The 48,131-nt window shown below is 56.9% G+C and carries 50 protein-coding genes (1 of these 50 cut by a window edge); 16 read left to right on the forward strand and 34 right to left on the reverse strand.

Features of this window, described 5'->3' with window-relative positions; all coding sequences use genetic code 11:
* From GYM47_RS18015 to GYM47_RS18040, 6 genes are all read left to right on the forward strand, one after another.
* Nucleotides 1–383, forward strand: the 3' portion of a protein-coding gene (locus GYM47_RS18015) for an iron-containing redox enzyme family protein (protein WP_058577348.1). The gene continues 310 nt to the left of window position 1, outside the view; 383 of the gene's 693 nt are visible here — the last part of the coding sequence; the start codon falls outside the window, past its left edge; its stop codon occupies nucleotides 381–383.
* Nucleotides 370–1,197: an SDR family oxidoreductase gene (locus tag GYM47_RS18020; protein ID WP_153843642.1), complete on the forward strand. Its 828-nt coding sequence runs from the start codon at nucleotides 370–372 to the stop codon at nucleotides 1,195–1,197. The genes GYM47_RS18015 and GYM47_RS18020 overlap by 14 nt, the downstream gene beginning before the upstream one ends.
* Nucleotides 1,194–1,871: a hypothetical protein gene (locus tag GYM47_RS18025; protein ID WP_231125632.1), complete on the forward strand. Its 678-nt coding sequence runs from the start codon at nucleotides 1,194–1,196 to the stop codon at nucleotides 1,869–1,871. Before GYM47_RS18020 ends, GYM47_RS18025 begins: the two co-directional genes overlap by 4 nt.
* Before the next feature lie 22 nt (nucleotides 1,872–1,893).
* On the forward strand, nucleotides 1,894–2,571 hold the full coding sequence (locus GYM47_RS18030) for a response regulator transcription factor (RefSeq protein WP_153843641.1): 678 nt from the start codon (nucleotides 1,894–1,896) through the stop codon (nucleotides 2,569–2,571).
* Nucleotides 2,568–3,971 (forward strand): ATP-binding protein, encoded by a 1,404-nt coding sequence (locus GYM47_RS18035; protein ID WP_153843640.1) that lies wholly within the window; start codon nucleotides 2,568–2,570, stop codon nucleotides 3,969–3,971. Before GYM47_RS18030 ends, GYM47_RS18035 begins: the two co-directional genes overlap by 4 nt.
* A 132-nt stretch (nucleotides 3,972–4,103) precedes the next feature.
* Nucleotides 4,104–4,709, forward strand: coding sequence for a CBS domain-containing protein (locus GYM47_RS18040; RefSeq protein WP_231125631.1), 606 nt, complete (start codon nucleotides 4,104–4,106; stop codon nucleotides 4,707–4,709).
* Between the two features lie 137 nt (nucleotides 4,710–4,846).
* On the opposite strand, the gene nhaD is transcribed toward GYM47_RS18040, so the two are convergent.
* The 5 genes from nhaD to GYM47_RS18065 all read right to left on the reverse strand — a co-directional run bounded on the left by nhaD (nucleotide 4,847) and on the right by GYM47_RS18065 (nucleotide 11,663).
* Entirely contained in the window at nucleotides 4,847–6,313 is a 1,467-nt protein-coding gene (gene nhaD, locus GYM47_RS18045; protein WP_058577343.1) for a sodium:proton antiporter NhaD, read from the reverse strand.
* Nucleotides 6,314–6,468: 155 nt separating this feature from the next.
* On the reverse strand, nucleotides 6,469–8,295 hold the full coding sequence (gene glmS, locus GYM47_RS18050; RefSeq protein ID WP_153843639.1) for a glutamine--fructose-6-phosphate transaminase (isomerizing): 1,827 nt from the start codon (nucleotides 8,293–8,295) through the stop codon (nucleotides 6,469–6,471).
* 53 nt (nucleotides 8,296–8,348) lie between these two features.
* Entirely contained in the window at nucleotides 8,349–9,716 is a 1,368-nt protein-coding gene (gene glmU / locus GYM47_RS18055) for a bifunctional UDP-N-acetylglucosamine diphosphorylase/glucosamine-1-phosphate N-acetyltransferase GlmU (RefSeq protein ID WP_153843638.1), read from the reverse strand.
* A gap of 1 nt (nucleotide 9,717) precedes the next feature.
* Nucleotides 9,718–10,836, reverse strand: a complete 1,119-nt coding sequence (locus GYM47_RS18060; RefSeq protein ID WP_139526151.1) for an FAD:protein FMN transferase — start codon at nucleotides 10,834–10,836, stop codon at nucleotides 9,718–9,720.
* Between the two features lie 26 nt (nucleotides 10,837–10,862).
* Nucleotides 10,863–11,663, reverse strand: coding sequence for an undecaprenyl-diphosphate phosphatase (locus GYM47_RS18065; protein WP_153843637.1), 801 nt, complete (start codon nucleotides 11,661–11,663; stop codon nucleotides 10,863–10,865).
* 193 nt (nucleotides 11,664–11,856) lie between these two features.
* Between GYM47_RS18065 and GYM47_RS18070 the strand changes: the two genes are divergently transcribed.
* Nucleotides 11,857–13,050 carry a cation diffusion facilitator family transporter gene (locus GYM47_RS18070; protein ID WP_058577338.1) on the forward strand — a complete coding sequence of 398 codons (1,194 nt, stop codon included), beginning with the start codon at nucleotides 11,857–11,859 and terminating at the stop codon, nucleotides 13,048–13,050.
* Nucleotides 13,051–13,066: 16 nt separating this feature from the next.
* Here GYM47_RS18070 and mgtE read toward each other — a convergent pair whose 3' ends face one another.
* The 19 genes from mgtE to argC form a co-directional block, all read right to left on the reverse strand.
* The gene (mgtE, locus tag GYM47_RS18075; RefSeq protein ID WP_058577337.1) at nucleotides 13,067–14,449 is read right to left on the reverse strand and encodes a magnesium transporter; all 1,383 of its coding nucleotides are present in this window, start codon (nucleotides 14,447–14,449) and stop codon (nucleotides 13,067–13,069) included.
* Between the two features lie 118 nt (nucleotides 14,450–14,567).
* Nucleotides 14,568–14,996 carry a F0F1 ATP synthase subunit epsilon gene (locus GYM47_RS18080; RefSeq protein WP_044628606.1) on the reverse strand — a complete coding sequence of 143 codons (429 nt, stop codon included), beginning with the start codon at nucleotides 14,994–14,996 and terminating at the stop codon, nucleotides 14,568–14,570.
* Nucleotides 14,997–15,020: 24 nt separating this feature from the next.
* Nucleotides 15,021–16,400 (reverse strand): F0F1 ATP synthase subunit beta, encoded by a 1,380-nt coding sequence (gene atpD, locus GYM47_RS18085; RefSeq protein WP_058577336.1) that lies wholly within the window; start codon nucleotides 16,398–16,400, stop codon nucleotides 15,021–15,023.
* 76 nt (nucleotides 16,401–16,476) lie between these two features.
* Nucleotides 16,477–17,364 (reverse strand): F0F1 ATP synthase subunit gamma, encoded by an 888-nt coding sequence (gene atpG / locus GYM47_RS18090; RefSeq protein ID WP_058577335.1) that lies wholly within the window; start codon nucleotides 17,362–17,364, stop codon nucleotides 16,477–16,479.
* Between the two features lie 65 nt (nucleotides 17,365–17,429).
* Nucleotides 17,430–18,974 (reverse strand): F0F1 ATP synthase subunit alpha, encoded by a 1,545-nt coding sequence (gene atpA, locus GYM47_RS18095; RefSeq protein ID WP_058577334.1) that lies wholly within the window; start codon nucleotides 18,972–18,974, stop codon nucleotides 17,430–17,432.
* Nucleotides 18,975–18,990: 16 nt separating this feature from the next.
* Complete coding sequence (locus GYM47_RS18100) at nucleotides 18,991–19,524, reverse strand: F0F1 ATP synthase subunit delta (protein ID WP_153843636.1); 534 nt, start codon at nucleotides 19,522–19,524, stop codon at nucleotides 18,991–18,993.
* Between the two features lie 11 nt (nucleotides 19,525–19,535).
* Nucleotides 19,536–20,006 carry a F0F1 ATP synthase subunit B gene (locus tag GYM47_RS18105; protein WP_044628601.1) on the reverse strand — a complete coding sequence of 157 codons (471 nt, stop codon included), beginning with the start codon at nucleotides 20,004–20,006 and terminating at the stop codon, nucleotides 19,536–19,538.
* A 76-nt stretch (nucleotides 20,007–20,082) separates the two neighbouring features.
* Complete coding sequence (atpE, locus tag GYM47_RS18110) at nucleotides 20,083–20,310, reverse strand: F0F1 ATP synthase subunit C (RefSeq protein ID WP_007112217.1); 228 nt, start codon at nucleotides 20,308–20,310, stop codon at nucleotides 20,083–20,085.
* A gap of 65 nt (nucleotides 20,311–20,375) precedes the next feature.
* Entirely contained in the window at nucleotides 20,376–21,203 is an 828-nt protein-coding gene (atpB, locus tag GYM47_RS18115; RefSeq protein ID WP_058577370.1) for a F0F1 ATP synthase subunit A, read from the reverse strand.
* A gap of 16 nt (nucleotides 21,204–21,219) precedes the next feature.
* The gene (locus GYM47_RS18120) at nucleotides 21,220–21,612 is read right to left on the reverse strand and encodes an ATP synthase subunit I (RefSeq protein ID WP_153843635.1); all 393 of its coding nucleotides are present in this window, start codon (nucleotides 21,610–21,612) and stop codon (nucleotides 21,220–21,222) included.
* A 218-nt stretch (nucleotides 21,613–21,830) separates the two neighbouring features.
* Nucleotides 21,831–22,757 carry a ParB/RepB/Spo0J family partition protein gene (locus GYM47_RS18125; RefSeq protein ID WP_153843634.1) on the reverse strand — a complete coding sequence of 309 codons (927 nt, stop codon included), beginning with the start codon at nucleotides 22,755–22,757 and terminating at the stop codon, nucleotides 21,831–21,833.
* Between the two features lie 55 nt (nucleotides 22,758–22,812).
* On the reverse strand, nucleotides 22,813–23,580 hold the full coding sequence (locus tag GYM47_RS18130; protein ID WP_058577330.1) for a ParA family protein: 768 nt from the start codon (nucleotides 23,578–23,580) through the stop codon (nucleotides 22,813–22,815).
* Complete coding sequence (gene rsmG, locus GYM47_RS18135) at nucleotides 23,580–24,245, reverse strand: 16S rRNA (guanine(527)-N(7))-methyltransferase RsmG (RefSeq protein ID WP_153843633.1); 666 nt, start codon at nucleotides 24,243–24,245, stop codon at nucleotides 23,580–23,582. Before rsmG ends, GYM47_RS18130 begins: the two co-directional genes overlap by 1 nt.
* Nucleotides 24,242–26,146 carry a tRNA uridine-5-carboxymethylaminomethyl(34) synthesis enzyme MnmG gene (gene mnmG, locus GYM47_RS18140; RefSeq protein ID WP_153843632.1) on the reverse strand — a complete coding sequence of 635 codons (1,905 nt, stop codon included), beginning with the start codon at nucleotides 26,144–26,146 and terminating at the stop codon, nucleotides 24,242–24,244. Before mnmG ends, rsmG begins: the two co-directional genes overlap by 4 nt.
* A 578-nt stretch (nucleotides 26,147–26,724) precedes the next feature.
* The gene (locus GYM47_RS18145; RefSeq protein WP_153843631.1) at nucleotides 26,725–27,483 is read right to left on the reverse strand and encodes an amino acid ABC transporter ATP-binding protein; all 759 of its coding nucleotides are present in this window, start codon (nucleotides 27,481–27,483) and stop codon (nucleotides 26,725–26,727) included.
* Between the two features lie 10 nt (nucleotides 27,484–27,493).
* Nucleotides 27,494–28,165: an amino acid ABC transporter permease gene (locus tag GYM47_RS18150; RefSeq protein ID WP_058577326.1), complete on the reverse strand. Its 672-nt coding sequence runs from the start codon at nucleotides 28,163–28,165 to the stop codon at nucleotides 27,494–27,496.
* 106 nt (nucleotides 28,166–28,271) lie between these two features.
* Nucleotides 28,272–29,039, reverse strand: coding sequence for a transporter substrate-binding domain-containing protein (locus GYM47_RS18155; RefSeq protein WP_058577325.1), 768 nt, complete (start codon nucleotides 29,037–29,039; stop codon nucleotides 28,272–28,274).
* Nucleotides 29,040–29,186: 147 nt separating this feature from the next.
* Complete coding sequence (gene erpA / locus GYM47_RS18160; RefSeq protein ID WP_153843630.1) at nucleotides 29,187–29,540, reverse strand: iron-sulfur cluster insertion protein ErpA; 354 nt, start codon at nucleotides 29,538–29,540, stop codon at nucleotides 29,187–29,189.
* A 215-nt stretch (nucleotides 29,541–29,755) separates the two neighbouring features.
* On the reverse strand, nucleotides 29,756–30,790 hold the full coding sequence (gene argC, locus GYM47_RS18165) for an N-acetyl-gamma-glutamyl-phosphate reductase (protein WP_153843629.1): 1,035 nt from the start codon (nucleotides 30,788–30,790) through the stop codon (nucleotides 29,756–29,758).
* 170 nt (nucleotides 30,791–30,960) lie between these two features.
* Between argC and GYM47_RS18170 the strand changes: the two genes are divergently transcribed.
* The 5 genes from GYM47_RS18170 (at nucleotide 30,961) to GYM47_RS18190 (ending at nucleotide 35,810) form a co-directional block, all read left to right on the forward strand.
* The gene (locus tag GYM47_RS18170) at nucleotides 30,961–32,760 is read left to right on the forward strand and encodes a chloride channel protein (RefSeq protein ID WP_139526156.1); all 1,800 of its coding nucleotides are present in this window, start codon (nucleotides 30,961–30,963) and stop codon (nucleotides 32,758–32,760) included.
* 28 nt (nucleotides 32,761–32,788) lie between these two features.
* A complete protein-coding gene (gene hemJ, locus GYM47_RS18175; protein WP_058577321.1) occupies nucleotides 32,789–33,220 on the forward strand; it encodes a protoporphyrinogen oxidase HemJ in 432 nt (143 codons plus the stop codon).
* Complete coding sequence (thiD, locus tag GYM47_RS18180; protein ID WP_139526157.1) at nucleotides 33,220–34,029, forward strand: bifunctional hydroxymethylpyrimidine kinase/phosphomethylpyrimidine kinase; 810 nt, start codon at nucleotides 33,220–33,222, stop codon at nucleotides 34,027–34,029. The genes hemJ and thiD overlap by 1 nt, the downstream gene beginning before the upstream one ends.
* 36 nt (nucleotides 34,030–34,065) lie before the next feature.
* Nucleotides 34,066–35,346 carry a glutamate-1-semialdehyde 2,1-aminomutase gene (gene hemL, locus GYM47_RS18185; protein ID WP_058577319.1) on the forward strand — a complete coding sequence of 427 codons (1,281 nt, stop codon included), beginning with the start codon at nucleotides 34,066–34,068 and terminating at the stop codon, nucleotides 35,344–35,346.
* 194 nt (nucleotides 35,347–35,540) lie between these two features.
* Nucleotides 35,541–35,810 (forward strand): hypothetical protein, encoded by a 270-nt coding sequence (locus GYM47_RS18190; protein WP_231125630.1) that lies wholly within the window; start codon nucleotides 35,541–35,543, stop codon nucleotides 35,808–35,810.
* A gap of 57 nt (nucleotides 35,811–35,867) precedes the next feature.
* Here the strand turns inward: GYM47_RS18190 and GYM47_RS18195 are convergent, their stop codons facing one another.
* The 6 genes from GYM47_RS18195 to GYM47_RS18220 form a co-directional block, all read right to left on the reverse strand.
* The gene (locus GYM47_RS18195; RefSeq protein WP_153843628.1) at nucleotides 35,868–36,650 is read right to left on the reverse strand and encodes a curlin subunit CsgB; all 783 of its coding nucleotides are present in this window, start codon (nucleotides 36,648–36,650) and stop codon (nucleotides 35,868–35,870) included.
* A gap of 58 nt (nucleotides 36,651–36,708) precedes the next feature.
* On the reverse strand, nucleotides 36,709–37,230 hold the full coding sequence (locus tag GYM47_RS18200) for a hypothetical protein (protein ID WP_153843627.1): 522 nt from the start codon (nucleotides 37,228–37,230) through the stop codon (nucleotides 36,709–36,711).
* A 237-nt stretch (nucleotides 37,231–37,467) separates the two neighbouring features.
* Entirely contained in the window at nucleotides 37,468–38,298 is an 831-nt protein-coding gene (locus GYM47_RS18205; RefSeq protein ID WP_139526161.1) for a CsgG/HfaB family protein, read from the reverse strand.
* Between the two features lie 79 nt (nucleotides 38,299–38,377).
* On the reverse strand, nucleotides 38,378–38,806 hold the full coding sequence (locus tag GYM47_RS18210) for a curli assembly protein CsgF (RefSeq protein WP_139526162.1): 429 nt from the start codon (nucleotides 38,804–38,806) through the stop codon (nucleotides 38,378–38,380).
* Nucleotides 38,806–39,315 carry a CsgE family curli-type amyloid fiber assembly protein gene (locus GYM47_RS18215; protein ID WP_139526163.1) on the reverse strand — a complete coding sequence of 170 codons (510 nt, stop codon included), beginning with the start codon at nucleotides 39,313–39,315 and terminating at the stop codon, nucleotides 38,806–38,808. Before GYM47_RS18215 ends, GYM47_RS18210 begins: the two co-directional genes overlap by 1 nt.
* Nucleotides 39,316–39,334: 19 nt before the next feature.
* Nucleotides 39,335–40,027 (reverse strand): LuxR C-terminal-related transcriptional regulator, encoded by a 693-nt coding sequence (locus GYM47_RS18220; protein WP_139526164.1) that lies wholly within the window; start codon nucleotides 40,025–40,027, stop codon nucleotides 39,335–39,337.
* Nucleotides 40,028–40,312: 285 nt separating this feature from the next.
* Here GYM47_RS18220 and rdgB point away from each other — a divergent pair, with 285 nt between their 5' ends.
* The 4 genes from rdgB to GYM47_RS18240 all read left to right on the forward strand — a co-directional run bounded on the left by rdgB (nucleotide 40,313) and on the right by GYM47_RS18240 (nucleotide 43,737).
* On the forward strand, nucleotides 40,313–40,921 hold the full coding sequence (gene rdgB, locus GYM47_RS18225; RefSeq protein WP_139526165.1) for an RdgB/HAM1 family non-canonical purine NTP pyrophosphatase: 609 nt from the start codon (nucleotides 40,313–40,315) through the stop codon (nucleotides 40,919–40,921).
* The gene (gene hemW, locus GYM47_RS18230) at nucleotides 40,914–42,089 is read left to right on the forward strand and encodes a radical SAM family heme chaperone HemW (RefSeq protein WP_153843626.1); all 1,176 of its coding nucleotides are present in this window, start codon (nucleotides 40,914–40,916) and stop codon (nucleotides 42,087–42,089) included. The genes rdgB and hemW overlap by 8 nt, the downstream gene beginning before the upstream one ends.
* Nucleotides 42,090–42,136: 47 nt before the next feature.
* The gene (locus GYM47_RS18235) at nucleotides 42,137–42,808 is read left to right on the forward strand and encodes a YiaD family glycine zipper/OmpA-like lipoprotein (protein WP_139526167.1); all 672 of its coding nucleotides are present in this window, start codon (nucleotides 42,137–42,139) and stop codon (nucleotides 42,806–42,808) included.
* Between the two features lie 83 nt (nucleotides 42,809–42,891).
* Entirely contained in the window at nucleotides 42,892–43,737 is an 846-nt protein-coding gene (locus GYM47_RS18240) for a 23S rRNA (adenine(2030)-N(6))-methyltransferase RlmJ (protein ID WP_153843625.1), read from the forward strand.
* A gap of 19 nt (nucleotides 43,738–43,756) precedes the next feature.
* Here GYM47_RS18240 and mnmE read toward each other — a convergent pair whose 3' ends face one another.
* The 4 genes from mnmE to rpmH all read right to left on the reverse strand — a co-directional run bounded on the left by mnmE (nucleotide 43,757) and on the right by rpmH (nucleotide 47,597).
* Nucleotides 43,757–45,127: a tRNA uridine-5-carboxymethylaminomethyl(34) synthesis GTPase MnmE gene (mnmE, locus tag GYM47_RS18245; protein ID WP_153843664.1), complete on the reverse strand. Its 1,371-nt coding sequence runs from the start codon at nucleotides 45,125–45,127 to the stop codon at nucleotides 43,757–43,759.
* A gap of 122 nt (nucleotides 45,128–45,249) precedes the next feature.
* A complete protein-coding gene (gene yidC, locus GYM47_RS18250; RefSeq protein ID WP_153843624.1) occupies nucleotides 45,250–46,932 on the reverse strand; it encodes a membrane protein insertase YidC in 1,683 nt (560 codons plus the stop codon).
* 115 nt (nucleotides 46,933–47,047) lie between these two features.
* Nucleotides 47,048–47,449, reverse strand: a complete 402-nt coding sequence (rnpA, locus tag GYM47_RS18255; RefSeq protein ID WP_168444482.1) for a ribonuclease P protein component — start codon at nucleotides 47,447–47,449, stop codon at nucleotides 47,048–47,050.
* Nucleotides 47,450–47,462: 13 nt separating this feature from the next.
* Nucleotides 47,463–47,597, reverse strand: a complete 135-nt coding sequence (gene rpmH / locus GYM47_RS18260) for a 50S ribosomal protein L34 (RefSeq protein WP_009723348.1) — start codon at nucleotides 47,595–47,597, stop codon at nucleotides 47,463–47,465.
* Nucleotides 47,598–48,131 lie beyond the last annotated feature (534 nt).

Raw genomic sequence — 48,131 nt, forward strand, 5'->3', positions numbered from 1 at the left:
CCACCCCAGACCCCGCCACGCGGCTGATGGTGGCCTGGATTCGCGATACGGTCGAGCATGGTAATCCCGTGGCCTTTTTTGGCATGGTGCAGGTACTCGAGGGCACCAGCACGGCGCTGGCGACCCAGGCCGCCGAACGCTTACAGGCGAGCCTCTCGCTGCCCGATAGCGCCGTGCGCTATCTCACTTCCCACGGCAGTCTGGATATTGGCCACCTGGCGTTTTTCGAAGAACAGATCAATCGGTTAGGCACGGAGGACCTGGCCGTGGTGATCGATAGTGCCAACATGTTTTATCGCCTGTACGGCGCGATGTTTAGAGGCATCGAGGCACGCTGTGCAGGTCACAGCGCGGCAGAGGAGCTGAGCCATGCGCTGGCCTAGCGAGGGGACGCTGACTGACGGGTGGGCCAACCAGCGGGTGCTGTTGACCGGGGCTAGCGGCGGCATCGGTGCCGCCCTGGCCGAGGCACTGGTTCAGCGTGGCGCACGGCTACTGATCACGGGCCGCAACCCAACGGCACTCGATGCGCTGGTCGCGCAGTTTCCCGAGCACATCGACGCGGTGTGCGCCGACTTGACCCTTGCCGAGGATCGCCACCGCCTCATCGGAGCGGCTCATCTAGCTGGCTGCAACATGCTGATCAATGCGGCGGGGAGCAATCAGACAGGCTTTTTCGACACGACCACTGACGCTGACATCGAGCAGCTCATTACCATCAACCTGACCGCCACACTGCAGCTGACCCGCGCCCTGCTGCCGCAACTGATGGCCCATCCCCAGGCGACCATCGTGACGATCGGCTCTACGTTTGGTCAGTTGGGTTATCCAGGCCAAGTCTCCTACTGTGCCACCAAGTTCGCGCTACGCGGCTTTAGCGAAGCGTTACGACGTGAACTGGCCGATACGCGGGTACGAGTCATATACATCGCTCCTCGCGCCACGCGCACTGCCATGAATTCGCCGCAAACCGACGCGCTGAACGCGGCGCTGGGTAACGCCGTCGATATGCCCAGCGCGGTGGCGCTGGCAATCGTCCGGGCTGTCGAACATCGCCGCGAGGAGCTGCAAATTGGTCGACAGGAGCGTTTCTTTACCCGCTTGAACTCCCTTTGGCCAGGCGCGGTGGATCGCGCCCTGCTACGTCAACTTCCCATGATTCGCCGCTTTGTGACTTCGAAGGAGCCCACACCATGACGCGTTCGATCGACATGTTCACTACGAAGGCTTTGCGTCGCACGCTGTTCGCCACCGCTGTTGGACTGTTCAGCCTGCCCAGCGTTGCCAGCGACCTCGACACGCCGACAGTCGCCGACACCCTAGCAGAGTTACAACAGCGCTGGGCAGAGATTCAATACGCCTTACCACAGGAGCAGCAAGAAGCCGCCTTGAGCCAGTTAGGGGATGACGCCGACCAGTGGGTCGAGCGCTATCCGGAAGCTGCCGAGCTGCATATTTGGGCAGGTATCGTTCGCTCCAGCGAAGCGGGGGCCAATGGTGGGCTGGGCGCGCTGGGACTGGTGAAGGAAGCCAAACGAGAGTTCGAGACGGCGCTCGAGCTCGATCCGCTGGCGCTCGAAGGCTCGGCGTATACCAGCTTGGGAGCGCTCTACTACCAAGTACCCGGCTGGCCGATTGGGTTCGGCGATGACGAGAAAGCCGAGTGGCATTTGCAGCGCGCTTTGGCCATTAATCCCGAAGGGATCGACAGCCTCTATTTCTGGGGCGACTATTTACATGAGCAAGGCCGCGATGCCGAAGCACGCCAAGTCTTGGAGAGTGCGCTCTTGGCACCGCCCAGAGAGGGCCGCGAATTGGCCGATAGCGGCCGCCGTGGCGAGATACGTCAGCTACTCGCTGAGCTAGAATAGCCCCGATAGAACAAGGAGCCTTATGCGCATTTTGTTGGTAGAAGACGACCCTAGCTTAGCCTCGGGTATCCGTTTGGCGTTAAAGCCCGAACACTACACCGTGGACCACCTGAGCGATGGGGCGACCGCGCTCAATGCGCTCACCGAGGGCGAGCCGTTCGATGCGGTGATTCTCGACCTGGGATTACCGCGCCTGGACGGCATGGAAGTGCTGAATGCCGTGCGTCGTCACGGCAGTCACGTTCCCATTCTCGTTCTCACTGCCCGCGATGCGGTGGATAACCGCATCGCGGGGCTCGACGCAGGGGCCGACGACTACCTCACCAAACCCTTCGAGGTGGCTGAGCTCAAGGCCCGTTTGCGCGCTCTGTTACGGCGCAGTCAAGGACAAACCAGCAGCCTGCTCACCTATCGGGGGATTACGCTAGATCCTCATACGCTGCACGTTGGCTACCAGGGGGCGTCCGTAACGCTATCTCGCCGCGAGCTGACGCTACTGCAGGAGTTCATGAGCCATCCCGGCCGCGTCTTCACCCGCGACACGCTCACGCGGCTCGTCTACGGCTGGGAAGAGGACGTCGAGAGCAATGCCATCGAGGTGCATATTCACCATCTGCGGCGAAAGCTGTTTTCCGATGCCATCCGCACGGTGCGCGGCATTGGCTACGTCATGGACAAACCCGCTAAGGACGAGGCATGACATCGATTCGTCAACGCACGCTGGGGCTGGCACTCTTGGTGTTTGGCGTCAGCATGCTGGTCATTGGCTTCATCAGCTACCGCTATGCCGCGCACGAAATCGAAGAACTCTACGATGCCAGCCTGGCCCAAAATGCGCGCCTGCTGGAAGGGCTGCTGCAAGCACCGCTACCCGATGACGACCGCGACATTCTGCTGAACAGCCTCGAAGAGGCATTGCTTCGCGCCGAGCAGTCGGATAAACGCTTTGCGGGCCATCGCTACGAAAGCAAGCTCGCCTTTCAATTATGGGAAGAGGACCGTCTGCTGCTGCGCTCTGCCAGCGCGCCGCACACCCCATTGGTTCAGCAACCCGCCGGTTACTCGACGCTCACGGTCAATGAGTATGCTTGGCGCGTGTACGTGCTGGATGTTCCCAACAGCACCAAACGGGTGGTCGTCAGCGAGCGCGAGGACGTGCGTGGCGAGCTGATCAGCGCCGTGGCGCTGCGTACCCTGATGCCCGACCTCATCGGGCTGCCCTTTCTAACGCTGCTGCTATGGTGGTCCATTGGCTGGGGGCTGGCACCTTTGTCTCGCCTGGCCGAGCAGATCCGTAACCGCGATCCGCACAATCTCAAACCATTACCGCTCTATCCGATGCCCCAGGAGTTGGGCACCATCGCTGGCGCCCTGAATCGACTGCTGGAGCGGCTGCGCCAACTGCGCGTGCGCGAACAGCGCTTCATTGCCGATGCCGCCCACGAGCTGCGCACTCCCTTGGCCGTGCTGGATCTTCATGCCCAGAACGCCCTGGCGGCCGATAACGCCGAAGATCGTGAAGAGTCGCTGCATCACTTGCGCAGCGGGGTGGCTCGCTCGACGCGTCTCGTGTCCCAGCTGCTTACTCTGGCGCGCCTCGATCCCGAAGAGGAGCCGCTGCCAGAGCTACGCTACGCCAACGTCCTGCTGGAAACCCAGGAAACCCTGGCCAAGCTCTCGCCACTGGCCGCCGAACGCCAGCAACAGCTGCTGCTCGATGCCGATGAGCACGCCGACTGGCGTATGGAGGAGGAGCCCGGCGCCATCGAAACGCTGATACAAAACCTGGTGGGTAACGCGATACAGCACTCTCCAGATCAGAGCACCATCACGGTGACGCTCGACGCGACTCCCCAGGGGATGACGATCATGGTCGACGATCAAGGTCCGGGCATCCCCGCCCAAGCGCGCAGTCGGGTCATCGAACGCTTCCAGCGTGCAGGCCCGGGAGCGGGTGCGGGGCTCGGGCTTTCCATCGTCGAGCGTTTGGTCAAACGCCACGAAGGCTTGTTGCGGTTGGAAGAGGCTCCAAACGGCGGCCTGCGGGTGAGAGCGGTCGTGGCAAGAGATGCGTTGACGCAGCGCCAGGCAAAAGAATGAGAAAAAATGTAACACGGGGGATGTCTTAAGATTGTGATAAGAATTCCGTGCAAATGTGAAGGTACAAAGCAGGCGCGTGGTGAATGACCTGCTTCTTCACAACCACGGAGGTACCCCTCGATGAACCAACTCATGCACTCACATAAGCCGCTCGTTCAGTTTGGTGCGACTCCGTTGCTCACGACGCCGACGCCCAAGCAGTTGACGCCCGATAGCCCGGCCATGTCGGTACTCACCGACTTTACTCATGTCATGCCGCAATCGATCGCAGGCGACACGCCCATCGATGACGCTCATCTGAAAATGCGCCATGGCGGTATTCGTTTACTATTCGTGATGGACAAACAGTCCCACTGCGTGGGCGTGCTCACCGCCAAAGAGGTCATCGGTACCCGGCGCATCAATCTGGCCATGCAGCAGCGTAACCTAGAGCGCTCCGAAGTGACCGCCGCCATGATCATGACACCCTGGGAGAAACTCAGCGCCATGCCGCTGGAGCAGCTCGCGTCGCTCACCATCGAAGACCTCGTCCTCTCCATGGAAAGCTTTACCGAGCAGCATCTGTTGATTACCGAGCGCAAGCCAAACCAGGAGCTCAGCGTAAGAGGCATCATTTCTGCCACTGATATCCAGTCGGCCATGGGCAGCCGTTTGAATACCCAACCACCCACGACGGTGGTTCCCATGGCGCGCAGCTTCGCCGATATCTGCCAAGTCATTACCGGCCACGACTTATAAGCCACCAAGGCGCGTGGTCTTAAGTGCCACGCCGCCTGTCGACATATAGGCTTCTAACGAAACGCCCCTTATCCAACGATAAGGGGCGTTTTTATTGGTCTGCCTAACCAAGCGGCTAGGCAGGATAGCCAACCGCCTTAGAAAAGACTGGCGTTGATCAGCAGGTGTGCCACGATACTGGCTACGTAACCTAACAAAATAGCGGGCACCCAGCGCAAATGCACCGCAAACGTGTAGATACCACGGGCTTGCCCCATCAGCGCTACCCCGGCAGCCGATCCCATGGAGAGCAGGCTGCCCCCCACACCGGCCGTTAGGGTGATCAGCAGCCAGTTGCCTTCCGACATATCCGGCGCCATGGAGAGCACGGCGAACATCACTGGAATGTTATCCACCACCGCTGAGATCAGCCCCAGAACGACGTTGGCCCACACCGGGTCCCAGCCGCCGTAAAGCGTTTCCGAAAGCAGGCTGAGATAGCCCATGAACCCCAGGCCACCCACACACATCACCACCCCGTAGAAGAACAGCAGCGTGTCCCACTCGGAGCGGGCGATACGGCTGAAGATATCGAACGGCACCACGCTGCCTAGCTGTTCCAGCTTTTTCCAATCTCCGCGGCGGGAGTAACGCTCACGTTTGCGCTCCAGCGAGCGGGGCAAACTGCGACGCAGGTAATAGCCAAAGAATTGCAGCAGGCCTAGACCAAACATCATGCCCATAGCGGGCGGCAGGTACAGAATCGAGTGGCACAGCACCGAGATCGCCACGGTGATCAAGAACAGTACGATGATGCGCCGGGCGCCCCGCTTCAACCACACGTTTTCGGTGAGCGCAGCGGGCTGACGATTGACGATGAAAAAGTTCATGATCACCGCAGGCACCATGAAATTCACGATGGCAGGTACCAACAGTGCAAAGAAGCCTTCGAAAGGCACCTGACCGGCTTGCCACACCATCAGTGTGGTGATATCGCCAAACGGGCTGAACGCACCACCGGCGTTGGAGGCCACCACCACGTTGACACAGCAGAGGCTGATAAACTTGTTATCCCCCTCGGCGACCTTTAGCACCACCGCACACATCAGCATGGCAGTCGTCATGTTGTTGGCGATGGACGAAATACCGAACGCCAAACAGCCGGTAATCCAGAATAGGCTCCGGTAGCTAAACCCCTTGCGCACCAGCCACGCACGCAGTGCATCGAACACACGACGCTCTTCCATGGCGTTGATGTACGTCATCGCCACCAGGAGGAACAGCAGCAGCTCGGTATACTCGAGCAGCGTCTCTTTGAAGGCGCTCTCTGCCTCATGGGGCATACCCGCTTGTACGTAGACCCACGCGACCATGGCCCAGATCAGGCCAGCGGCCACCAGAACCGGTTTGGATTTACGCATGTGGATGATTTCTTCACTCATGACCAGGGCATAGGCCAGAATGAAAATGGTCACGGAGGCAATACCGGCAAGCGAGGTGGTGAGATCGAGGGGGCCAGCAGCAGCAAAAGCAAGAGAGGGAAAAGCGAAGAGGCAGAGTGCGGTCAACAACCAAGCAACGCGGCAAGCGGGATGCCGAGTTGCAAGGACGTTAGGTGGTTTCATAGCAGCGTGATCCTGGCAGGGTTAGAGAGTACCGCCACGATCATAAGCACACTAACTATGTGCTGCAACGCAGCGATGGCGCATAAGATGCGGCCATTTGCCGCATCTTGTAAAGCGCTTTATTCATTCGATTGCAATTAATTGTGACGCTTCGATCATTCAACGGTCACGCTCTTGGCAAGGTTACGCGGTTGATCCACATCGGTGCCTTTCAGGACCGCCACATGATAGCTCAGAAGCTGCAGTGGCAAGGTATAGAGTAGCGGTGCCAGCGCTTCGTGAACATTCGGTAGCTCCAAAACGTGAATATCGTCTTGGGAGTTAATCCCTACCTTTTGATCGGCAAATACGAATAGCTGTCCCCCACGGGCGCGTACTTCTTGGAGATTGGATTTTAGCTTTTCCAGCAGGTCATCGTTGGGGGCTACCGAGATGACCGGCATCTCGCTATCCACCAGCGCCAGCGGGCCGTGTTTGAGCTCGCCGGCCGGATAGGCTTCCGCGTGGATATAGGAAATCTCCTTGAGCTTCAGCGCGCCTTCTAAAGCAATGGGGTAGTGCGCCCCACGACCCAGGAAGAGCGCGTGATGCTTCTCTGCAAATGCCTGAGAAAGCACTTCGATCTGCCGATCGAGACCCAACACCTGCTGACAGAGCGCGGGCAGTGCCTGCAGGGCGCCAATGATCTCTGGCTGCGCTGGCTGGCCCTTCGCTTTACTGACCGATAGCGTCAGCAGCATCAGCGCAATCAACTGAGTGGTAAACGCTTTGGTCGAGGCGACGCCAATTTCTGGGCCCGCGCGGGTCATCAGCGACATGTCGGACTCCCGCACCAGGGAGCTTCCGGGCACGTTGCAGATCGCCAGCGAGCCGACATAGTTCAGCGTCTTGGCAAAGCGCAGCGCCGCCAGCGTATCGGCGGTTTCTCCAGATTGGGAGAGCGTGACGAACAGTGTCCCTTCCGGCACGACTGGGTGACGGTAGCGATACTCGGAGGCCACTTCGACCTGTACCGGCACCCCGGCGTAGCGCTCCAACCAGTAACGCGCCACCAAGCCTGCATGATAGCTGGTGCCGCAGGCAATGATATGCACCTGCCGGGCTTTCTGGAACAACGCCTGGGCCTCTGGCCCAAAACTTTCGACCAGTACGCTGCTGGCGCTCAGCCGACCTTCCAGAGCGGCTTCGATAACCTTGGGTTGCTCGAAAATTTCCTTGAGCATGTAGTGACGATACTCGCCCTTGCTGGCCGCGCCGTCGCCATGCTCAAAGGTATGCACCGGGCGCTCGGCCGTATCGCCTTGCCGATCGACGATGCGAAGGGCACCGCCCTCACGCAGCTCGACTACATCGCCCTCTTCCAGGTAGATAAAGCGATCGGTCACCTGTAAAAGCGCCAGCGGGTCAGAGGCTAAAAAGGCTTCGTCGATCCCGACACCAACGACTAGCGGGCTTCCTTGGCGCGCGCCCACCACCACATTGGGTTCGGTCACGCTCATCACGCCCAGTGCGTAAGCACCGCCAAGACCATGCACGATCTCCTGCGTCGCCTCGAACAGCGTTTTGCCCGCAGCGAGTGTTTCCGCCAGCAGGTGGGCGATCACTTCGGTATCGGTTTCCGAAGTGAACGTGTAACCGCTACCTTGCAGCGTCTCTTTGATCTGCTCGTAGTTTTCGATGATGCCGTTATGAACCACGGCAACGGTATCGCTGCTGTGATGCGGATGCGCATTGGCCTCGGAGGGTTTACCGTGCGTGGCCCAGCGAGTGTGCGCAATACCGCTACTGCCCGGTAACGCCGCAATATCCAATCGTTCGGCCAGTGCCGAGACCTTACCCAAGGCACGGTGCCGCGTTAAGGCACCGTCGTTCAGCACCGTCATGCCAGAGGAGTCATAACCGCGATACTCCAGACGTTTGAGTCCTTCCAGCAAAATTCCCTGCACATTGCGCTGTGCAACCGCTGCGACGATGCCACACATAACTCTTTCTCCTAGGGCGTTTGCACGCCGTATTATTCAACGTGTCGATGCACTTATTTAGTCGTTTTCACCGGGCGCGGCCAGTCGGGCTTCTCTAGCTGTCGGCTGCGGGTCACGGCCAGGGCGTGCTCGGCGACGTCTTTGGCAATCGTGGATCCCGCGCCGACGGTGGCCCCTTTGCCCACCGTGACGGGTGCCACCAGCGCGGTATTGGAACCGATGAAGGCATTATCGCCAATCTCGGTGCGGTGCTTGTTTACGCCGTCGTAATTGCAGGTGATGGTGCCCGCGCCCACGTTCACATCGCGCCCCAGACGAGCATCCCCCACATAACTCAAATGATTGATTTTGCTTCCTTCACCCACGTCAGCGTTTTTGGTTTCGACAAAATTACCGACCTTGGCTTTGACCGCCAAGCGGGTTCCGGGGCGCAGCCGCGCGTAGGGTCCCACCTGATTAAGGCCCGCCGCCACGGTCGTATCGACCACGCTGTGGCTGTGAATCTCGCTTTCCGCGCCGATGGTGCTGTTCTTGATGACGCAGTAGGGCCCAACCCGCACGCCTTCGCCAAGTTCGACGTTCCCTTCGAACACGCAGCCTACGTCGATGAAGACATCGTGGCCGCAGGTGAGCTTACCGCGCACGTCGATGCGTGCGGGGTCGGCCAAGGCAACGCCTTGAGCCATCAGCGTCTCCGCCATCTGCTGCTGGTAGGCACGCTCTAGACGGGCCATTTGCACGCGATTATTGACCCCTTCCACCTCTGTGGCAGCGTGTGGCTGTGCGGTGGCGACCTTGATGCCCTCACTGGCCGCCATGGCGATCACGTCGGTCAGGTAGTACTCTCCCTGGGCATTCTCTGCCGAGAGTTGGGGCAGCCAACGCTTCAGTTGAGCGCTGGTCATGGCCATGATGCCGGTGTTGCACTCGTTAATCGCCAGCTGCTCCTCGTTGGCATCTTTCTGCTCGACGATCGCCACGGCGTGGCCCTCGGCATCGCGCACGATACGCCCATAGCCACTGGGATCTTCCAGCGTGACGGTGAGCAGGCCCATGTGCTGCTCATCCACCTTGGCCAGCAAGTCGGCCAACGTATCGCGACGAATCAGCGGCACGTCGCCATATAGTACCAACACGATACCGCTGCCCAACTGAGGCTGCGCCTGAGCCACCGCATGTCCGGTGCCTTTTTGCTCTTCCTGCAGTGCAAACGAGACATCATACTCCGCCAACGCGTCGCGAAGTTGGTCAGCACCATGGCCAATCACCACGTGGGTACGACTCGGGTTCAGGCCACTGGCCGTTGCCAGTACGTGCTCTACCATGGGCTTACCCGCTAGCGTGTGCAGTACTTTGGGCAACTGAGAGCGCATCCGTGTGCCTTTACCTGCGGCTAAGATGACGATATCGAGGTCGTGCATGTCATTCACCTGTTTGCATTTGGCGATTCGCTGAGGAGGCCGTCCAGGGCTCGATGCCCAGTTCATCGATCAGCGCATCACCGAAATAGTTGACGAAGGCGGGGCTCGCCAAGCTACGCCAACGCTCCCCCTCACGTACTAACATCAAAATATTGAGGTTGTTTTCGACGGCCAGCTGCATACCCTGCTCGCTCCCCACGACGGTGAGCGCCGTGGCCCAAGCATCGGCCCAGGCATTGGAGGGGTGGAACACCGATACCGACGCTAGCTGATGCTTGATGGGCTGACCGGTTCGCGGATCCAGAAGATGAGAGAAGCGCTCGCCATCGACTTCAAAGTAGTTGCGATAATCGCCCGACGTGGCCACTGACATCCCCTCCAGCGCCAACACGTGCTGCGCTTCCGGCACGCCGCTTTGCGGCACTTCAATGCCGACACGCCAAGGCGTTTGATCTTCGATGTCCCGGTAACCGCGGGCAATCAGCCCGCCACCGATATTGACCAGGTAATTATCGATGCCCTGCTGATCCAGATACGCCGCCACGCGGTCGGTGGCGTGGCCTTTGGCGACGCCGGAGAGATCGGCAAAGACATCACGCAGGCGACGTGCTTGCATGCGCTGGGTATCGACTTCCACCGCATCGAAACCAATGGTGGCCATACGCTCGCTGAGTTCGGCATCGCTGGGCACCTCTTCGGGACGTGCCTCGGGCCCAAAGCTCCATAGATTCACCACATCGCCAATGGTGATATCGAAGGCCCCTTCGCTTGCTTCCGACACCGAACGGCTAATCGCCAGCACTTCGATCAGCTCGTTGGAGAGCGGCTGCCACTCCCCAAGCGGCGCTTCGTTAAAAGCGACCAGCTCGGAGTCGTCGCGGTAGGTCGACATGGCGTGGTCCACGTCTTCCATCTCGGCTAGGATGCCCTCTTCCAATGCGTTCGCGTCGCCCTGGGTGAGTGGGTCGACCAGAGTCATTTGATAATACGTACCAAAAATACCGCCCTCGAAGCGCACCGGAGACTCCAGTGGCCGATCACTTTCCGAACAGCCTGCCAATAGCGTGCCGAGCAGTGCCACGACGCCCAGTCGCCTACACGCGGTTTGATAGCCCTTCATCCGATGTCCTTCATTGAACGCGCGGGTTAGAAATGAAAAAACCAGAGTAGCCAGGCACCAAACAGCACGCGGTATACCACGAACGGCTGCATCCCCAGCTTTTTGATTACGACGAGAAAGTAGTGAATACACACGAAGGCGCTGATACCCGATAAAAGCGCCCCTATTAGCATAGCGGGTACGTCGATCGAGTGAGGCGCTTTGAAGAGATTCACCGCTTCGAGGCCACCGGCGAGCACGATGACGGGAATCGAGAGCAAGAACGAGAAGCGCGCGGCGCCTTCTCGATTCATGCCAACCATCAGCGCCGCGGTCATCGTGATCCCCGAGCGCGACGTACCGGGGATCAGCGCTAATACCTGAGCGCCGCCGATGATCAGCACGTCTTTTAGCGTCAATTGATACTCGCTGCGGATACCACGCTTTTTCCAGTCGGCGTAGCCTAGCAGTAAGCCAAAGCCGATCAGGCTAAGGCCGATGATCAGCGTCGAGCGCATGTAGCCTGCGATCAGGTCATGGAGGAGAAAGCCGACGATGCACACCGGCAAGGTGGCCACGACCACCCAAAACGCCAGACGCGCATCCTCATTGACGCCATTGCCTCTTACCGCCGTGAGGCTGCTAGCGATCATTTGCCAAATTTCCTGGCGAAAATAGAGGACGACGGCGCTCAAGCTACCCAAGTGGAGTGCCACGTCGAACGCGAGACCTTGGTCTTCCCAGGTGGTGAGCACCGGCACCAAAATCAGATGAGCGGAGCTGGAAATCGGAAGAAATTCAGTGAGCCCCTGCACCACCGCCAATACTACCACTTGGAGCCAATCCATAGGTCGTCCTGTCTATGTTCTGTGTTGCGTTATGAAATGAGGTCGTCTCACCTGCAGCGGCGCTTAGGATACACATCCCAACTTTCATTGTCCGCACCGGTAACGCCTGAGAATGCACAAGAGGGTATAGAGCTTGCCCGGCGGTAAGCTACAATGGGCATCTAATGGAAGTGTGCGTCCCTGCAGGTACCTCATGACTCAGACCGTAGAAACGCCAGTGGTTCCCAACCACGAGCTAGATAGCCAAGAAGCCAAGCGCGTGACCTATATCGGCGCTTGGCTAGACGGTTTCCTGAGCGTCATTAAAGTCGCTGTGGGCTTTTTGGTCGGTTCGGCAGCCCTCATTGCCGATGGTATCCATTCGCTCTCCGACCTCGTGACCGATGGGTTCGTGCTGGCAGCCATTCACTATGGCCGCCAAGAGCCCGATAACGACCACCACTACGGCCATGGCCGGATCGAAACCCTGACCACGCTGCTGCTCGGTAGCGTGCTGATTTTCGTGGCCGGGGGTATTGCCTGGTCGAGCCTGGATCGCCTGTTCAGCGGCACGGAGGTCAATGCCCCTGGCCTGATCGCCATTGCCATTACCGTTTTGGCCCTGCTTAGCAAAGAGTGGATCTTCCGCTACACCATGCGAGTAGCAAAGCGGGTGAAATCCAAATTGCTGGAAGCCAACGCTTGGCACTCGCGCAGCGATGCCCTGTCGACCGCCGTGGTACTGGTGGCACTGGTAGGCGCTCAGTTTGGTCTGGGTTGGCTAGACGCCATCGCCGCGATCATCGTCGGGCTGCTGGTGGGTAAGGTGGGCTGGGATTTATTGTGGGAGTCCGCACGCGAGCTGGTGGATACCGCGCTGCCCGAAGATATTCAGCAGCAGATGCACGACGTCGCCTGCAGCGTGCCGGGGGTGGATAGTGTTCACGACCTGCGCACTCGCCAGTCTGCCGGGTGGGTGATGGTGGATCTGCACGTGGTGGTCGGGCCGAAGATCACCGTGTCGGAAGCCCATGAAATCGGCAACGAAGTGAGCCGTCGCCTGCGCCATGAATTCCCACTGCTGACCGACGTCATCTTCCACGTCGACCCAGAAGATGACGCTGGTGAAGGCGACCCGAGCCGCCTACCCGGCCTGCCGCTGCGTCCAGAAGTGGAAGCGGCGCTGAACGAGCGATGGTACCGCCACCCGGTGTGGCGCACGCTGAATGACCTACAGCTTCACTACTTGGACGATAAGGTCTCGGTGTCGCTGATCATTGGCGACGCCGTTCACCAGCCGCCTCAGTGTTTGGCGAGCCAGCTCAAGGCGCTCGCCAGCGACATCGAGTGGCTGGGTCATGTGGAGGTCATGTTCATCACCCGGGCGGCCAGCAGCGCCATGCGCTAGGCTACCCTAACCCAGATCAGACGCCGGCAAGTATGGCCGTTGCAATACTGAAGTAAATCAGTACGCCGGTGGCGTCGATCAGCGTGGTCACCAGCGGAGCCGAGGCCGTCGCGGGGTCTACTTTGAAGCGCTCCAAAACGAACGGCAAGCACATGCCGATCAAGCTGCCAAACAGCACGATGGTCACCATGCTGAGCGCCACGATGATGGCCACCGCTTCCCCGCCACGAAAAATCCCAATGGGGGCGACGGCAATGGCCATGGTCAAACCCAATGAACCGGCCACCAACAGCTCACGCCCAAGCATCTTGCTCCAATCCTTCACACCTACGTCGCCGGTGGCCATGCCGCGCACCATCAGCGTGGCGGCCTGCGCACCGGCATTACCGCCGCTACCGATCAGCAGCGGTAAGAAAAATACCAGCGCCACCTGAGCAGCAATGGTCTCCTCGAAATAAGCGATGCCCGCCCCCGAAAAAAGGTTGGCAAAGACCAGCAAGACCAGCCAAAACACGCGTTTGCGGTAAAGACTCCACAGCGGTACCCGGCTCACGCCATCCTCTAGCTGACCGATGGACATCCCTTTGTGGATATCTTCGGTGGCTTCCGACTCAGCGACGTCCATGGCATCGTCGTGGGTGACGATCCCTACCATACGCCCATCGGCATCGATCACCGGCAGCGCCAGCAAATCGTAGCGGGCCACGATACGCGCCACCTCCTCCTGCGCTTTGTCCACGGGCGTGTTGATGACGTCTTTAATCATGATGTCGTCGACCACTGCCCCAGGACGCGCGACCATGAGTTGACGCAGCGACATGGTGCCGATCAGATGGCCGTCGCTGTCCAACACATAGAGCTGGTAGACCGTTTCCGCATCGGGCGCGGTTTGGCGCACGCGCATCATTGCTTGTGACACCGTCATGCCACTGGCTATGGCAACATAGTCAGAGGTCATGATGGCGCCGGCAGTGCCCTCTTCATAGCTCGCCAAGCGCTTGAGATCCTCGCGCTCCTGGTGCGCCATACGACGCAACAGCGCTTCGCGACGGTCTTCCCCAAGCCGGTTGAACAAATCCGCCCGCTCATCGGAGCCCATCTCTTCGAGCAGCTTGAGCACCTGGGTATCGGACAGTTCACCTACGACCTCGAGCTGGCTCTCTTTGGGTAGATAGCCCAACACATTGGCGGCTCGTTCGGTGGAGAGAATGTCCAACACCGTCAAAGCGGCGCTTAACTCTTCATCTTCTTCGATAAGCTCTTCGAGCACTTCGCCGATGTCAGCCGAGCGGATTTCGGCGAGGCGTTCCGCCAATTGCGACTTACTGGGATCTTCCTTGACCAGCTCATCGAGCAGCTCGGTCTTCAACGCCTGTAAGGCTTCTTCGTTTAGCGCCATCGCTCGCTCCTGAGACGTTCAACTCTGGGATGACTCACCCGCATATTAACAGACAAAAAAAACGCCCCTTAAACCCTGAATCGGGTTTAAGGGGCGTTTGATTACGCAGAGCGTCTAACTAGCCTTTACCCGCCTTTTTACGCAGCTGCTGAATCGTTCGCAGCTGAGCAACGGCTTCGGCAAGTTCAGCGGCAGCACGGGTATAATCCAGCTCCGCTGACTTCTCGTTAAAGGCTTTCAGCGCCTGCTGACGCGCTTCCTCGGCAGCGGCCTCGTCGAGGTCGCTGGCACGCGCCGCAGCGTCTGCCAGGATCGTCACGACATCTGGCTGGACTTCCATGAAGCCGCCAGAGACAAAGAAGTTTTCTTCCTTGCCATCATCGTGGATCACGCGGATCGGGCCCGGCTGAAGCTCGGTCAGCAGCGGGGCGTGCCCCGGCAAAATGCCGAGGTCACCCATAATCCCGGAAGCAATCACCTGCTCAACCTTACCTGAGAAGATGGATGCTTCTGCGCTGACGATATTGCAAGTGAAGCTATTCGCCATAGCGAATCCCCCTAATGGACGGGATTACTTCTTCATCTGGTTGGCTTTTTCGACAGCTTCGTCGATGGAGCCGACCATGTAGAAGGCCTGTTCCGGCAGATCGTCGTAGTCACCCGCGAGGATGCCCTGGAAGCCACGAATGGTGTCTTTCAGCGACACGTACTTACCGGGCGAGCCCGTGAAGACCTCGGCCACGAAGAACGGCTGCGACAGGAAGCGCTGGATCTTACGCGCACGGGCAACGGCCAGCTTGTCTTCGTCAGACAGCTCGTCCATACCCAGAATCGCGATGATGTCCTTCAGTTCCTTGTAACGCTGCAGAACGTTCTGAACGCCACGTGCTACGTCGTAGTGCTCTTCACCGACAACCAGCGGATCCAGCTGACGCGAGGTGGAGTCCAGCGGGTCGATCGCGGGGTAGATACCCAGCTCAGCGATGGAACGCGCCAGTACCACGGTCGCATCCAGGTGCGAGAAGGTGGTGGCTGGCGATGGGTCGGTCAAGTCATCCGCCGGGACGTAAACGGCCTGTACGGAAGTGATAGAGCCCGTTTTGGTCGAGGTGATACGTTCCTGCAGAACGCCCATCTCTTCGGCCAGCGTCGGCTGGTAACCTACCGCAGACGGCATACGACCCAGCAGGGCGGATACTTCGGTACCGGCCAGGGTGTAACGGTAGATGTTGTCGACGAACAGCAGAACGTCGCGGCCTTCATCACGGAATTTCTCCGCAATGGTCAAACCGGTCAGCGCCACGCGAAGACGGTTACCGGGCGGCTCGTTCATCTGACCGTAGACCAGCGCTACCTTGTCGATAACGTTGGATTCGGTCATTTCGTGATAGAAGTCGTTACCCTCACGCGTACGTTCACCGACACCAGCGAATACAGAGTAGCCGCTGTGCTCGGTGGCGATGTTGCGGATAAGCTCCATCATGTTAACGGTTTTACCAACACCCGCACCGCCGAACAGACCGACCTTACCGCCTTTCGCGAAGGGGCAGACCAGATCGATGACCTTGATACCGGTCTCGAGCAGCTCGTTAGACGCTGCCTGATCGGCATAGCTCGGCGCTTTTCGGTGGATCGGCATACGCTCTTGCTCACCGATCTCACCTGCTTCGTCGATCGGCTCGCCGAGTACGTTCATGATGCGACCCAGCGTTTCCTTACCGACCGGTACGGAAATCGCGGCACCTGTGTTGGTTACGTCCAAGCCACGTTTCAAGCCCTCGGTGGAGCCCATGGCAATGGCGCGTACTACGCCGTCGCCCAGCTGCTGCTGGACTTCGAGGATGGTCTCAACGTTGGAGACCTTCAGCGCGTCGTAGACCTTGGGCACAGAGTCCCGCGGAAACTCTACGTCAATCACCGCGCCGATGATTTGTACGATACGTCCGCTCATCTTGGTTCCTCTCAAAAACCTGCAAATGAAACCTGTTTGCCGGGAGCCACCTTAGCGATGGCAGGCTCCCTTGGCGTTATACGGCTGAAGCGCCGCCGACGATCTCGGAAATTTCCTGGGTGATGGCGGCCTGACGGGCCTTGTTGTACACCATCTCCAGATCGTCGATCAGGTTGCCCGCGTTATCAGTGGCACTCTTCATAGCGATCATTCGGGCGGCCTGTTCGCACGCACCGTTTTCGACTACCGCCTGATACACCTGCGATTCGATGAATCGAACCAACAGGCTGTCTAGCAACGCCTTGGCATCCGGTTCATACAGGTAGTCCCAGCTTCCGGGACGGGCGTTTTCTTCGTCATGCTTAGCGTCAGCGCCCATGTCAGGCGACAGCGGAAGAAGCTGACGCACGACGGGCCGCTGGGTCATGGTGTTGACGAACTCGTTATACACCACGTACAGACGATCCAGGCGTCCTTCGTCATACGCTTCGAGCATGACCTTGACACTACCGATCAGACCCTCGACGGTCGGTGCTTCCCCTAGTCCGCTCTTGGCCGCAATCAAGTTGCCACCGTAGTTGCGGAAGAAAGCACCGGCTTTCGAACCGAGGGCACAGAAGTCCAGCTCAGCGCCTTGCTGTTTCCAGGCAACGGCGTCTTTCACCACTGCCTTGAACAGGTTGACGTTCAAGCCGCCACACAGGCCACGATCGGTGGAGACCACAATGTAACCAACACGCTTTACCTCGTTACGCTCGACCATATAGTCGTGCTTGTACTCGGGGTTCGCGTCGGCAATGTGGCCTACCACGTTACGAATCTGCTTGGCGTACGGCTGGCCAGCCTTCATCAGATCTTGCGCTTTACGCATTTTCGATGCAGCCACCATTTCCATGGCGCTGGTAATCTTCTGCGTATTTTTAATGCTCCCGATCTGGGTGCGTATCTCTTTTGCAGCTGCCATAGCGATCTACCTTTCGTTCGTGGCTCTCAGAAAGCATGCAAGCCCGCCCGTAGGCGGGCCGGACATTACCAGCTCTGAGTCGCCTTGAACTTCTCGAGACCTGACTTCAAGCCGTCCTGAATTTCACCGTTGTAGTCGCCGGTCTGGTTGATCTTATCGAGCAGCTCGCTGTGCTCGGACTTCATGTAGTCGTGCAGGGCACGTTCGAAGTCCAGCACCTTGTCGACGCTCACATCGTCCAGGTGACCTTCGTTAGCGGCGTACAGAGACAGCGCCATTTCCGCCACTGACATCGGCGAGTACTGCTTCTGCTTCATCAGTTCGGTCACGCGTTGGCCGTGCTCGAGCTGCTTACGCGTGGCCTCGTCAAGGTCAGAGGCAAACTGCGAGAACGCCGCCAGTTCACGATACTGAGCCAGGGCCAGACGCACACCGCCACCCAGCTTCTTGATGATCTTGGTCTGCGCAGCACCACCGACACGAGAAACCGAGAGACCTGCGTTGATCGCCGGACGAATACCGGAGTTGAACAGGTTGGTTTCCAGGAAGATCTGACCATCGGTGATAGAGATAACGTTGGTCGGAACGAACGCCGATACGTCACCACCCTGTGTTTCGATGATCGGCAGTGCGGTCAAGGAACCGGTTTTGCCCTTCACTTCGCCGTTGGTGAACTTCTCGACGTAGTCGGCGTTGACGCGAGCGGCACGCTCCAACAGACGCGAGTGGAGATAGAACACGTCACCCGGGTAAGCTTCACGGCCCGGCGGACGACGCAGCAGCAGCGATACCTGGCGGTAGGCAACGGCCTGCTTGGAAAGATCGTCATACACGATCAGTGCGTCTTCACCGCGGTCACGGAAGTACTCGCCCATGGTGCAGCCAGAGTAAGCGGCCAAGAACTGCATCGGTGCCGGGTCGGCAGCGCCCGCGGCCACGACGATGGTGTGATCCATCGCGCCGTGCTCTTCTAACTTGCGCACCACGTTGGCAATGGTCGACTGCTTCTGACCGATGGCGACGTAGACACAGGTCACGCCTTTGCCTTTCTGGTTGATGATCGCATCGATGGCAATGGCGGATTTACCGATCTGACGGTCACCGATGATCAACTCACGCTGACCACGACCGATCGGTACCATGGCGTCGATGGATTTCAGACCGGTTTGGATCGGCTCGTCAACGGACTGACGGGTAATAACGCCAGGCGCCACTTTTTCGACCGCGTCAGTCTGTTTGGCGTTGATGTCGCCTTTGCCGTCGATGGGGTTACCCAGCGCATCGACCACACGACCCACCAGCTCGGGGCCTACCGGCACTTCCAGAATGCGACCGGTACACTGGGCGGTCATGCCTTCTTCGAGCTGCAGGTAGTCACCCAGGACAACGGCACCCACGGAGTCACGCTCCAGGTTGAGTACCATGCCGAAGATGCTGTTGGGGAATTCGATCATTTCACCGAACATCGCGTCTTCGAGGCCGTGAATTTTCACGATACCGTCGGAAACGCTGACGATGGTGCCCTGATTACGGGCTTCGGATGCGACGTCAAGCTTCTCGATTCGCTGCTTGATGATGTCGCTGATCTCGGAAGGATTCAGTTGCTGCATGCCATGTCCCTCAGACTCAAGCGGTCAGCGCTTCGGAAAGTCGGTTCAATCGACCACGCACCGAACCGTCAATGACGGTATCGCCGGCACGCAGGATGACACCGCCAATCAGCGCCTTGTCCACCTGAGTAGTAATGGAGATTTCGCGATTCAGACGTTTCTTGAGCGCGTTTGCTAGCTTGGTCTGCTGTTGGCTGTCCAGCTCGTAGGCGGACGTGACCAATACCTCGACTCGCTGCTCATGATCGGCACGCAGGTGCTCGAACTGTTCAGCGATGAAAGGCAGAGCCAACAGACGACCTTGGTCGGCCAGGGTATCCAGAAAGCGCGACACGTCGGTGCTCTGCTCCGGCAACATATCAGCGAGCAGAGCGACCTTTTTGTCGTTCTCGAGCTTTGGACTGCCCAGCAGGCGACGTACATCGCTGTTGGCAACCGCTGCGCTTAAAAAACCCAGCGCTTTGGACCAGCTATCAAGCGCCTCATGATCACGCGCGTATTCAAACGCCGCCTTAGCGTAAGGACGAGCGACGGTCAATAATTCCGCCATGGGTCACCTCCTTACAGTTCAGCAGCAAGCTCATCAAGTAACTTGCGATGTGCTTTCTCGTCGACCGAAGCTTCAAGGACACGCTCGGCACCTAGGATGGCGAGGTGAGAAACCTGGGCACGAAGCTCGTCTTTTGCACGATTCACTTCTTGCTCGATTTCGGAACGAGCGCTTGCCATCAGGCGTTCGCCTTCAGCGCGAGCCTGTTCGCGTGCTTCTTCGATCATTTGAGCAGAGCGCTTGTTGGCTTGCTCGAGAATTTGAGAAGCCTGCTCCTTGCTTTCACGCAGCGTTTGCTCAGCACGCTCTTGAGCAAGCTCAAGGTCGCGCGTCGCACGGCTGGCTGCGTCCAAGCCATCAGCAATTTTCTTCTGACGCTCGTGAAGCGCGTTGCTGATCGGAGGCCACACATACTTTATGCAAAACCAGACAAAGATCGCGAAGGCGATCGTCTGCCCGATAAGCGTCATGTTGATATTCACAGGGATGTACCTCTGACAAGTTCGTGGCGACCGGAGTGAAACAAAACCGAGCGGATGACCGCTCGGTCAAGCTGCATTAACCGGCGACTACGAAGATCAGGTACATCGCGATACCAACACCGATCATCGGAACGGCGTCCAGCAGACCAGCCATGATGAAGGTTTTGGTTTGCAGCTGGTCACCGAGTTCCGGCTGACGCGCAGTCGACTCGAGCAGTTTGCCGCCCAGAAGAGCGAAGCCAATGCCGGTAGCCAGTGCGCCCAGACCGATGATGATAGCAGCTGAGAGATAAACCATTTCCATGATGTTGCTCCTGAGTTTAAGTTTTGGTTAAGGGTTGAGGGTTAATGAAAACGTCGTTGCTTGGTTTAGTGGTGTTCGTGCGCCGCGCTGAGGTAAACCACCGACAGCGTGGTGAAAATAAAGGCCTGCAGCGTTACCACGAGGATGTGGAAGATGGCCCATGGCACGTCCAACAGCCAGATTGCCCAGAACGGTAGTAGCGCAATCAGGATAAAGATAACTTCACCGGCGAACATGTTACCGAACAGACGCAGGCCGAGACCCAGCGGCTTCACCAGCAGGCCGATCACTTCAAGTACCAGGTTGAAGGGGATTAGCGCCCAGTGATTGAACGGCGTTAGTGACAATTCTTTGGCGAAACCACCGGCACCTTTGACTTTGATGCTGTAGTAGATGATCAAACAGAACACGCCTAGCGCCATACCCAGCGTGGCATTGGGGTCCGTGGTCGGTACGATTTTCATGTACTCGACGCCCAGTCGCTTGAAGAGCTCGGGGCCATAGTCGACCGGGATGATCTTCAGCGTGTTCATGAGCAGAATCCACACGAACAGCGTGAGCGCTAGAGGCGCAATGATGGGGTTGCGGCCATGGAACGTGGCCCGCGTGAGGTTTTCGATGAACTCGACAACCATCTCAACGGCATTTTGCAGGCCGCTGGGAACGCCGGTGGTCGCCGCTTTACCGGCTTTACGGAAAATCCAGATGAACAGAAGGCCCATGGCGATGGACCAGCCCATGGTGTCCAAGTGAATGGCCCAAAAGCCCATTTCACGGGCTTCTTCGGCGGAGTGCGCCAGCGACCAGCCATTTTCTGGGTGTTTACCAAAGGTCAGGTTCTGCAAGTGGTGCTGGATATAGTAAGTCGATGAGACTTCGTTTCCTGCGGCCATAGACATGTCACCTCAATCAGTTGTGCGATTTCCCAGGCATTAGCCAAGGCGCAAGCCAATGCGTCAGAACAACCGCAACATAAGCACTAAAAAAGAAAGCGGGGTTTGAGGGGGGCACTACCACGAACACCAGCGCAAACAGCGCCACCGTCAAACCAAACTTGCCTGCCTCGGCACGAAACAGGTCCATTGCGCCCGATATTCGGCGCGTATTGCGAAAAATTCCTAACCGCTGTATGAAGAAAGCATGCGGTAGCAGTGCTACCAACGCTCCCGTTATGACCGACACGACCCCTGGCATCTGAGCAAAGGGGTAAACAAGCATTGCGCCGACTAGCATGACAACGAGCTGGGCGCAGATAAGTCGGACTACATAGGCTCGCCTGCGCTGGGTTTCAATTCGCTGCATATGCGTTCAACATCGTGCCTGTTAGCCAACGATTCCCCAGCGCGTTAAGCGGGTTGCTCACGGTGTCTTCTGGCATACCTATAAGCAACCTGCACAAATCTTGCGCGATTATAGGGAAGCGCTATCACACCTTCAACCGAAGTTGCACGGATTTCGCGCGTTTCAGCGCCGACTTGCGACCAAAGGGTGAAAAACTGGCCGCATCTTCCATTAGCCTGCTATTTAATATGCGACAGGATTCCGTCCAACTCTTCGAGGCTAGTGTAGCGAATGGTGACCTTCCCCTTGCCCTGTTGGCCATGGTCGATCGACACCGGGGCACCCAGCAGTTCGCCTAAATGCGTCTCGAGCCGAGCAACGTCCGGTGTTTTAGAGACCTGCTTGGGAGATGAGGTAGACGCCTGTTGAGTCTGAACTTTTTTTACCAATGCCTCGGTGTCGCGCACCGTAAGATCTTTATTGACCACTTCGTGGGCCACCTGACGCTGCTGGGCACTGGACAGCGATAGCAGCGCTCGGGCGTGGCCCATATCGAGATCTCCCCGCTCCAGCAGTGTCTGCACTTCCGGGTCGAGGGCGAGCAGGCGCAGAAGATTGGCCACTTGGGTCCGGGATTTTCCTACTGCATCGGCGATCTGCTGCTGCGTTAGCTCGAATTCGTCGCCCAGGCGCTTCAAGGCCAATGACTCTTCGATCGCGTTGAGATTTTCCCGCTGAATGTTTTCGATCAGCGCCAGCGCCAGCGCTACCTCATCGCTAACGTGGCGAATGACGGCGGGAATGACGTCTAGCTCGGCCAACTGCGCCGCTCGCCAGCGCCGCTCACCGGCAATGATTTCGTAACGCTCTTGGCCAATGGGACGAACGACAATGGGTTGCATGACCCCTTGGGCGCGAATGGAGTCGGCAAGCTCTTCCAGCGCTTCGGGCTGAATGTCGCGGCGAGGTTGATACTTGCCACGTGTCAATTGACCCAGCGGCAGGCGCTCCAAACGTTCGGGGGCGTCATCCGACATGCCCTCGGGTAGGGACGCCTCAGCGTTGTCCAGCGTTGTCTCGCCGGTGAGATCCAAACTGTCACGACGACGGGCGCCCGCACCAATCAGGGCATCCAGGCCACGTCCTAGCGCGCGTTTACGCGTCATTCGCTTTCCCTCGTACTTTTTATGTTACGTACTGTTAACGCTACGGTAGCCACCGTTACAACGATAGGCGCCGAATCATCTCTTTGGCCAGCACGCGATAGGCTTGGCTACCCCGCGAGAAACGCGCATATTGGGTCACAGGAACACCATGGCTCGGCGCTTCAGCGACTTTGACGTTGCGCGGAATGGTCGTTTTGAGCAGCGCATCACCGAAAAAGTCGCGCAGTTGCTTATCCACTTCCCGAGTGAGGCTGGTGCGCTTGTCGTACATGGTGCGCAAAATGCCCGACACGGCAAGCTCGGGGTTCACACTTTGCTTGATCTGCTCCACGGTATCCAGCAATGCCGAGAGGCCTTCCAGCGCATAAAACTCGCACTGCAGCGGGATCAGCACGCCGTGGGCTGCCGTCAGAGCATTCACGGTCAGCATGTTCAGCGACGGGGGGCAGTCGATCAGCACCACGTCATAGTCGTTTGCAACGCTGGCGAGCGCTAGTGACAAGCGACTTTGGCGTTGGTCGCTGTCCAGTAGTTCCACTTCTGCTGCCGTCAGGTCACCGTTACCAGGGAGCACATCGTAGCGCACCGTCTGCCCGCGCACGATGACGTCACCGGCGGAGGCCTCGCCAAGCAGCACGTCGAGTACGCTTTTTTCAAGATCGTATTTATCGATCCCGCTGCCCATGCTGGCGTGTCCCTGGGGATCGAGATCCACCAACAGTACGCGGCGATCCAGAGCCGCCAGGCTCGCGGCCAGGTTAACGGCTGAAGTGGTCTTGCCCACGCCGCCTTTTTGGTTGGTCAGGGCAATGATCTGGCTCACTACGCAACTCCTTTTGGGGTCAGGATCAACAGCTGCCGCTCGGCGGTTTCGAAGGGTACATTCAACAGGTGGCGTTCACTCAGTGCAATGCCGTCGGGCAATTCACGTAGCTCGTCATCGGCACCGGGACCTTTCATCGCTAGCCACTGACCGTCGGCGGCGGGCAGTGAGTGGGTCATCGTCACGAAGTCGACCAGACTGGCAAACGCCCGCGAAATTACTTGATCGAACGATTGCCCGGCAAACTGCTCGACGCGGGCTTGGGTCGGGGTCACATTCGTCAGTGACAGCTCCATCACCGCTTGGCGCTGGAAACGTACTTTTTTGCCATTGCTATCCAACAGCGTTACCCGAAGCTCCGGGTTCATGATGGCCAGTACCAAGCCCGGCAGGCCTGGCCCCGCCCCTACGTCGAGAAGCTCAGGACCATGAACGTAGGGCGCCACAGCGGCGCTATCCAGCACATGGCGGGAGACCATCTCCTCGACATCGCGCACTGCAGTGAGGTTATAAGCCCGATTCCACTTGTGCAACAGCGCTAGTAATCCGAGTAGTTGCTCTCGTTGCGTCGTCGTCACGGATATGCCCAGGTCGGCCAGCCCCTGGTCCAACTTGGGCGTAACGCCGCTGGGCAGCAGATCGATCAATGGCTGCAGTGCGCTCATCCGTTGGCGACCTCGGTATGACTGACCAAACGGCGCTTTTTCAGGTGAATCAACAGAATCGACACCGCCGCTGGCGTCACACCGGAAATACGAGCGGCTTGCGCGAGGGTTTCCGGGCGCGCAGCGCTGAGCTTTTGGCGGATCTCATGGGAGAGCCCTTCCACCGTCTGATAATCCAGTTCGGCGGGTAACGGGGTAGCTTCGTGGCGCTTCAGCTTATCGATTTCATCCTGCTGACGGTCGATATAGCCCTGATACTTGGCCTGAATCTGCACCTGCTCGGCGACCGCGTCGTCGTCGATACCGCCGCTCTCCATGCCAGGTAGCTCGGCGATATCGGCATAGGTCAGCTCGGGGCGTTTCAGTAGATCACTCAGACTGTACTCACGCGGCAGCGGTTTACCGGTCTTTTCGGCAATTTTTGCAGCGGCCGGGCTGTTGGGCTGTACCCAAGCAGTGGCCAGACGCGCCGTTTCACGCTCGATGGCGTCACGCTTTTGGCTGAAGGCTGCCCAACGGGCGTCGTCGACCAGACCCAGCTCGCGGCCCTTCTCGGTCAAGCGCAGATCGGCATTGTCTTCACGCAGCAGCAAACGGTACTCCGCACGGGACGTGAACATACGGTAGGGCTCTTTGGTGCCCATGGTGATCAAGTCGTCTACCAGTACGCCCAAGTAAGCTTCATCACGGCGCGGGTACCACGCCTCGAGCTGCTTGGCGCGGCGAGCGGCGTTCAAGCCCGCCAAAAGACCTTGCGCACCGGCTTCTTCGTAACCGGTGGTACCGTTGATCTGTCCGGCAAAAAACAGGTTGTGGATAAATTTCGTTTCCAGAGAGTGTTTCAAATCCCGTGGATCGAGGAAATCGTACTCAATGGCATAACCAGGACGCGTGATGTGCGCGTTTTCGAGCCCTTTGATCGAGCGCACCACCTGCAACTGCACGTCGAAAGGCAGCGAGGTCGAGATGCCGTTGGGATAGAGCTCGTGGGTATCCAGACCTTCCGGTTCGATGAACACCTGATGGCTCGATTTGTCGGCAAAGCGGTGCACTTTGTCTTCAATCGACGGGCAGTAGCGCGGGCCGATCCCTTCGATTACGCCAGAGTACATTGGCGAGCGATCCAGGTTACCCAGGATGATCTCGTGGGTACGCTCGTTGGTGTGAGCAATATGGCAGCTCACCTGCTGGGGGTGCATTTCCCGCGAGCCGAGATAAGACATTACTGGCGTTGGCGTATCGCCCGGCTGCTCTTCCAACTGCGAAAAATCGACGGTCTTGGCGTCAATACGTGGCGGCGTACCGGTTTTGAGTCGGTCAACGTGAAACGGCAACGCACGCAGACGTTCCGCTAGCGCGTTGGAGGGCGGATCACCGGCGCGGCCGCCGCGGCTTTGATCGAGTCCAATGTGAATAACCCCACCCAGGAAGGTGCCGGTCGAGAGCACGACGGATTCTGCGTGGAAGCGAATGCCCGTCTCGGTCACGACGCCACGCACGGTGTCGTTATCCACAATGAGATCGCCAGCCGCCTGCTGAAAAATCGTCAGGTTGGGTTGGTTTTCCAACATGCCGCGAATGGCGGCTTTGTAGCGGACGCGATCAGCCTGGGCACGAGTTGCGCGTACCGCGGGCCCTTTGCGTGCATTGAGCACGCGAAACTGGATGCCGCCTAAATCCGTGGCTAGCCCCATTGCACCGCCGAGCGCATCGATTTCTTTGACCAAATGACTTTTGCCAATGCCACCGATGGCCGGGTTGCACGACATTTGGCCGAGCGTCTCGATGTTGTGGGTCAGCAATAGGGTTTGACAGCCCATACGAGCAGAGGCCAGTGCGGCTTCGGTTCCCGCATGGCCACCGCCGATGACAATCACGTCAAAGCGGTCGGGGTAATTCAAGAGACACCTCGTCTTGCGCCTATTGGCACGGATGATGTGGTCAGCGATTCGCCGCTGATGAAATTAGCCCGCCAGTATAAACCTCCTGTGGGTAACCGTCAGGTTTTTCCACACCCCGTATGCAACGCAGTGTCGTTATTAATAACAAAATAAAAATATATAAGAGAAGTTCTGTTGATGTTGTAACTATTGGTGTGGACAAAATCTGTTGATAAGTCAATATTCTCTATATTTTTTATAACCTTATATTGTTGACCTTTACGTGATTAAAGGGCGGAGTGCCTGCGTAGAAGCGGTGGCGGAGCTGTGGATGAAACATCGACTTACCCACAACGCTGCCTGACAACGGGTTATCCACCTATGGATACCGTGCTTGTTACCGTACCTGTGAACAAGCCGGTCGATACGGCCGTATCGCTTCAAGAGGTGCCCATGCTGGGGGCTGTGGCGATGTAAGAGTGTGCTTGTAAAAAATAGTATCCACAGGCAAAAAAAATGGCCTGTCAGCAAGACAGGCCATTGGGTGGGTCGCTTTTTGTGCTTTGGTCGCCTTTAACAGAGCGGAGATCAAGTACGTATCAGTGCTTGAGTACGCGCGCCAAAAACGATTGGGTGCGCTCGTGTTGAGGCGCATCAAAGAGTTGCTCGGGTGGGCCTTGTTCGGCAATTTCGCCCTTATGGATAAAGATGATGCGGTCGGCTACCTCACGGGCAAAGCCCATTTCGTGGGTCACGATCACCATGGTCATGCCCTCCTTAGCTAGCTCTCGCATGGCATCCAGCACTTCACCAATCATCTCGGGATCGAGCGCCGACGTTGGCTCGTCGAACAGCATGAGGCGCGGCTCCATCGCCAACGCACGCGCCAGCGCCACACGCTGCTGCTGGCCGCCGGAGAGCTGGCTGGGATACTTGTTGGCCTGATCGGCAATGCCGACGCGCTCCAGCAGCCGCTTGGCGGTCTCTTCGGCGTCTTGGCGGCTCCAGCCGCGGACCTTCATGGGTGCCAGCGTAATGTTGTCGAGCACGCTCAGATGGGGAAAGAGATTGAACTGCTGGAACACCATGCCCACTTCGGTACGGATGGTTTGCAGCGCCTGGCTGCTTTTACCGTTGGGCAACAGCGTGTTGCCGTCGACCTCTAAACTACCTGACTGAAACTCTTCCAGACCGTTGATACAGCGGATCAACGTGGACTTGCCGGAACCACTGGCTCCGATGACCACGACGACCTCACCCGGGACGATGTCCAGGTCGATATCCTTGAGAACGTGCAGACTGCCAAAGTGCTTGTGGAGCTTTTGCATACGCACAATGGGCGTTTGAGTTGAAGTCATCGTGCGCTCCTTATTGTCCGGCGAGGCCACGGCGCTCTAGTTGACGCAGCACCAGGGAAAGGGTCCAGGTAATGGCGAGATACATCAGCGCCACCATGAAGTAGACCTCCAACGCGGTGAAGGTGGTCGCGATATAGATTTGCCCTTGGCGTACTAGCTCACTCACCCCGATGACGGAGAAGAGCGAGGTGTCTTTGATACTGATGATGCCCTGATTGCCGAGCGGCGGAATCATGCGGCGCAGTGCCTGAGGCCAGATGACATAGCGGAAGGCTTGTACCCTAGAGAGGCCAAGTGAAAGCGATGCTTCGCGCTGGCCGCGTTCGATGGATTGCACGCCGCCGCGAACGATCTCGGAGATATAAGCCCCAGAGTTGACGGCAATGGCGGCAATACCCGCGACCAGGGCATTGATGGGCCCACCCAGCAGTTGCGGCAAGCCGTAAAAGATGAAAAGCACCTGGACCAAGATGGGGGTGCCGCGGAATACCTCGACGTATACGATGGCAGGCCAGCGTAACCAGCGCACGGGACTAATGCGCAGCAGGCCGAAGAAAATACCGATGAAAAAGCCAATCGCTAGACCGCCAAAGGAGATCAGTAGCGTCCAGGGAATACCGGGTAATAAATAGGGGATCGAGCTAAACGCAGCCGACCAGTCGAACTGAAAGTTAACGTCCACGCGTTATCTCCAGGTAAAGAAAACAACGACACAGGGCCGGGGGAAATGGCCGCCCGGCCCTGTGGTGAGAATCGCTTCAAGCGTTGGCGATGAGCTATTGCGCGATTTAGTCAGCGCTAGGGGCTTCACCGAACCATTTGGTGTAGATCTCGTCGTAGGTGCCATCTTCACGCATAGCGGCTAGTGCCTCATTGGTCGGCTCTACCCACTCGCTGCCTTTGTGGAAGACGATGCCGTACTGCTGGCCTTCGTATAGCGGGCCGACGACCTTAGTACGTCCCTCACCACGGGTTTGTGAGAAGTAAGCTACGTTGGGCGCATCGTAAAGTACGGCATCGACGTTACGGCCCAGCAGTGCCATGTACATATCGGCGGTGCCGGGATAGGGCGTGATGTCGGCGTTCTCGCCTAGCTCTTGTTGTAGGAAGTCGTAGCTGGTAGAGCCGATTTTGGTGGCCACTGACAGCCCTTCGAGGTCCTCGATGGAGGAGACCTCTTCGTTGTCGGCGCGTACGATGATTTGCAGACCGGAGTCGTAGTAGGGATCGGAGAAGTCGACGACTTGAGCGCGCTCTTCAGTGATAGTGGTGCCCGCAATGGCGATTTCTTGACTGCCGGTTTGCACCGCAGGAATGATGCCCGAGAACTCCATGGTGGTGAGATTGACTTCGAAGCCAGCGCGCTCGGCCACTTCGTTGATGATGTCCATGTCGAAGCCGATCATTTCACCGGTATCGGGGTCGAGCATTTCGAAAGGCACAAAGCTTGGGTCAGTGGCCACGTTGACGGTAGGCGTTTGCGCAAACGCAGTGGTACTGCCCAAGCCCAGTGTAATGGCCGTGGCGATCGCAGAGGTAGTGAATAGGTGTTTCATTAGTTTCCCCATGTTTTATGTGGTTAGCCACGCAATTTATAGAATTTTTTTCTTATAAATCGGCTAGGCAACCGTTATTGACCTTTCAACCTTGGCGAGAAACCGCCAAGGCGTCAAGTCATGGGGAGCGGTTGTCACCAACGCTGGTCACACCATAAACGAGGCGCCACACCCGCAAGTGGTGGTGGCATTGGGGTTTTGGACACGAAAACGCGCACCCGCCAGGCCCTCTTCATAATCGACCGTGGAGCCGACCAAGTACTGGTAGGAGAGCGGGTCGACGACCAGCGAGGCGTCGCCAAACTCGATCAGCGTGTCGTCGTCGGCAACGCTATCCGCGAAGTCGAAACCGTACTGAAAACCCGAGCAGCCGCCACCGGTGACGTAGACGCGCAGTTTCAGTGCCGGGTTACTCTCTTCGGCCATCAACGCTTTGATACGTTTGCGTGCGCTGTCCGACAGTAACAGGGGGGTTGGAACAAAAGCTTCTGCACCGCTCATGGGTACCTCCCGCGAGCTTTAAAAACGAATAATCCGCAATGAGGGACGATTATGGGTAATTCCCAGCAAATTGGTCAACTATTGCATCGGCATATCAAGCAGAGGGCAGCTCGCCGAGGAGGCGCTGTGAATCCTTCCATGGAAGCTACATTTGCCCTCCTTGGCAAATGACCTCCTCTCTGAGCTGCCCTCTGCATGCTGGTTTTGCGAGTTGTTTAAGGCATCAGCGCAGGAGCGTTCAGGCCCATGTGTTCGTCGAAGCCAAACATCAGGTTGAGGTTTTGGATGGCTTGACCCGAGGCACCCTTCACGAGGTTATCGATGACCGACAGGACCACGACCGTATTGCCGTCATTCGGGCGGTGGATGGCGATCCGGCAGGTATTGTTGCCTTTGACACTGCGGGTTTCCGGATGGCTACCGGCAGGCATCACGTCGACGAACGGCTCATTGGCGTAGCGTTGCTCGAACAGTGCCTGTAGATCCTCTGGCTCGGCGGTGAGCGTGCCATAGAGCGTGGCGTGAATGCCGCGGATCATGGGCGTTAGATGAGGAACGAAGGTCAATACCACCGGGTGGGACTGCATGTCGCTCAAGCCTTGACGGATTTCCGGCAGGTGCCGGTGGCCGCTCGCGCCGTAGGCTTTCATGGACTCACTGGCCTCGGCCAGTAGCGAGCCGACCTTGGCACCGCGACCAGCGCCGGTTACGCCGGATTTACAGTCGGCAATCAGCTGGCTCGGATCGATCAAGCCAGCCTCCAATAGCGGTAAGTAACCAAGCTGAACCGCCGTGGGATAGCAGCCGGGCACCGCGATCAGGCGCGCTGTCTTGATCTTTTCGCGATGCATTTCAGGGAGGCCGTAGACGGCTTCTTCGAGCAGTTCGAGCGCGCCGTGGGGTTGGTCGTACCAACGGCTCCACTCGTCGGCATCGCGCAGCCGGAAGTCGGCGGAGAGATCGATCACCCGAGTGCCGTTGGCCAGCAGCTCGCCGGCAAGCGCGTGGGCAACGCCGTGGGGCGTGGCGAAAAAGACCGCATCCATCGCGCCCAGCGCCTGAGCGTCGGGTTCGCTAAACGCCAAGGTGTCATAGTGGCCGCGCAAATTAGGGTACATGTCGCACACTTTTACGCCCGTCTCCGAGCGCGAGGTAATGGCCTTGACGTTTACCTGAGGGTGCTGAGCCAGCAGTCTGAGAAGTTCGACGCCGGTATAACCGGTGCCGCCCACGATGCCAACGTTTATCACAAACCACTCCTTGTGCGCTTCGCGCAATCGACGCTTGAATAATTAACAGCCTAATGAGTGTGACCAGGCTGTCGAAGTGTATCCAGCTATGATACACAAGAGAGGCAGCGCTTGAGAGCGCTGCACAGCACGAGACAATGAAACGAACAACAAACGCAAGGACGGACGTTGTGGCACGTTTTTCTCGGTCAGACTTCACCCTAGAGAGCTTTCGCCGCCAATTGGCGAACGTGGATGCGTTGCCGCAGCTATGTGTGCTGGGGCTGGTGTCCGGGGTGATTACCGGGGCGGTGATGGTGGCGTTTCGCCTGCTGCTGGAAGCGGGGGCGGCGCTCTACATGCCGGACGGTGATCCGGAAGCCTTCGAAGGGTTGACGCCTTGGCTAAGAGCACTTCTGCCGATCATGGCCGTCACGTTGATTGGTCTGTTGCTCTATCGGCAGCGGTCTACCGCACGCAAACTCGGCGTCAGCCATGTGATCGAGCGACTGACCTATCATCAGGGTCGCTTCCCGCTGCGCAACTGGCTGAATCAATGGTGGGTGGGTGTGGTTTCGGTGCTTGGTGGTTTGTCCGCCGGGCGCGAAGGCCCGGCGATCCACTTGGGCGCGGCGGCGTCCAGCGGGTTAGGGCTTAAGCTGCGGCTGCCCAATAATAGCTTGCGGGTGTTGGTGGCTTGCGGCACTGCGGCGGGTATTTCCGCTTCGTTCAATACGCCCATTGCGGGGGTCATCTTTGCCATGGAAGTGGTGATGATGGAGTACACCCTGATGAGCTTCATGCCGGTGATCCTGGCCTCCACCATGGGCGCGCTGGTGGCGCAGGTGATGTATGGCAACGAGCCTGCGTTTCGCATTCCCGAGGTGGCGTTAGGCTCGCTGATGAATCTGCCCTGGATCGTGGTGATTGGCTTGGTCATAGGTTTGATGGCAGGGCTCTTCATCCATATTTCACGAAGTCAGCGCCTACAAACCCTGCCGCTGTGGTTGAGATTGGGCGTCGTGGGTGTCGGCACCGGGGTATTGGCGTGGTGGTTTCCGGAGATTCAAGGAATTGGCTATGACAGTGTCGCCGCGGCACTGAATAATCAGTTGGCTATCAACGTTCTGCTGGCGCTGATGGTGGCCAAACTGTTGATCACGGCGATAACCGTCGCAGGCGGTGTGCCGATTGGTATTATTGGCCCGGTACTGGTGGCGGGGGCAGCCACTGGGGCGCTGGGTGGCATGCTCGGCGGCTGGCTATGGCCCGAGAAAGCCGCTGACCCGGGCATTTACGCCATGCTCGGCATGGCAGCGATGATGGGGGCTGTTCTACAGGCGCCTCTCGCGGCGCTGATGGCGCTACTAGAGCTGACGCATACCCCCAATATCATGTTGCCGGGAATGCTGGTCGTGGTGGTGGCCTGCTTGACGTCGCGCCAGCTTACGGGCTGTGAAGGTTTCTTCATTAGCTCGGTACGCTACGGGTTACACCCCCTTCAGCAGCCGCTGATGCAGGCGCTTTCCCGGGTCTCGGTCCCAGCGGTCATGGAGCGTCGCTTAGTGCGCACTGAACGAATGATCACACCTGACCAAGCCCGCCGCTTGCTGGAAACCAACCCCATGTGGCTGGTGATCGAGCGCTCCAGTGATGACAAGCCCGTGCTGGCGCTGAAGGCGGCAGAGCTTGCTCGCTGGCTCTTGGAGCATGACGAAGCGCTCAATGGCGAAGCACCGCCGGAAGATGAGTTGGTGGATCTCTTGGAGATTCCCGGCCAACGGTTGGAAATGGCCCCGATTGGGCTACAGGCCACACTATCCGAGGCGTTTTTGAAGCTTCAAGACAGCGCGCTTGGGGCACTGTACGTCGTACATGGCTACCGACCAAAGCAGCAGCGAATTTCAGGTATCATTACTCGTGGCGCGATCGAGCGTTATTACCACTACACTGACGCTCGACAGCCGGATGTCCGTGATACTGATCCCTAATAAAGAGCCCACCGCCTAAGGAGAGACCATGTACGAATGGGTAAAGGCCATTCATTTGATGGCCGTTGTGACCTGGTTTGCCGCACTGTTCTATTTGCCAAGACTGTACGTGTACCACGCCATGGCACGCGACAAAGGCGATGAGCAAGCGATCACTTACTTCAAGACCATGGAGCGCAAACTCTATCGTGGCATCATGACGCCATCGATGATCCTGGTGCTGATTTTTGGGGGCTGGATGCTCTATTTGGTGCCCGCATGGTTTAGCCAAGGCTGGATGCATGCCAAGCTCACGCTCGTGGCGCTGCTGATTGCCTATCACCACGTTTGCTTGATTTATTTAAAACAGTTCGATCAGTCGCGCTGCACCAAGAGCCATGTCTTCTTTCGCTGGTTCAATGAAGCCCCGGTGATTGCACTGGTCGCGATTATTTTACTGGCGGTAGTGAAGCCCTTTTGATGCGTCGTCCCCTTCCCCCTGTCGTCTTAGTGTTAGCAGGCCATGATCCAACGGGCGGTGCCGGGCTGATGGCCGATAGCGAAGCCGTCGCCGCCTGTGGCGGGTGGGCCGTCACCATCCCCACGGCGCTGACTGTACAAAATTGTCATAACGTGTCCCGCGTGATGCCCGCTGACCCTGGGTCCATGCGGCAAATGGCCGAAGCCGTCAGTGACATGCAGATTGCGGCGATCAAGCTGGGGCTGCTGGCAGACGAGGCCACGCTGCGCGCTGCCGAGCAGATCATTCGCCGTTTTCCTGGCGTGCCGGTGGTGGCCGATCCGGTGCTGAAAGCAGGAGGGGGCGCTGTGTTATCCACAGCCGCTTTACAGACGCTTTACCGAGACCGGCTGTTGCCGCTTGTGGATATCTTGACGCCGAACCGCTTTGAGTTGGCGGCGCTGACACCGGAAATTCTAGAGTCCCATGACGACACTGCCCGGGCGGTGTCACTGCTGTCACAAGGTTGCCAAGCGGTGCTGGTGACGGCAACGGATGACCCCTTACCCGGTTCAGCCGAGCAGGTGGTGCATACGCTGCACTCGCCCGATACCACTCGCCAGTGGCAGTGGCCGCGCTTACCTGACGTCTTTCATGGTTCTGGCTGTACGCTCGCGTCTGCCCTAGCAGCCCGATTAGCGGTTGGTGAGCGCTTACCAACTGCCTGTGAACAGGCCCAGCACTTTACCTGGGAGAGCTTGTCTCACGGCTACCAGCCCCCGAGTGGCCAATGCTTGCCGAATCGCTTGCCACGTCCCGTGCGCTTTTGATCTCATTGGTAGTAAGTCATTTATACAGAGGATGCCATGACCACATCTGCTGAACTGTTCGACCTCGCGAGTCGCCATATCCCTGGGGGCGTGAACTCTCCCGTCCGTGCCTTCAAAGGGTTGCACCGCCCACCGGTCTTCATGGAACGTGCGCAGGGCGCTTACCTCTTCGATGTCGAGGGCAACCGCTACGTCGATTACATCGGCTCCTGGGGACCGATGATTACCGGTCACGCCGATCAAGACGTATTGGCGGCCGTACGTGCGCGGTTGGATAATGGGCTCTCGTTCGGTACCCCCACGGCCGTGGAAACCACCATGGCAGACCTGATCTGCGACATGATTCCCTCCATGGAAATGGTACGCATGACCAGTTCGGGCACGGAAGCCACCATGTCAGCGATTCGGCTGGCGCGGGGCACCACGGGACGGGATAAGATCGTCAAATTCGAGGGTAACTACCACGGCCACTCGGACTCCCTACTGGTGAAAGCGGGCTCCGGTGCATTGACCCACGGCGAGCCCAGCTCACCGGGCGTTCCGGCGTCGTTGGCCGAACACACCATTACACTCTCCTATAACGACCCGGAGGGGGTGGAAGCGTGCTTTGCCGAGATCGGTGAGCAAATTGCCTGCATCATCGTCGAGCCGGTGGCGGGCAATATGAACTGCATTCCCCCTCAGCCAGGTTTCTTGGAAACCTTGCGCCACGTCTGTAACGAGTACGGTAGTATTCTGATTTTCGATGAGGTGATGACGGGTTTCCGCGTAGCGTTGGGCGGAGCCCAGGCGTACTACGGTGTCACGCCGGATTTGACCTGCTTGGGTAAGATCGTCGGCGGTGGTATGCCGGTCGGTGCGTTTGGCGGCAAGCGCGACATCATGCAGAACATCTCGCCGCTGGGGCCGGTGTATCAAGCGGGCACGCTGTCGGGGAACCCGCTGGCCATGGCCGCCGGGGTGGCACTACTCACTAAGCTGCAGGTGCCGGGCTTCCACGATGCCTTGAGCCAGCGTGTACAAACGCTGTGTAACGGTCTACAAGAGCGCGCCAATGCAGCTCGCGTGCCGATGATGACGCAATCCGCAGGCGGCATGTTCGGTGTGTTCTTCACCTCACAATCCCGTGTGGATAACTTTGCTCAAGCCACGGCGTGTAACCCCGATGCTTTTCGTCGCTTCTTTGGCGCGATGCTGGATCATGGCGTGTACCTTGCGCCTTCTGCCTATGAAGCCGGCTTTATGTCTAGCGCACACACGCCCGAGGATATCCAGCTCACGCTGGATGCGGCCGAGAAAGCCTTTGCCGTTATGTAACGTTAAGTAACTATCTGGCCAAGTGCCTGCTACACTGCAAGAGCCGCTCTTATCGAGCGGCTCTTGTGGTTACCGAGGTAGCTAACATGAAACGATTATCGGCTTGGCACGCGTCACGACGATACGGTGCGTGGTTGACCACCGTTCTTACCCTTGGCTTGTCTTTCCCAGGGCTAGCCGCACAGGAGCAGGATATGACCCAAATCCACATCACCATGAGCGGCTCTCCCGGCGCTGAGTTTTCGGCCGAGTGGCGCATTACCCAGGACGGCGACACCATCGAACATCCTGAAACTCGAGGCACGGTGCCCGCAGAGTTCACCTTCGAAGGAGATACCCTAGAAGGTACCGTCAAACTCCTGAGCGACGATGAGCGGTTGGAAGTCGATATCGTCAAAGGCAGCAACCGTTCGCGCTCTTCTACCCAAGGCAAAGGCGGGACGCTGACGGTGGTGGTACGTTAGGTGACAGCACAAAAAAACCGCCCCCGGAAGGGGCGGTTTTGACGACAAGGCCAAATGTTAGTTGCCTTGACTGACCACGTTATAGTTGCCACTACCAGTGGTTAAGATTTGCGAGAAGTGCTGTCCAGCCCCCCCGAACGCACCACTTTGGTTTACAAAATGGGTGTTGCCATTGCCATTAGTACTGATGAAGGAGTCATGCCCGTAACCCGTTTGGGTCACCGCTGCATAGTTAAAGTCGCCGTCGAGGATGATGTCGCTGTCAAGCTCATCACCTGTTTGGGTGGTATATGTCCGGTTAAAGCTACCGTCAGCTTTCACGTAGCTATCGTTTAGCTCGCCGTCCTGGACGACATTCGACTCGTTGAACCAACCTTCCTGTTGTACCCAAGAGTCGTTTAGTCGGCCCTCTTGCATTACATTAGCCATATTAAATCGACCTTCTTGAACAACAATGGAATCGTTGGTAATGCCCTCTTGAGTTACATAGGCGGTATTTTTAAAGCCGTCTTGATCAATGCTGGAGTAGTTATTGCCTGGTGAAGTAAGGGCCTGACCTACAACATCGTCTTGAGTGACGTTGGCTTTGTTTGAAGTACCCTCTTGCTTGATGCGAGAGTCTTGTGTACCCCATTGTGTTACGGATGTACTGTTAAAATTACCATTTTGCTCGATTTGTGAGTCACTACCCACGGCGCTACCGTTGTAGAGAGAACCACCCATGCTGTCGATATCGGCACGCGAGCCGTTGAACTGCCAGCTCGGTGCAGTTTGAGCCATTGCAGCAGCGCTCATGGTCAGAGCAACGGCAGCAGCGATAGTGGTCATTTGAGTTTTCATGGTTACATCCCCTTTATGATGCTCTTACTTTAGTTATTACTGAGGCCGTATCGACTGCTCAGTAGGTGTCGACGGTGACTGGGCGCGCATTGCCTGAGTAGGCGCGTTGTTCGACGCTAATGCTGCGATAGCCACTCCCCGATTGAGAGACTTGAACATCGCTACGTTGGCCCAACTGAGTCACGTAGGTTTCAAGCGGTTGATCGTTGCCTGACTGGATGACATTAGCGGTGTGATAATTGCCCTTTTGCAAAATGACACCTGCATTATTGCCACCCACTTGTTCGATATTGGCGTTATTCCAATCTCCTCGCTGGCTAATGCGAGAGAAGTTACCTGTTTGATAACTCGCAGAATACGACTGGGTTACGTTCGTACGATTGTTGTTACCAATCTGTTGGATAATGCTGAAGTTACCTTGATAGCTCTGCGCATTGGTATCGTTGAAATACTGCTCAATGCGATGGCTAAAAGAGTCTGCAAAGGTAGGTAATGAAACTGCAGAAGCAATCAAGCAAGCAGCAATAGGTGTCGCTAAGCGAAATGTTGCAGTGCTTTGCTTCGAATCGTTAGGTTTCATTTTTATTCCCTCTGCAACAATTTGTATCTTTTTGTATTTCATGCGTTGAGTTTGGCTGATTTATATTTTGATGCCATAAGTAAAAAATGTATGTTGCAGGCGATTTTTTTAGTTAAATCGAGAAAGAATAGTATGAGAAAACTCATACTTTTATTGGCATATAAAAACGGCTTTGCGTGGTGGCAAAGCCGTCAATAGTTTTATATTGCGTTTCTTTGGTGATAAGTTCAGTAATTCTTATAAAAGCGGCGTGGGGGCATTTAAATAATCGGCCAATACTGAGTTTTGCAAGCTAGCCCCGTTCGATAAATTCCATAGGTTATTCTCTACGCCTCGAGCAATTAAGTGGATAACGGCAGATTCTATGGCTGACATGACGGCAAGCTGGACAGGTTCATTGGTCGTAATGCCGGCTTCCGCTTCCAGGAGCCGCCTAAAATCAATAAAGCGATACACTCCTGCCCGAAGCTCTTTAGAGTAAATGGTTTTGGTCGTCGTCACGTTAGCCAGTATTTCGCCTGTGGATATCTCGACGGCTCGTAAATTGACCGTTACCTGATCCACCTGATACTGCCCTGATGCTCCAATGCCGAAATATTCTGCACCCGCACCACCGGTTCTGACGTTGGACTCATAAGCAATGATGCCTCCTTCAAGCATGACCGATGCTGCTCTTAACGAGGGCAAAGTATCGGGTTGATTAAAGCGCTCAAATTCAGCACGAATGATACGTCGCTCGGTCAGCAGATTTTGCAGCCCCACGCGCTCCAAAGGGATAAACCAACCAGAGTCAGCTAATGCGCCTGTCAACATCGCTGCGGCACCTTGTGTCACGGCGGTGGAAAAAGTACTGGCTGGAGCAGGGCGGTACTGACCCGTTTGGTCTCGAAAATCATACACAGAGACGAAGATTTTCCCTGCCGGTGGAGGTAACGAGACTAAATCTTGATAGGTCGCTCCACGGGGCGTCAGGGTTGCCTGTGCACCCTCTAGATTTTCGGACGTAGCCACCATCCCCGCGCACCCACTTAGGAGACTGACCATTATAATTGAAGCGATGATTTTCATGTTGATCCCCTGGCGACACTTATAGCGTCAGTGTTCGGTTGTTAAACCGTTTTGATTTTCTTAAGTGCCTGTTTTGTTGTTAAGGATTAAATAATCCACCCACGCTAATGTTGGTGACATCCCCTGTTACTTTATCAACTACTCTTACAATAAGCTGTCCACCTTCATCGCGTACAACGACACTGAATTCTCCACTATCGAAAGAGCCTTCACCAATTTCGCCGGCGCCTACATCGCTAATGAGCTGCGAGATGAGTCTGCTTTCAAGACTTTGAATAAGCCGCTCAGTAGAGGATAGAGGTTCGATGCTTCTTGCATTAGGGTCGCTATTGGTGTCCTGTGATTGTGCCTTTCCTAGCAAATAGCTACCCATGAAGGGGTCACCGCCAAAAGATGGGTTGAGAGGCTCGTAAATAAGTTCTCCAGCGGTGCTTTTAAGAGAGAGCGACGCTGCCAAACCAGATATTATCAAGGCACTCAATGTGCTTTTTTTAAGGTTAGCACTCATTAGTTTAACTCCTCTTTTCCTAGGTCTTTGTCTGAGGTAAGCGCTGCCGTGAGCTGCTGTTGCAGAAGCGCTTCTTGGACAACTTGTACAGCTTCTCCTGCGACGCGATCAGCCTCGCTAATACGAGGAGAGAGCTGGGTTCTGAAGTACATTTTATTGCCTTCCATTATCCATAGTTGGCTACCCCAGCGTGCATCGGGGCGTTCCTGTATGGTGAGTGTTGCGTTCCCTATAATGCGGTTGTCCATGGCAAGTTGACTAAATGCACGATAAAAGGTCTTACCTGCCATTGTGATCGTGCGATCCACCATGATGCCGGTCAGCTCACTGCTGCCATGCAGACGGTTCTGTATTTCTGGGCCATCAGGGCTTGATAGCTGGTTAATGTCATCAACAGCTTGGGTATCGCTAACAGACTCTTCCTCGCTAGCGTTAGCACTACCCATTAGGAGTACAAAAAAAAGTAATCCCAATACGTTGGCTGAATGACTTAGGAGGGTTTTTAACATGTCATCAACCTTCATTTAGCTAACGATGGCGCTGCAAACTGCGCGCTGTTTCGATATTGGGTAAAATGGGGCCTAAGTTTTGGTGAATCCAGTTCAGCGCTTGTATACGGTTATGCACATTGATTTTTCTAAAAATATTGTAAAGGTGTGATTTAACCGTGTGCTCACTTACAAAGAGTTTGTCGGCAATCTGTTGATTGGAGGAGCCAGCACTAAGTAGCGAAATGATCTCCATTTCTCGATTGGTCAAGCCGCAGGCAGGTCGAAACGCGTTGCTTTGATATTTGCGGTAAAAAAGGATCAAACGGGCCATCAAATCGCGTGACATCCAAAGCTCACCTTCGAGTAACGCGTGAATCCCTTTACAGATCACTTCAAGACTCTCGTCACGGTAAAAGACGCCTTTGAGCTGGGCGCATGACAGCGCTTCCAGTGCATGGTCCATATCGCGAATATTGAAGGCGGCCAGCGAGGTTTTGGCCAAGTTATCAGGAAGATTTTCCTGCCACTCGGGTAGCTCCTCTACGCCGATATGGTCGCTATCGATGAGTATTAACAGCTTGTTTGGAATGATCGTGGGTAGTGAACTTTTAGGTGAGTGAATGCTTACCGTACACCCTGTGTGTTCGTGTAAGTAATCGGCAAAAAGCTGCGCCTGTGGGCTTTTTTCGGTGATGATGTACACCAAGCCGTGCGTTTTTTCTTGGGACATTGGGGAGGCCTCATGAGCGTAAAGCGTGAGCAGGTGACTAAATGAGTGTTGCCTATAAGCTACATTTCGTAAAGATTTGTTATCAATATAATTATAAAAGTAATTTGCACTTTGTTATTACTTTTTGGAATATATAGTTCAAGCTATTGTTTTTAGATGCATTTACTAGTGGATAATGGTCAATGATTGCGCTGAGTGACAAGATACACTGAGTAACATTGTGTTGCCTTTAGCTGTGTTCTCGATAGGCGTAAACTGGCCCCATCATGTGAAGAGGTCGCCCCTATGAATGCAGCCAATACGCTCGTTTTAGCCAGTGGAAATTCTGGAAAATTAAAAGAATTCAATCAGTTGCTATCGCCCCTTGGACTGGATGTACGCCCCCAGGCTGAGTTTGGTGTGCACGATGTCGAAGAGACTGGACTGACGTTCGTTGAAAATGCGCTGTTAAAGGCCCGTGAAGCGAGTCGCGTAAGCGGGTTACCGGCGCTCGCCGACGACTCAGGTCTGGAGGTCGATGCGTTGCATGGAGCGCCTGGCATTTACTCTGCTCGCTATGCCGGTGAGCCGAAAAGTGACGAGCGTAACAACGAGAAACTGCTGGCAGCACTCAGTGAGTGCGCGGAAGGCCAGCGCACGGGCCGTTATTGGTGTGTCTTGGTCTATTTACGCCATGCAGCAGACCCGGTACCTGTGATCGTTCAACGAAGTTGGGAAGGAGAAGTATTGGCTCATCCCCGGGGAGAGGGCGGTTTTGGCTACGATCCGCTGTTCTGGCTACCCGATCAGGGGATGAGCGTGGCAGAACTGCCCAGTGAAACGAAGAACCGCTTGAGCCATCGCGGACGTGCGTTACACGCGTTGGTGGACATTCTGAAGGTGGCGCATGGCTAATCGATTGCCGCCGCTCTCGCTTTATATTCATACACCTTGGTGTGTACGCAAGTGCCCTTACTGCGATTTCAATTCTCACGAACCTGAATCTGGCGCCAATGACCTACCCGAAGCGGCCTATTTGGCCGCCTTGCTGAGTGATTTGGACGGCGATTTGGCGCTGGCGTCTGGCCGTACTCTTCAAACCATTTTTATTGGCGGCGGCACGCCTAGCTTGCTATCGCCGACGTTTTATCGACAGTTATTCGATGGCATTCGTGAGCGGCTCGCCTTTTCGCCTAGCATTGAAATCACCCTGGAAGCCAATCCAGGCACGACCGAGCAGCAGCGGTTCATTGGTTATCGGGAAGCCGGTATCAATCGATTGTCTTTGGGGGTGCAGAGTTTCCGCCCCACTCAACTGAGTGCGTTGGGGCGAATTCATACCGGCAACGAAGCGGTGACTGCCATCGGTGAAGCCAGAGCGGCGGGATTCGATAACCTCAACATCGACCTCATGCACGGCTTGCCCCAACAAACACCTGAGCAAGCCATGGAAGATATCGATCAGGCGCTTGCCCTCGATCCTGAGCATCTTTCGTGGTACCAGCTCACCCTGGAGCCCAATACGGCGTTTTTTTCTCACCCTCCTCCTTTGCCAGAGGAGGAGGCGTTGTGGGACATTCAGGAGGCGGGGCACCAGCGCCTGGAGCAAGCTGGGCTGCGTCGATACGAGATATCGGCCTATGCCCGTCCGGGATGTCAGAGTCGCCATAACCTAAACTACTGGCGATTTGGCGATTACCTAGGAATTGGGGCAGGCGCTCATGCAAAGCTCTCCTCCATAGATTCCCAAGGGAAGTGGCAGATCGAACGGCGTTGGAAGACGCGCCAACCTAATGCGTACTTGCGCCGTGCCAATGACCCGCGTGGCTTCCTGGCAGGCCAGCAACTCATCGAGCCCCGCGAACTACCACTGGAGTTTGCCATGAACGCGCTCCGACTGACCGAAGGGGTACCATTGGCGGATTGGGCGGCTCACACTGGCCAGCCAGAGGCACTGTTACTTGCGCGTTTACACAGTGCTCAAGAAAAAGGACTTTTAATGGAAATGCCTGAAAAGCTGCGTGCATCGCCCCAAGGTCTATTATTCTTGAACGAGTTGCTGGCCTTGATCAGCGAAGAGTGACCAGCGATCGATTCGGTACACCCTCAATCATAAACAAGGAGTGAGTGATGCGTATTTCTCGACTACTGACCCCACTGGCAGCGGCGATATTACTGGCTGGCTGCGCGACGTCCGATCCTTACGGCGGTCAAACGCAGCGCTCGAGCACCGCCATGGGCACCGGCATTGGTGCAGCGATTGGTGCAGCGGCGGGCGCTTTATCCGGTGATGGCAGTACGAGCCGTCGTGACCGTGCGCTAATTGGTGCCGCTGTGGGTGCGGCCGCCGGTGCAGGCGTGGGTGCCTATATGGACCGTCAAGAGCAGCAGCTTCGCAATAACCTGCAAGGATCGCGTATCGAGATCGATCGGCGCGGTGACGATATCGTGCTCAACATGCCCAGCAGCGTTACGTTCGGATTCGATTCTGCCGAGCTCACCTCGGATGCGCGCAGCGCTCTAAACGAAGTGGCGAATGTCCTCACTCAGTACACCGATACCCGCGTAAACATTGCTGGCCATACGGATAGCACCGGGGATGCCAGCTACAACCAGCGCCTCTCAGAGCGTCGTGCCCAATCGGTCGGCAGCTACCTGAGCCAAAATGGCGTCTCTTCCATGCGGTTGAATACCATGGGCTACGGTGCTAATCAGCCGGTGGCTAGCAATGCTACCGAGCAGGGGCGCGCGCAGAACCGTCGCGTAGAAATCACCCTGACGCCTACCGGCAACGGCCAATAATATGCGTTAATCCCGGCATTGCCGCCCAACGCCCGCTATGCTCACATAGCGGGCTTTTTTTGTTCAATTGCTAGCGAGCTGCCATGCTGTCGTATCAACACGCCTACCACGCCGGTAACTTTGCCGATGTTCATAAGCATTTAACGCTTTACGCGGTGACAGATTATTTATTACGTAAAAAATCATCAATTACATATATTGATACCCATGCAGGCAGAGGGCTCTACCCGCTCGCCACGAAAGAGACTCAGCGGCTTCAAGAGTATCGAGAGGGCGTCGCACCGCTCTGGCAGGTTCGGCAGCAGTTGAGTGATCCGTTGCTTGGTAAATGGATGGCGTCGTTGGAAAGCGCGCAGCCCCAATCGACTGTGCTTTCGCACTACCCTGGCTCACCCTGGTGGCTGGCTCAAAGACTGCGTGAGCAGGACTCACTGCGCCTATTTGAGCTGCACCCTGGTGAGCACGAGCATTTGAGCGGGCAAGCGTTGCCCAAACAGGCCCGACGCGTTTATGGGGATGGGTTGCTGGGCCTGAAGCAGCTGTTGCCGGTGGCAACGCCACGGCTGTGCGTGTTGATAGATCCGAGTTACGAGCGCAAAGTGGAGTATCAAGAGGTCGTCGACGCGGCGGCTTACAACCTCGAAAAAGCACGCCACGCCGTGGTGATGATCTGGTACCCGCTACTGCCCGCCGGGCATCATGACACGTTGCTCAGCGGCCTTGAAGCGAGCGGAATTCGCAAGATTTGGCACAGTGAGCTGCTGTTACGCGCCTCGGCGGAGGGCACGCATGGCATGTATGGAAGCGGCATGGTGGTGATCAATCCACCCTGGGGACTGGATGAGCAATTGTCAGCAGCGATGGCTCAGGTGGCACCGCTGCTGGGGAGTGACAGCCACTACCGCGCTAAATGGCTCGTAGGTGAGTAGTGGCGGTGAGTGGTGGGGACTATTTACCGATACAGAAGCTGCCAAAGATTTCACCCAGCAGGTCATCGGCACTGAACTCACCAGTGATCTCTCCTAGTGCTTGCTGCGCATCTCGTAAATCTTCGGCAAGAAGCTCGCCAGCACCGTAGCCATCCAGTTGGGCTCGCCCGGTGTCTAGCGCCGCCATGGCGCGGTCAAGCGCATCCAGGTGACGTCGGCGGGCAGAGAAGCGGCCTTCGGTCGTGGCAGAGAAGCCCATCACCTCCTTTAGGTGCGTTCTCAAACTATCCACACCCTCTCCGGTTTTCGCCGATAGGCGGATGATCGGTGTGGCTGTGGATAAGTCAATGCCTGGCGTTTCTGCACTCGCGTCGATCTTGTTGCGCACCAGCGTTAGCCGCCGTTGATCCGGAAGGCGCTCCACGAACTCTGGCCAGATACTCATTGGGTTGGTGGCATCCGTGGTGGAAGCATCCACCATGAGCAGTACCCGGTCGGCCTTTTCGATCTCTTCCCACGCCCGGGCAACGCCGATTTTCTCTACCGCATCGGGCGTATCGCGCAGGCCAGCGGTATCGATGATGTGCAGCGGCATACCGTCTAGGTGGATGTACTCCCGAAGGACGTCCCGTGTCGTACCCGCGATATCCGTGACGATGGCGGTGTCTTGCTCGGTCAGTGCGTTCAGCAGGCTCGATTTACCGGCATTGGGACGCCCTGCAATCACTACACTCATGCCCTCGCGTAGCAGCGCGCCCTGCCCAGCGGCTTTGCGAACGGCGACGAGTGCTTGCTGAACGCTCTCCAAATGCGTAGCGACATGGCCATCGGCGAGAAAGTCGATCTCTTCCTCTGGGAAATCGATGGCGGCTTCCACGTAAACGCGCAGTTCGATCAGCCGTTCTACCAGAGCCGATACGCGCTGGGAGAATTCGCCCTGTAACGAGCGCACGGCGTTTTCAGCAGCGGATCGGGAAGTGGCATCGATCAAATCGGCAATCGCTTCTGCCTGGGCCAAATCAAGCTTGTCGTTGAGGAACGCCCGTTCGGAGAATTCCCCCGGCCGGGCCAGGCGAGCACCGAGCTGCAGGCAGCGCTCTAGCAGCATATCCATGATGATGGGACCGCCGTGGCCCTGCAACTCCAGCACGTCCTCACCGGTGAAGGAGTGAGGACCATTGAACAGTAGCGCGATGCCCTCGTCGATAATGCCCTCAGCGCCGTGAAACGGCCCGTAATGGGCGTAGCGAGGAGCAGGGCAGGTCCCGAGTATTTCGGCGGCTATCGTACGGCAGGCGGGGCCTGACACGCGAATGATGCCCACGCCGCCACGGCCAGGGGGGGTTGCCAAGGCGGTAATGGTGTCTTGGGTATAGAGTCGGTCGGCCATGACGCTTCCTAAAGACGAAAGAGGGAGAGAGTGTTTCGCGATGGCGCTCATGATGAGCACCTTCGCCCTAAAACGCCAGACCCCCGCAAAGGCGGGGGTCTGGGAGTAGCAGAGGGGGGCGATTACTTGGTTCGCATCCCTTTGCCAACGCTTGGATCCTTCTCGATGCTGCGCGTAATGAAATACTGCTGCGCCACCGAGATGATGTTGTTGACCACCCAGTAGATGACCAGGCCGGCCGGGAACCACAGGAAGAAGAAGGTGAAGATGATCGGTAGCATCTTCATGATCTTCGCCTGCATGGGGTCTGGCGGTGTCGGGTTCAGCATCTGCTGAACGAACATCGAGATACCCATCAGAATCGGCAGGATGAAATAGGGATCTTTCACCGAGAGATCCTGGATCCAGAACATGAACGGCGCGTGGCGCAGCTCGACGGATTCCAGCAACATCCAGTACAGGGCGATGAATACCGGCATCTGTACCAGAATCGGCAAACAGCCGCCCAGCGGATTGATCTTCTCTTTCTGATAGAACTTCATCATCTCTTGAGACATTTTCTGGCGGTCGTCGCCATACATCTCTTTGAGACGCTGCATCTCTGGACCCAGTTTGCGCATACGCGCCATGGACTTGTAGGCCTTGGCAGAGAGCGGGAAGAGCACCAGCTTCACCAATACGGTGAGCAGTACGATGGACCAGCCCCAGTTGCCCACGATGTCGTGGATCTTATCCAGCAGCCAGAACAGCGGGTTGGCAATGAACCACAACCAACCGTAATCCACGGTGAGCTTGAGGTTCGGTGCGACTTGCTCGAGGTAGTCTTGCACCTTCGGGCCCATGTAAAGCGTTGCGCTCAGCGTGGCTTCACCCTCGGCAGCCACGCTGCTGGTGGGGCCAGCGAAGGCCACTACGTTACGATCTCGAGAATCGGTCGTGACGTAGTAGAGATTCTGCTGGTTTTGAGGCGGTGCCCAGGCGGACACAAAGTAGTGCTGGATGATCGCTATCCACCCGCCTTGGGCCTCGCGATTCTCGAAGTTACGTTTTTGGATCGTATCGAAATCGATCTTCTCGTAGCGCGCTTCAGGCGTGGAATAAGCAGCCCCTAGGTAAGAATTCATCCCCATGGCCACCCCGCTAGAGGGGTCAGGGCTATTGTCACGGGCTAGCTGTCCAATGAATCGAGCGGAAACCGGTGCTTCGGTATTGTTGGCCAGGTAGTAACTCACATTGACCGCATAGCTACCGCGATCGAATGTCAGACGCTTGATGACGTCGACACCATTCACGTCAGCTGTCAAATCGACGCTGATCTGCTCTTCGTCATCGCCCAAGCGGTACTCGTTACGCTCGGGAGTAAAAGCAATGCGGCTTGCCTGACCATCCAGTTGAAGGCCGGAGCGAGCAACATAGCTGCGCGTGGAGTTATCTGACAGCAGCACGTAATTACGGTCGGAATCCAGCGTCAGTTTGTGCTGCGGCAAGGCTGCGTAGACGATATCGCCACCGAAGGGGTCGATGCGTACGTCCAGAACGTCCGTGGTGACCGCAATGAAATCACGGCTGGCGGTGTCGCTTTGCTCATCGCCAACGCCTTCGCTAATAGCGTTGTTAGGCGCCGAAGTACTGGGCACGGAGAGATCGTCGCTACCGCTTTCGTTCGCAGGAGCCCCATTGCTGCTTTGGGTGATCTCTGGCGTCGAATCGTAGGTGGTCTGCCCGTAATCCTGATTCCACTGTACAACCAGAAGGTAGGCTAGTACGGCCAGTGGAATCAGTAATAAAAGTCGTTTTACGTCCATGAGGGTTCTGCCCGATGGGTGGTGAACATGCTAATGGCGCAGTGTCATTTACTCGACCCATGACACACGAAAGCCTGCCAAGCGGCAGGCCGAGGTCGAGCGGCGAGGTGTGTCGTCAAGCGTCACGTGTTACGCCATGAGGCGGGAAAGGTGTTGATGCCGCCTGTGCGTCGCGCTGAAGCCGTTTCCACATGCCGTATAGTTGACGGCTGAGCGTTTCGTTATCGACATCCTGCACGCCTCGCTTTGCCAATATCACGATATCCACAGAGGGTAAGTGATCTTGACGCAGACGAACGGATTCGCGAACGAGTCGCTTGAAGCGGTTACGATCGACAGCAAGCTTTACATTTTTTTTGCTAACGACCAGTCCGATGCGGGGGTATCCCCGGGTAGTCATGCGCGCTAGCGCCATCATACCTTTGCCATGGACTTTGAGGTCAGCCTGCTCAAACACGTGACTGAAATCCCCGGCAGTTAGCAACCGCAAGCACCGGGGAAACCCTTGAGGCGACACACGCAATCCGAGATCAGGCGCTCAGACGCTTGCGGCCTTTGGCACGGCGGCGTGCGATCACGGCACGGCCGTTTTTGGTTGCCATACGAGCACGGAAGCCATGCGCGCGCTTGCGCTTGAGAACGCTGGGTTGAAAAGTGCGTTTCATAACTCGTTATTCCCACGTGGTTTAGGACGGAAAGTGAATTCCAAAAGACCCGGTCCAGTGAGGAACTAGCCGGGGAGTTTCAATTCAAGACCGGAAATTGTAGAGACTTCCCGCGCTGGGTGCAATTTTTCCTTGCATAAAAAGCTCGAAAAAGGCAATGGCGGCGCGGCTTGGCGCCCACCACTCGTTTTCTTGCATCGCACTACTATTACTAATGAAGTTATTTAAAACATACTGTTATTAATAGTGGGGATACTATTTGTGGATAAGTCATTTTAGGATATTGTTATCAAAAGCTTGGAGTAATAAAAAATCTGTGAATAAGCATCGAATAACGCGCGAATAAACTGTGAATTTGGTGTGGTCAGGCGGTGACAACTTGCTCGAAAGGAGGGTTGTACCCATGGCGTCACCGGGTTTTCCTAAGCCCTTACGGAAAGTTGTCCACAGGCGAAAAAGAGCCGTTAGCTCGTGTGGATAACCGTGTCGTTGGGCGCTACAATGGTCGGCCGTTTTCAACCGATGGTGAGATGA

This window comes from Vreelandella piezotolerans (assembly GCF_012427705.1).
In the GTDB taxonomy this organism is placed as follows: Bacteria; Pseudomonadota; Gammaproteobacteria; order Pseudomonadales; family Halomonadaceae; genus Vreelandella; species Vreelandella piezotolerans.

Bases quoted from the DNA above. Each gene is read 5' to 3' on its own strand.
- GYM47_RS18020 (WP_153843642.1), top strand. From the start codon at position 370: ATGCGCTGGCCTAGCGAGGGGACGCTGACTGACGGGTGGGCCAACCAG.
- GYM47_RS18025 (WP_231125632.1), top strand. From the start codon at position 1,194: ATGACGCGTTCGATCGACATGTTCACTACGAAGGCTTTGCGTCGCACG.
- GYM47_RS18030 (WP_153843641.1), top strand. From the start codon at position 1,894: ATGCGCATTTTGTTGGTAGAAGACGACCCTAGCTTAGCCTCGGGTATC.
- GYM47_RS18035 (WP_153843640.1), top strand. From the start codon at position 2,568: ATGACATCGATTCGTCAACGCACGCTGGGGCTGGCACTCTTGGTGTTT.
- GYM47_RS18040 (WP_231125631.1), top strand. From the start codon at position 4,104: ATGCACTCACATAAGCCGCTCGTTCAGTTTGGTGCGACTCCGTTGCTC.
- nhaD (WP_058577343.1), bottom strand. From the start codon at position 6,313: ATGAAACCACCTAACGTCCTTGCAACTCGGCATCCCGCTTGCCGCGTT.
- glmS (WP_153843639.1), bottom strand. From the start codon at position 8,295: ATGTGTGGCATCGTCGCAGCGGTTGCACAGCGCAATGTGCAGGGAATT.
- glmU (WP_153843638.1), bottom strand. From the start codon at position 9,716: ATGCACGACCTCGATATCGTCATCTTAGCCGCAGGTAAAGGCACACGG.
- GYM47_RS18060 (WP_139526151.1), bottom strand. From the start codon at position 10,836: ATGAAGGGCTATCAAACCGCGTGTAGGCGACTGGGCGTCGTGGCACTG.
- GYM47_RS18065 (WP_153843637.1), bottom strand. From the start codon at position 11,663: ATGGATTGGCTCCAAGTGGTAGTATTGGCGGTGGTGCAGGGGCTCACT.
- GYM47_RS18070 (WP_058577338.1), top strand. From the start codon at position 11,857: ATGACTCAGACCGTAGAAACGCCAGTGGTTCCCAACCACGAGCTAGAT.
- mgtE (WP_058577337.1), bottom strand. From the start codon at position 14,449: ATGGCGCTAAACGAAGAAGCCTTACAGGCGTTGAAGACCGAGCTGCTC.
- GYM47_RS18080 (WP_044628606.1), bottom strand. From the start codon at position 14,996: ATGGCGAATAGCTTCACTTGCAATATCGTCAGCGCAGAAGCATCCATC.
- atpD (WP_058577336.1), bottom strand. From the start codon at position 16,400: ATGAGCGGACGTATCGTACAAATCATCGGCGCGGTGATTGACGTAGAG.
- atpG (WP_058577335.1), bottom strand. From the start codon at position 17,364: ATGGCAGCTGCAAAAGAGATACGCACCCAGATCGGGAGCATTAAAAAT.
- atpA (WP_058577334.1), bottom strand. From the start codon at position 18,974: ATGCAGCAACTGAATCCTTCCGAGATCAGCGACATCATCAAGCAGCGA.
- GYM47_RS18100 (WP_153843636.1), bottom strand. From the start codon at position 19,524: ATGGCGGAATTATTGACCGTCGCTCGTCCTTACGCTAAGGCGGCGTTT.
- atpE (WP_007112217.1), bottom strand. From the start codon at position 20,310: ATGGAAATGGTTTATCTCTCAGCTGCTATCATCATCGGTCTGGGCGCA.
- atpB (WP_058577370.1), bottom strand. From the start codon at position 21,203: ATGGCCGCAGGAAACGAAGTCTCATCGACTTACTATATCCAGCACCAC.
- GYM47_RS18120 (WP_153843635.1), bottom strand. From the start codon at position 21,612: ATGCAGCGAATTGAAACCCAGCGCAGGCGAGCCTATGTAGTCCGACTT.
- GYM47_RS18125 (WP_153843634.1), bottom strand. From the start codon at position 22,757: ATGACGCGTAAACGCGCGCTAGGACGTGGCCTGGATGCCCTGATTGGT.
- rsmG (WP_153843633.1), bottom strand. From the start codon at position 24,245: ATGAGCGCACTGCAGCCATTGATCGATCTGCTGCCCAGCGGCGTTACG.
- GYM47_RS18145 (WP_153843631.1), bottom strand. From the start codon at position 27,483: ATGACTTCAACTCAAACGCCCATTGTGCGTATGCAAAAGCTCCACAAG.
- GYM47_RS18155 (WP_058577325.1), bottom strand. From the start codon at position 29,039: ATGAAACACCTATTCACTACCTCTGCGATCGCCACGGCCATTACACTG.
- erpA (WP_153843630.1), bottom strand. From the start codon at position 29,540: ATGAGCGGTGCAGAAGCTTTTGTTCCAACCCCCCTGTTACTGTCGGAC.
- hemJ (WP_058577321.1), top strand. From the start codon at position 32,789: ATGTACGAATGGGTAAAGGCCATTCATTTGATGGCCGTTGTGACCTGG.
- thiD (WP_139526157.1), top strand. From the start codon at position 33,220: ATGCGTCGTCCCCTTCCCCCTGTCGTCTTAGTGTTAGCAGGCCATGAT.
- hemL (WP_058577319.1), top strand. From the start codon at position 34,066: ATGACCACATCTGCTGAACTGTTCGACCTCGCGAGTCGCCATATCCCT.
- GYM47_RS18190 (WP_231125630.1), top strand. From the start codon at position 35,541: ATGACCCAAATCCACATCACCATGAGCGGCTCTCCCGGCGCTGAGTTT.
- GYM47_RS18195 (WP_153843628.1), bottom strand. From the start codon at position 36,650: ATGAAAACTCAAATGACCACTATCGCTGCTGCCGTTGCTCTGACCATG.
- GYM47_RS18200 (WP_153843627.1), bottom strand. From the start codon at position 37,230: ATGAAACCTAACGATTCGAAGCAAAGCACTGCAACATTTCGCTTAGCG.
- GYM47_RS18205 (WP_139526161.1), bottom strand. From the start codon at position 38,298: ATGAAAATCATCGCTTCAATTATAATGGTCAGTCTCCTAAGTGGGTGC.
- GYM47_RS18210 (WP_139526162.1), bottom strand. From the start codon at position 38,806: ATGAGTGCTAACCTTAAAAAAAGCACATTGAGTGCCTTGATAATATCT.
- GYM47_RS18215 (WP_139526163.1), bottom strand. From the start codon at position 39,315: ATGTTAAAAACCCTCCTAAGTCATTCAGCCAACGTATTGGGATTACTT.
- GYM47_RS18220 (WP_139526164.1), bottom strand. From the start codon at position 40,027: ATGTCCCAAGAAAAAACGCACGGCTTGGTGTACATCATCACCGAAAAA.
- rdgB (WP_139526165.1), top strand. From the start codon at position 40,313: ATGAATGCAGCCAATACGCTCGTTTTAGCCAGTGGAAATTCTGGAAAA.
- hemW (WP_153843626.1), top strand. From the start codon at position 40,914: ATGGCTAATCGATTGCCGCCGCTCTCGCTTTATATTCATACACCTTGG.
- GYM47_RS18235 (WP_139526167.1), top strand. From the start codon at position 42,137: ATGCGTATTTCTCGACTACTGACCCCACTGGCAGCGGCGATATTACTG.
- GYM47_RS18240 (WP_153843625.1), top strand. From the start codon at position 42,892: ATGCTGTCGTATCAACACGCCTACCACGCCGGTAACTTTGCCGATGTT.
- mnmE (WP_153843664.1), bottom strand. From the start codon at position 45,127: ATGGCCGACCGACTCTATACCCAAGACACCATTACCGCCTTGGCAACC.
- yidC (WP_153843624.1), bottom strand. From the start codon at position 46,932: ATGGACGTAAAACGACTTTTATTACTGATTCCACTGGCCGTACTAGCC.
- rpmH (WP_009723348.1), bottom strand. From the start codon at position 47,597: ATGAAACGCACTTTTCAACCCAGCGTTCTCAAGCGCAAGCGCGCGCAT.